Source organism: Paenirhizobium cremeum (assembly GCF_022884085.1).
GTDB lineage: Bacteria > Pseudomonadota > Alphaproteobacteria > Rhizobiales > Rhizobiaceae > Allorhizobium > Allorhizobium cremeum.
In genome coordinates this window covers 163,566-203,961 of the sequence record NZ_JAGGCS010000009.1, presented here as the reverse complement: position 1 = coordinate 203,961, position 40,396 = coordinate 163,566, and the positions used below count along the sequence as shown (strand labels likewise).

Genomic DNA, 40,396 nt, shown 5'->3' with positions numbered 1-40,396 from the left:
CGCAGGCGCCCTCCCGCGCAGCGGGTTCGTTCTGCGGCCCCGTAAATGTCCCTCGCGTAACCCGAGCCAGGTGCCACGTCCGCCCCCGAGGTCGGCGGTCTCAGGCCACGGCGTCCAGTTCGTCCTTCAGCTTTTTCAGATTGTCGCGCAGGCTTTCCAGTTCCGAAAGCGAGCAGCCCGTCGCCTGGCCGATGGCGCGCATCACGCCGACGGCCTTGCCCTTCATCGTCCGGCCGTTCTCCGTCAGCGTGACATAGACCTGGCGCTCGTCGGCCGTATCCCGCTGCCGTGTGACATATCCCGCCTGTTCGAGCCGCTTGAGCAGCGGCGAAAGCGTGCCGGAATCGAGCCCGAGCCGTTCACCGAGCGTCTTCACCTTCAATCCGTCTTCCTCCCAAAGCGCCATCATCGCGAGATATTGCGGGTAGGTGAGGCCGAGCGGCTCCAGGAGCGGCTTGTAGGCCCGCGTAAACGCATGCGCCGCGCCATAGAGGGCAAAGCAGATCTGCCGATCCAGCTTCAGTTCCTTTTCCAGTTCCTTGTCGTCCATCGGTGGATCGAAGCCCCTTGTCTGCGCGCAGGGGAATTGTCGCCAATTCCCGGTTCGGAAGCAATGTGAAAAAAGACAGTTGCGCACAATTAATTTTTGCGATATACAAAATCCATCGCCAACCCCCACGACCCTATCAACCAGACAAACCTGCAAGGAGAATGACAATGGCTATCCTCTACACCGCACAGGCTTCCGCCACCGGCGGCCGCGCCGGCCGCGCCGGCCGCGCCGTCACCGACAACGGCGTCCTCGACGTAACGCTCACCGTTCCGAAGGAACTCGGCGGCGATGGCGCCACCGGCACCAATCCGGAACAGCTTTTCGCTGCCGGCTATTCCGCCTGCTTCCTCGGCGCGCTGAAGTTCGTCGCCGGCAAGGAAAAGGTGAAGATCCCGGAAGACGCGAAGATCACCACCCGCGTCGGCATCGGCCCGCGTGAAGATGGCACCGGCTTCGGCATCGAAGTCGCCATCACCGCGGAGATCCCCGGCCTCGAGCGTGAAGTGGCCGAAAAGCTGGTCGCTGCCGCCCACATCGTCTGCCCCTACAGCCACGCCATGCGCACCTCGACCGAAGTTCCGGTCACTGTCGCCTGATCCCTTCTGGCGCCGTCCCCCGCGGCGCCGGTCTGCCCCGCATGTTGATCCACCGCCAAAGGCCGGCCTTGCGCCGGCCTTTATGCTGTTGCCGAGGGGGTCTGTCGAAAACCGGTGCATCCTCTTTAGTCGTGCCCCATCGGGGCCGGATGCCGATACCGGCGCAGGACAACCGTCCAACGGTTGAAAAACTTGTCCATGGAAAGAAAAGTGCTATATCTTATCCATGGAAAGGAATGATGCCATGCTTCACGCGCTTGAAAGCCCCCAGGCTCCGGCCTCCGAAGCTGCGACCGTTACCAAGGCGGTGATTGCCGCAGCCGACCGGCTGGGTCTCTCCGCCCGCCAGCTTGCCGGTGTGATCGGCGTGTCGGAGGCGAGCGTGTCGCGCATGAAGCGCCTCGACTTCCAGCTCGAGCGCGGTACGAAGCCGTTCGAGCTTGCGCTTTTCCTCATCCGCCTGTTCCGCTCGCTGGATGCGATTGCCGGTGGCGACGAAGGTGTTTCCCGCGCGTGGCTGCGCGCCGGCAATGTCGCGCTCGGCGGCGTGCCGCTCGAAAAGATCGCAACCGTTTCCGGCCTGGTCGATGTCCTTGCCTATCTGGACGCCCGCCGCGCTCTCGTCTGAGGCTGTCGCCATCTCCGGCGCCTTCTGGCGTCTGGTCGAGGCGCAGCATCAGGTGTCGACCATGAAGCTGGTCGATACCGTCGAGGAGCAGACCCTGCTCGAAAGCCTGCTGGAGGAGACCAAGCCCGTGCTTCCGCCGGAATGCGCAGGGCTCGACTATCTGCTGGCGACACCCTTCCGCTACGGCGGCGTCTATCCTCATGGCTCCCGCTTCCGCCGCGCCGGGCGAACGCTTGGCGTCTATTACGCGGCCGGCCGCGTCGAAACCGCATTGGCCGAAATGGCCTTCTATCGCCTGCTGTTCTATGCCGAATCGCCGGAAACGCCTCTGCCGGCCAATGCCGGCGACTACACCGCCTTTTCCGCCGCGATCGCCACGGAAACCGCGATCGACCTTACCTTGCCTCCGCTCGTCCGCGACGAGGCGGCATGGACCGATCGCCGCGACTATGCCGCCTGCCAGGCGCTGGCCGATGCCGCGCGGGAAGGGGGCGTCGAGTCGATCCTCTACCGGTCCGTCCGCGATCCCTCGGGCGGCATGAACATCGCGCTGCTGACGGCGAAGGGTTTTGCCGCGCGCGAACCCGTCGAGCGCCAGACCTGGCGCATCCGCCTGTCATCCGCCGGCATCCAGGCGCTCTGCGACTTCCCCCGCCGTCTCGTCGGTTTTTCCATCGCGGATTTCTCGAGCGACGAGCGGCTGAAGGCCAGGTTCGGGTGAGGGCGGCTACGAATAGGTTGGTCGCGAGCGCCACCGATAGCGATCTTTTGCTCAAAGTAGATCGCTATACAGCAACACCTCATGCGGATGCGCGACTCGACAGCTGTTTTAAGCGGCAAGGCGGGATATGGAAAGAGCGGACGAATGGCGTAAACCATTCGTCGAAAACGTTACTTAGAAAATTTCGCTTTTAGTGCTTCCAGTTTTGGAGCGATATCAACATCACGATGGTCGATGGTTCTAAGTCCGTACATTTTTTGCGATCCATAGTGATTTTCACTCTGAAAAACTACTTCGGAAAGAGGCGTGTGGTACTTTTGGCAATGAGAGTAATCCAAAAGGCCTTTTTCCAAGACTGCCACGTCTGAGGAGAGTTTATGTCGGTAAACGTCGGCATAGATCATACCAGACACGATGTCGGCGATTTGCAGTCCAGCAGTAATTCCCGAGTCTGCAAACATTGGAGCTTCAACGATTCGCTTCAGGAGCTTTCCTTCATTATTTCCAAATATAAAGCTCAGGTAGCTAGTCGCGACAGTGTAATCGACACCGTTCCCTTTGCGCATGTGAGCCATGCGTGAGTCCATGATAATGATGCCCTGCTCATCAGATTCTCGCAGGAACACATCAAATCTTTCAGCTAATATCTGCAATCCCTTTGTGTAAATCGAGGAGCGCGGCATAGGATTATTTACGCTCTTCAAAAAATTTACTCCGAAGGCTCTTCCTTTATATTCTTTTATGAGGTCGAGGACTTTATAAGCGAAAACCTTATTTCGTTCGGATGCTGCATTTCGAGGTGCGAATAGATCGCTACCTTTTACCTCCCAAACAACGTCTATCTTTGTCGAGGCATCGATTTCTTTGGCAAAAAACTCGCGCTTCAAACGAAGATATCCGCGATCATAGTCGCGCCATCGATCTATGGGAAGCGCGACCCCTGCCAACGTAAACATGGGCGTTATACCAGGTTTTAATGGAACCGTGTGAGCATCCGTCGTCCCGGTTTCATCAAGATAAAGTGCCCACGCGACCATTAAGTGCCCCCAAAACACAGACGGCCCTTCCTAAGAAGAGCCGCCTTAATCGCTCACTTTGATCATGCGATCCATCGTCCCTATCGGACAATTAAGTGAGCATTTCATAACTAGGTTCATTTGACCGGGCCGTCAATATGGCCATCGTTTATAAAACGACCATGCGCTGAAATGGTTTCAATTCTGGAAATTTACAAATGCTTTGCCGTTCGATCAGCCATTCAAAAATGAACGAGATGTTTCCGACTTTTAATGGGACGGTAGAAAACGCGTTTTGGTGTGAAGCAAAGTGCCGCCTCCGTCCGCCTATCTCGAAATCTCCATCAGATCGCGCCTGAGGCTGTCCGCATCGCCGGAGGAAAGCTCGGCCTCCACGGCGGCATGGGTGTCCCGCCAGATCGGCAGCGCTGCCGAAAGCACCGCCATGCCGTCTTCCGTCAGGCGCAGGCGCTTGCCGCGCTTGTCCTTCGGGTCCGGCTCCACCGAGACCCAGCCCCGGCGGGCGAGCGGTTTGAGCGCGGCGGTGAGCGTGGTGCGGTCCATGGCGAGCAGATGCGCCACCGGCCCCATGGGCGGCGGCTCGGGCCGGTTGAGCGCCATCATCAGCGAGAATTGCCCGTTGGTCAGCCCGAGCGCCTTGAGCGCGGTGTCGAAGCGCCGCGCCAGCGCGCGCGCCGCCCGCTGCGCATGCAGGCACAGGCACGTGTCTCGCACATGGATCGTTGTCGAAAAGGGAATCAGACGCTCATTTGACATGTGATAAATATGTTGATATCAACCTTTTTGTCAAGTCGGAACGTTCCGGGGGAGAAAAGCGTTGGCGTGCCATGCACGCCATTTGGCGCAGACCGCGCACCGAGGAGGAGGAGAAAATGCAGCATCCTGTCGTATCCCGTGAAGAATGGCTGGAGGCGCGGCGAGCGCTCCTGTTGAAGGAGAAGGAGGCGACCCGTCTCCGCGACCGGCTGAACGCCGAGCGTCTTGCCTTGCCCTGGGTCGAGGTCGAGAAGGACTATGTCTTCGACACGCCCTCCGGCCCGAAGACCCTTGCCGGCCTGTTCGATGGCCGCAGTCAGTTGATCGTCTATCACTTCATGCTGGGCCCCGACTGGGAGGCCGGCTGTCCCGGATGCTCCTTCCTCGCGGACCATCTGGACGGCGCGCTGCCGCATCTCAACCATCACGATGTCACGCTCGTCTGCGTCTCCCGCGCGCCGCTCGACAAGATCGAGGCCTACAAGCGCCGCATGGGCTGGCATTTCCCCTGGGTCTCGGCCTTCAACAACGATTTCAACAGGGATTTCCACGTCTCCTTCACGAGGGAGGAACTCGCCTCCGGCCATGTCCTCTACAATTTCACGCAGACGCCGGCGGAGCAGGCCCATGACGAACTGCCCGGCCTGTCGAGCTTCTACCGGGACGAGGCGGGCCGCGTCTTTCATACCTATTCGAGCTATGCCCGGGGCCCGGAGGAACTGATCGGGACGCTGATGATCCTCGATCGCGCGCCGAAAGGCCGCAATGAGGGAACCACCATGGATTTCGTCCGCCGCCACGACGAATACGAGGAACGGCCGAAGGCGGCGACCTGTTGCCATTGATGCGGCCGACCGGGAGGAAAAATCATGGAATTTTCAAAACCTCGGGAAGAGCATCGCTTCCTTGAAAAGCTGGTCGGCGACTGGATCATCACGTCCTCCTCCAGTCACGAGGACTACGATCCCGCCGATCCCGCCAAGGTATGGACCGAGACCGTGCGATCGGTCGGCGGTCTCTGGTTCGTTGCCGAGGGCAGGGGCGTCACGCCGGGCGGAACGCCTGCCACGACGGTCATGACGCTCGGCTACGATCCGCGCGCCGGCCATTATGTCGGCACCTGGATCGGTTCGATGATGGACACCTTCTGGGTCTACAAGGGCTGGGTCGAGCCGGATGGTAGGACGCTGACGCTGGAGGCCGAAGGGCCCGATTTCGAGGACCCCTCGAAGACGGCGGTTTATCGCGACGTCATAAAGTTCCACGATGATGACCGCCGGCAGTTTTCCGGAAGCGTGCGCCAGCCCGACGGTTCATTCAAGACTTTCATGACAAGCGAAATGTTGCGCCGGGGCTGAGGGACGGTCCCGATGCCGACGGGCGGCGGGGAGGTGCGATCCTCGCGACCGAATACCTTGGCGGGCCGTGAGGCCCGAATATTCCTGAACAGGCAATCTGAAGAGAGAGGACCTTTCCATGCAAGGCGGATTTATCTGGTACGAACTGATGACGCCGGATACGGCGGCGGCAGCCGATTTCTATACGAAGGTGGTCGGCTGGACGGCAGCCGACAGCGGCATGCCGGGCATGGCTTATACGCTGTTCAACGTGCCCGGCTTCGAGATGGGCGTCGCCGGCATGATGGAGCTGACGCCGGAGCTTGCTTCCCGCAACATCCCGCCGAACTGGAGCGGCTATGTCATGGTCGATGACGTCGACGCCAAGGCGAAGGAATTTGCCGACAATGGCGGCACGGTGTGTCGCCAGCCGGAGGATATTCCGGGCATCGGCCGGTTTGCCGTGGTCGCCGATCCGCAAGGGGCGGTCATCGATCTTTTCAAACCCAACATGCCTGATGGCCCGATGCCGCCTTCTCCGGCGCCGAATGCGCAGGGCACCTTCGGCTGGCACGAACTGATGGCCGGCAACGGCGAGGAGGCCTTTGCCTTCTATGCGAAGATGTTCGGCTGGACCAAGGACATGGCGGTCGATATGGGGGACATGGGCATTTACCAGTGCTTTGCCCATGAGGGCAAGGCGATCGGCGGCATGATGACAAAGCCGGCGGAAGTACCGGCTCCCTTCTGGGGCTACTACATCAATGTCGACGGCATCGATGCCGCCCTGGAGCGGGTGAAAGCCGGAGGCGGGACGATCGTCTTCGGCCCGCAGGAAGTGCCTGGCGGCAGCTTCATCCTGCAATGCCAGGACCCGCAGGGCGCCTATTTCTGCCTCGTCTCGAACAAGCGGTGAGCCGATATCGGGCAGGGGCGCGGCGCTTGCCCGGCGCGCCCCTGCGCCTCAGGCCGGAACCCGCTCGCCCTGGGCCAGAGTGGAAGCAGGAGCGACGAGCCTTGCTGCATGGTCCCCGGGCGCGATCAAGCCCGTGCGGTGGGTGACGGCGATCACCGTCATCTCGCCGGCAAGCGCCCGCCGGCGCGGCAAGGCCTCAGCTTTGCGGTCTGGCCGAGGCCGGCAGGCCGAACAGCCTGTCGAAGGCGAGATTGAAGACATAGGTGAAGGCGAGAAAATAGATCAGCAGCCCGACATTGGTCACGAAGGCCTCGGCGAACGGCATGCCGAGCGTCAGCGAAAGAACCGGCGTGAGCACGAGGGCAAGGCCGCCCTCGAACAGGACCGCATGCACCGCACGGCGCAGCGCGCTTCTTCCCTTCACCGGATTGCCGCTCTCCCACCATTCGAAGAGCGTGGTAAAGACGAAATTCCACGCCACCGCCGCGATGGATGCGGCGAGCGCCGCAATGCCCGAAGAGGTCGTATCGTTTCCGAGCATCGCGAAGACCAGCATGCTGGACAGCAGGGCAAGTCCTTCGAACGAGCAGACATAGACGATTCGGCGGACGACGGGTGACATGACGATGTGCCTCCGGGACATGGCTGGCGAGAATGCGGGAGAGCCGGGCGGTGCGCCACCGTATAGCAAATACATCGGCCCCGCAGGAAGGCGATGCGCGAAAACGCTTGTCCGCCGGGCCGGCTGTTTGCTCCGGGCGGTTTCGCATATGCGGCTGCGGCCGCCCTCGGAAAGGAAGTGTCGGCAGGGAGGGAGGCGGTGGTAGGAAGGCTAGACTGTCTCCGTTTGCGGAGAAAGGCGAAGGTTCAGCGTGTGGCGGTCTTTTTCGCGGGGCGGCGGGCCTTTGGCGCAGGTTCGCCGGTCCGCCCTTCGGCGGCGTCACGCTCCAGCCGGAGCGCCTTCAGCTTTTCGGTCTTCTTGTCCCGGGCGATGACTTCCGCCTCGATGATGCCGCGGGCTGCGCTGTCTGTCGACTGCGCCTTGTCGCGGGCGTTGATCTTTTCCGGCTTGAAGAATTTTTCCTTGGTCGCGGTCACGGGGGTCCTCCGATGATGGGGGCCATGCGCCCGGTCGGGCGCAAAGCCGGGGAAGAATGGTCAGCGGCCCGGACGGGCCACTTTCTTCGGCGCGGGCAGGAGCCCTTCGCGCTGCAATTTCTTGCGCGCCAGCTTGCGTTGGCGGCGAATGGCCTCGGCTTTTTCGCGGGTGCGTTTTTCCGAGGGCTTTTCATAGGCGCTGCGCGCCTTCATTTCACGAAACAGTCCTTCGCGCTGCATCTTCTTCTTGAGAACCCGAAGTGCCTGATCGACATTGTTGTCCCGAACGAGAACCTGCAAGTGAACTCCTTTCCTGGCGGTTGAGCACCGCCTCTGGTGACTGGTGCTGACGCTTGCCGGCGGGGCCGGCGGCTGTCAGTGGTTGATGCGGATGGACGAAGGCTTGAGCCAGGGCTCGCCCTTCGCGGTTGCTTCCGGCTTTTCCGGCGGCGTCGAGGCCGTTGCCAGCAGATCGATGTCCGAGAGCACGATACGTCGATCGAAGTTTTCGGTGTCGAAGCGGATACGATACTGCTTTTCGCCGCTGTCGCTCGGCAATATGGCAACGATCCGGCACGACGTCCTGTTCCGGCCCGTGCCGGAAAAACCGTCCTTGAGGATGACGACGTCACCGATTGCGGGGTCTGTTGAAGTCATGGCCACCTCCTTCTGCTGACGTTGCGCTTTTCTCTTCACGAGGGATTGGCCGGGTCGCGGCACGCGGCCGCCGGCTGCGCAACATCCCGGCGCCTCAGCGATGCCCTTGGGCGGTGCGGAGGGCGGAATCCTCGCGAAAAAACAAAAAGGCCGGGAATGAACCCGACCTCTTCTCGTCACTCAAACCCTGAAGCGCATCGCGCTCTTGCTGCCAGTACATCCGTGGTCAGCCAGGGCGAATGACAATCACGCAGCCCGAAGGTTGTCTGCCGAGCTCTTGCCCGACCGGTTGTCGCGCACGATATCGTAGGAGATCTTCTGGCCTTCGCGCAGTTCGCGCATGCCAGCCCGTTCGACGGCGGAGATATGTACGAACACATCCGTGGAGCCTTCGTCAGGCTGAATGAAGCCGAAGCCCTTGGTGCTGTTGAACCACTTTACAGTGCCGGTATTCATAACGATTTCCTTTCAATCGTTTGGTTCGCCGGGGAGATATTCGTCCGGCTTGATCGATGTTGAGAGGAAATCTGACCGTGCGCCACAGCGCTTAGACAAAGGTCACTAGCAATCTTCGATAGCGTTAATATAGGCGTTACCGCCCATAATGCAATGAAAGAATGAAAAATATCCGAAATTTCGATTTTTGCGAGTGCCGGAAAAAACTGCCAAGTCCCCTGTTTTGTTTAGGATAATCTTGCCGCAGATCGATAATTTTCTGGCGATCCAGAGGGTTGCGGTCCGGGCTTCCGGATAGCGTTGTGGCCTGTCTCGTCGTCATTTTGGGTAGCGTGCGCCACAATTTCGGCACGCTCCGGGGCGAAGGCTTCGGTCGGTTTCGCAACCTGTCATTTTGTCCGTCCGATTCTCTCCCTCGTTCTTGAAGTCTCGTCCATGTCGTCACCCCTGCGATTGTCCCGCCGCGCCTTCTGCGCCTGTCTTGCCTGCGCTCTTGCGGCCCCGCGCGCTTTGGCGGCAATGCCGGAAGCCGCGTCGGCTGTTCCGTCTGCCGGCCCGGAGGTGTTGAAGGAGACGGTGGAGCCCCGCCTCACCGTCGTAAAAGGCGGCAACCGGGCAGCGCCGCATGTGGCCCTGACGCTCGATGCCTGTTCCGGCCATGTCGACATGCGCATTCTCTCCGTGCTGCTCGAGGGCGAGATCCCTGCCACGATCTTTGTCACGGCCCGCTGGCTGCGCCGCAACGCCGAGGCGCTCGCTCTCCTGAAAAGCCGGTCGGACCTGTTCGAGCTCGAGAACCACGGGCTGAACCATGTCCCGGCGATCGACCGGCCGGGCACCGTCTATGGCATAGCGACGGCGGGCTCGATGGAGGCCGTGGTCGGCGAGGTGGAAAACGGGGCGAAATGGATGGCGAAGGACGGTCTCGATGCGCCGCGCTGGTTTCGTGGCGCCACCGCCCGTTACACGCCCGCCGCCATCGCCGCGATCGAAGCGATGGGATACCGCATCGCCGGCTATTCTCTGAATGCCGATCAGGGCGCCACTCTGCCCGCCGCGGCGGTCGCGAAGCGGATCGCCGCCGCCCGCGACGGCGACGTGATTATCGCCCATGTCAATCATCCCGAGCGCTACTCCGGCGAGGGCGTCGCCCGGGGCATCGAGGCGCTGAAGGCAAAAGGTGCGGTCTTCGTCCGGCTGGATACGCTCGACGGGAAGGAGATCGCCGGGGTGGCGCAGCAGTGACGAGGAGGAGACGGCGCCTCGTGCCGCCGTCCTTGCAGCCGCTTTCGGCCGTTCCGCATCGTCATGGCCCTTGCCGCGCCGGTCAAGACGCGGTTTACCATTCGCCGCTAATACTGTCCGCATAGCCGCATCTGTGCCGGTCGCACTTTTCTTTCAACCTCATTTCAGGAGGTTCAATGCCCGAGGCATTCGATTCCGATATCTTCAATCTCGCCCCGATCGCCATGTGGATCGAGGATTTCAGCGAGGTGAAGGCGCAGTTCGACATCTGGCGTGCCGAGGGCGTCACGGATATTCGAGGCTTTCTGCGGGCGGATGTTTCGCGCATTGCGGAGTGCTCCAGGCGAATCCGGGTGCTGGATGTCAACCGCAAGACGCTGGAGCTTTTCGAGGCAGACGACGTCGATCATCTTCGGGCAAACACGTCGAAGATCTTTCGCGACGACATGCTGGAAACGCACATCAACGAACTGGCCGAGCTTTTCGACGGAAAGCAGGCCTTCTCCAGCGCGACGGTGAACTACACCCTCTCCGGCAGGCGGCTCGATATCCAGCTTCGCGGCGCCGTGCTGCCGGGTTATGAGGACACCCTCGGCAAGCTGCTTCTGACGACGGAGGACATCACCGCCCGGGAAGACGCACGGCGCGCCGAAGTCGCCCAGAGGCTCCAGGCAGAGGGCATCTTCAAGCACTCGCCCGTCTCTCTGTGGATCGAGGATTTCAGCGGCATCAGGGCGTTGATCGAGGACGTTCGCGACCGCGGCATCGTCGATTTCCGGACCTTCATGGACGTTCATCCGGAGTTCGTGCGCCAGTGCATGAGCGAGATCAGCGTCATCGACGTCAACCAGGCGACGCTTGACCTGTTCTGTGCGCCGGACCGGATGACGCTTCTGCAGCGGCAGAACGAGATCTTCCGCGACGATATGGAAAAGCCTTTCCGCGAACAGCTCATGGAGCTCTGGAACGGCAATCTCTACCACCATCGCGAGGTCATCAATTACGCGCTGGACGGCTCGGAGCGCCACATTCTGCTGCATTTCTCGGTTTTTCCCGGTCACGAGAAGGACTGGTCCCGAGTTCAGGTGGCGCTCGCGGACATCACCGCCCGCAAGAAGGCCGAAGCCTATCTCGAATATCTCGGCAAGCACGACGTTCTCACCAAGCTTTACAACCGCGCCTTCTATACGGACGAGATCAACCGGCTGGAAAGAAAGCCGCTGCGGCCGGTTTCGGTCATCATGATCGACCTCAACGGGCTGAAGGAGGCAAACGACCAGCTCGGTCACGATGCCGGCGATGCCCTGCTCAGGCGCTTCGGGGAAATCCTGAACGGCGCCGTCTCGCCGCCCAACCACGCAGCGCGGATCGGCGGCGACGAATTCGCCGTCCTGATGCCGGGGGCCGACGCCAAGGCGGCGGGCGCCATGGTCGATACGATCAACGAACTTTTGAAGATCAACAACCAGTTCTACTCGAACGCTCCGCTCGGCATGTCCCTGGGTGCGGCGACGAGCGAGCCCGGCGAGACCATGGAAGCCGTCGTCAAGCGCGCCGATACGCTGATGTACGAGCAGAAGAAAGCCTATTACGAAGCAAGGGGTATTGTCGGCATGGCGGCCGCAAGGATGGCGAGCAGGGTTTCCTGATGCATGTCGCCGGGCTTCAGCCGGCGGAGACCCTTGTACTTTCCTGCGCGGCGCGAACTGGCGTCTGCCGAAAAGCTTCCTACATGAAGCCGCGCTGTTGAACGAACCTGCGAAGGAACCTGTCCGATGGAATCTCCGGCGCGAAAGCTGACGACGCTGAAGTCGATCTCGGACGCGGAAATCGAGGCCGAGCGCGCCCTGGCGGTGCTCCGGCTCTTTTGCGCGCTGGTGCTGCTGGCGCCTCATTTGCTCGAGCCGCTGCTCGACATTCCCGGGCAGCCGCCCCGCTGGCAGGTGCCGTCCGTGCTTGCGCTTGTGACGCTCTCCCTGAGCGGGCTTTTCTCGCTCTTCCTCATCGGCCTTGGAGAATTCCGAGCCTGGATGCGCTACCTGTTCTCGTTCATGGACGCGGCCATGGTGGCGGCCGTCTGCTATCTGTCTTTAAGCTTCCACCAGCTTTCCGGCGCGTGGATCTTCGCCGCGCCAGGCATCTGGTCCATTCCGCTGCTGCTGACGGTCGGCGCATTGCGCTACCAGCCGGCGATCCAGATCTGGTCGACTTTCCTGTTTTTCATCGCGCTCGTGGCTGTCGCCATGCTGCTTCCGCTGGAGATGGGCGAACAGGCCGCCATACCCGCCGGCGTCTGGGCGCTGTTTTCGCCGCTGCCGTCATTCGCGCGTTTCAGCCTCCTCGTCCTCACCGGGCTTGCCTCCGTCGTGGTGATGTATCGCGCCCGCTCGCTCTTGCGTCGCGCCCAGCAGGCGGCCTATTCCACCGCGGAATTGTCGCGCTTTCTGCCGCCGGAAGTCGTTCCGCTGGTGACCCAGGGCGATGAGTGGCGGCAGGGTCGCAGACAGGTGGTGTCGATCCTCTTCGTCGATATCCGCAATTCGACGCAGATCGCCGAGGGCCTCGATCCCAAGGCGCTGTCGAAGCTGATCCGTTCCTTCCGCTCGATCGTCCAGCGCGCCTCCCAGGCCAATGGCGGCGTGATCGACAAGTTCATCGGCGATGGTGCCATGCTGTTGTTCGGCGTGCCCGATCCATCGGAAGACGATGCGGCAAGGAGCCTGAACTGCGCCCGCGACATTCTGCGGCTGATCGACGAACGCAACGGCTCGGTCGACGACGCCGTCCGGTTCACCGTCGGCATCGGTGTCCACATCGGCAAGGTCTATTGCGGCATCGTCGGTGACGACGCGCGGCGCGAATTCACCGTGATCGGCGATGCCGTCAATGTCGCTTCCCGCATCGAACAGGCGACGAAGCAATTCTCCACCCCGCTGCTCGCCTCCGGCGAGGCCGTCGCGGCGGCGAAGGAGGACGGCCTCTGGGAAGTCGCCAGTTCCGAACCGCTCCGCGGCCGGCAGAAGGCGATCTGCCTGATGGCGCCGAAGGCCGCGGTCCAAGCCTGAGGCATGCGCATGTGCGGCGGGGCGGGAGGCTCCCTCACGCCGCAGCAGTCAGCGTCAGGCCGATGCCCCACGGGTCTTTCAACGCATGGCCCTCAGCGGTGCGGGTCACGGGGATTTCGAGGCTTTCCAGCGTGGCGAGCGCCTTGTCGAGCGCGTTCCTGTCGTTGAAGGTCAGCGAATAGTCCGAAAGGCCGGACATGCCGCCTTCGCGGACGGTGGCGCCGCGGCTGTTCCAGATATTGGCGGCGATGTGATGATGATAGGTCCCGGCGCCGAAGAAGCTTGCGCCCGGATAGGCGGCCATCTTCTTCAGGCCGAGCACGCCCTCGTAGAAACGGTCGGCCTGCGGAATATTGCCGACCTGCAGATGCATGTGGCCGATCGCCGCCCTGTCCGTCATCCCGCCCCAGGCTGTCTTCGGAGCCTTGTCGTAGAGACCCTGCAGGTCGAGAGGCAGCGTCGCCATCTCCACCGTGCCGTCCGACAGGAACCTCCAGTCCCTGACGGGGCGGTCGGCATAGACCTCGATGCCGTTGCCCTCGGGGTCGGAGAGATAGATCGCCTCGCTCACCAGATGGTCGGAGGCGCCGTCGAGGCGCACGCCATGTGCCACGGCATGGGCGAGCCAGTGGCCGAGTTCGTTGCGGTCGGGCAGCAGGAAGGCGGTGTGGAACAGGCCGGCGGCGTTGCGCGGGGCGCGCTGCACATTGCCGCCGGTCGTCAGCGTCAGCAGCGGCTTGCCGCCCGCGCCGAGCACCGCGCCGCTCGCCGTCTGCTCGATGACCCGCAGGCCGAGCATGGTCTTGTAGAACTGTTTCACCCGGTCGAGATCGCCCACCACCAGATGGCTCCGGCCCACATGCACCGGTCGGGTAAGCGCAAAGCTCGGGGTTTTGTCTGCCGCAAGCGTGTCTGCCATGGAAATCTCCTTCGGATCGCCGCCGCTTCGGCTTTCGGCCAAGCGCTTTCGCACCGGTCTCGCCGCCGGCGGTCGGGCCGCGCCGCCGATCCTTTTCCTCATCTCTGCCCGGCGTTAATATGGAGATGTCGCATCGTTCACGAAAGGCTGAATAAAGTGGATTTATCGTTCGACGATTGTTGACGATGACTGTTTTCTTTGTCCGGCGAAAAATTGATCCTGATCAATGCGGGAAGGGCCGCGGCGACCCATGTTACGGACAAAGAGAGGAAACGCGGCGGGGACGGTCGCAGGTCAAAGGAGAAAGTCATGTACAAGAAAATTATTGTTCCGGTGGATTGCGGACAGCTCGACAAGGGCGAGAAGATCCTGCGCAAGGCCGCTTCGCTGCTCGATGCCGGTGGTGAGATTATTCTGCTGACCGTGGTCGAGGACATGCCGGGTTATCTCGCCATCGACCTGCCGGTCGACGTCATCGAAGGCGCGATCAAGGACGGCAAGGCCAAGCTCGTCGAGATCAAGGAAAAGACCGGCATCGACGCCCGTGTCGAGATCCGTTCGGGCGCGCCGGCCCGCGAAATCCTGGCGGCTGCCGGCGAACACGGCGCGGATCTCATCATCATCGCCTCGCATATTCCGGATCTCGCCAACTATTTCATCGGCGCCACCGCCGACCGCGTCGTCCGTCACGCAAAATGCTCGGTTCTGGTTGACCGCTGAGCGGCCGGCCCTCAGACTGCCATAGAAGAACAAGGAAACACCCGGGATGGACACCGCAAGATACGAACAGATCCTGAAGGACAGGCAGCAGGAGATCCTGGCCCGCCTGCAAAAGATCGACACCGATCTTGGCCGGCCCCGGGACCAGGACAGCGAGGAGCAGGCCACCGAGGCCGAGAACGACGAGGTTCTCGAGGAGTTCGGCGAGGTCGGCGAAAAGGAACTGAAGGCGATCGATGCGGCGCTTGAGCGCCTCGCCAAGGGCACCTTCGGCATTTGCGTCAAATGCGGCCAGCCGATTTCCGAACAGCGCCTCGCAGCCGTGCCCTACACGCCCTTCTGCCAGGAATGCGCCTCCGGCAAATAAGACATCCGGCCCGTCTCCATTTCTTGGAGGCGGGCCGGTTTCAAATGATCCCGTCAAATCGTTTCGCCTTCGTCAGGTCGGTCCTCAAGGCATCTTGAGCAATGCGCCGATGGTGCCGCCGACGAGCAGCACGAGGCCGATCAGGGTGGTGAGTGCCGCGCCCGGCCCGCGTTTCCTGGCGTCGGAGTAATATTCCGTGGCATAGAGGGCACGCGCCGCCGTCCAGCAAAGGCCGAGCAGCCCGGCCACGGCATCCGAGGTATAGGTGCCGAACAGCCAGAGTGCCGGCAGGAACAGCACCAGCTGTTCCGCGGTGTTCTGCTGCACCCGGAAAACCCGCTCGAAATCGAGATTGCCGGACACCTTGGGCGCTTCGACGCCGAACTGCTTGCGCGCGCGCGCCACCTTCACCATGAACCAGACATAGGTAATCAGCGCCGCGAATGTGGCGAGCACGGTGAAACGCATGGCGTCGATCCTCGAAAAACAGCCGGAACGGCGAGGAATTTTTAGGTTAAACCGAAACGCTCCGCAAGGCGCGGGCACGCTCTGGCGATTGCCGCCTGACAAGGCGGGGGAAAGGCGCGGGGCGCGCCGGCGCGATCACGGAGTATTCCACCTCCGCCCGAAGGTTGACTTGTCCGGTGCCTTAAATTCGCTCATGATCTGATCGATGGCATGCAAGATGAAACATCAGGAAGTCCCGCGTCGATGACCGATCAGTTCCGCTTCGGGCGGCCCTACGATTTTCACGAACTGGTGGCCGATGGCATTGTCCACGCCGTCGGCGTGGTTTTCGCGCTGGTCGGTGCTACCGCGCTGATTTTCTATGCGACGGTCTGGTCTTCCCATGCGGAAATGGCCGCGGCCTGGATCTATGGCCTCGGCCTCGTCATCGCGCTCGGCGTTTCCTGCACCTACAACATGTGGCCGCATTCGCGCACCAAGTGGATACTGCGCCGTTTCGACCATTCGGCGATCTTCGTGCTGATTGCAGCCACCTATACGCCGTTCCTGGTCAAGGGTTCGGATGACTGGCGCATCATGGCGCTGCTCGGCGCGGTCTGGCTCACGGGCGTCATCGGCATCTGGCTGAAGTGTCGCTATCCCGGCCGCTACGACCGGCTGGCGATCCTGCTTTATCTCGCCATGGGCTGGAGCGGCGCCATCGCCCTGGGCCCGATTTCCAAGATCCTGCCCGGCATCACCATCACCCTCATCCTCGCCGGCGGCATCCTTTATTCGGCCGGCGTGATCTTCCACGTCTGGGAGCGCCTGCGCTTCCAGAACGCCATCTGGCATGGCTTCGTGCTCACCGCCGCGATGGTGCATTACTCGGCGGTGTTTACGGCGATCACTCTCTGAGGTTTCGCCAGCCTTCTGCTGATCCGGGAGGCATGTGGGAGCCGAAACGGAATGCGGCTGTGGTTATGGTCAGCATCAACAGGATGGTGAAGCAGCCGTTCAGGACCATCTCCAAGAGGAATGAGCTTGTCTTGATGAGCAAGGTTTCGTCGAAGGGCATGATCCATGCTGCGAAAGATACGGCGAGGAAAAGGATGGTCAGCACGATGTGAGGCGATAGCATGACGGCCGAGATCCGCCAGCACTCGCCCCATTTTGCGAGGCGCCCTTGACCTCTGCGGAAATACGCCCCCGCCACGATTCCGCTGCCAATGGTCACGCTTATGAGCATGCCCGGCAGCTCGATACGGATGATGTCGAAATAGAAAAACAGGACGAACACGGCGGCTGCGGCGATGTTGAATGCGAACGATATCGCCAGGTAACGAATGATGAGCGGCACGGTTAAGCTCGACAACGAAATCTCCACCGGAAAATAGATAATCAAACAGAGACAACCTGAAGATGATTCTCCTGCGCATTCAAGGGGGTTGGATGGCGAGGATGTTTTTCTGCGTCGTCAGGGAAGCCGGTGCTCCCTTCACCGCCCCTTGAGCAGCACCACCGCGTATCGGCAGGCTTCGCTGCTCTCGTTCACGAAAGCGCAGTCGGCGGGCGGGCCGAGCGCCAGACAGTCTCCCGCAGCGATGTGGTGGCGCGCCTCTCCCTCGAGGAAGACGAGGCTGCCTTCCTGCACCCAGATCATCTGCCGGAGGAAGGCGAAGGCCGCTGCATCGTAGGGAACCCTGGCGCCGGCCGGCAGGGAAACCTCGACGATTTCGAGCGGCATGTCGACAGCAGGTGAAACCTGCCGCCGCACATAGCCTGTTTCAGGATCGGTCCACACCGGCTGGTCCTGCGCCCGGGAAAGCCGCCTGCCATTGGCTTCGGCCCGCGCAATCAGGGTGGAGACGCTGAGCGACAAGGCACCGGCGAGCTTGCCGAGAAAGGCGGCCGTCGGGCTGCTCTCGCCTCGCTCCACCTTGTTTATCATCGCGCGGGAAACGCCGGCCCGTTCGGCAAGGTCGCTCAGCGACCAGTTGCGCGCGGTGCGTTCAGCGCGGATTCTTTCCCCTAGACAGCGGTCGAAATCGTCTGATAAATTGGACATATCGTCAATATAGTGGACAATATTCCATGCCGCAACCCGTTCTCATCCGTGATGCCGTCGAGGCCGATCTCCCGGCGATCCGCGACATCTACAATCATGCGGTCGAGCACACGACCGCGATCTGGAACGATGTGCTGATCGACGTCGACAATCGCCGTGCCTGGCTGGAACTGCGCCGTGCGAAGGGCTTTCCGGTTCTGGTGGCGGAAAGGGACGGCAAGGTGGCGGGCTACGCCTCCTATGGCGATTGGCGCGCCTTCGACGGCTATCGCCACACCGTCGAGCATTCCGTCTATGTCGACAAGGATTGCCGTGGCGCGGGCATCGGCAAAAAGCTGATGCTGGAACTGATCGCGCGGGCGAAAGCCGCCGGCATGCATGTGATGATCGCCGCGATCGAGGCGGAGAACACGCCGTCCATTGCCCTGCACGAGCGCCTTGGCTTCCGCCTCGTCGGCATTCACCGGGAAGTCGGCATCAAGTTCGGCCGCTGGCTCGATCTGGCCGCGATGGAACTGAGGCTGTAAAGCTTTCGAAGGCGCCAAGATCGCGTCTGCCCTCGTAGCGCCGCATCTCCGGCGCCTTGCCCGTGTTGCGGCGGTAGTGCCAGCGCGCATAGACGAGGAAGGCCGGCAGGCTTGCCGGCCAGAGGAAGCTTGCGGCAAGCCCCAGAATGCGGGCGCTGTCCCAGCGGTTGCCGTTCGCCATGCCCTCGACATAGGTCAACCCCATGAAGAGCGCGGCGGGCAAAAGCCAGAGAATGAGCGCGAGCGAGGACATTGCGCAATTACCGACAAAACGAATCAATCTTTCTGAGATTACTCCGGAAATATGGCGTTTTGGCAAGCTCTGTTTGCGACGCACAATGCGGTTGCGACGCACAATCGCGACCGGCCTATTCGATGCGGGCGCGCAGCATGTCGCCGCGGATGAGGATCGCCGGCTTTGCGCCGGGCGTATTCGGCAGGGCGCTGTCGACGAAAGAGGCCGTGGCCTCCACCAGATAGCTGACCGCCGTTGGCTGCAGGAAGCGCAGCGTCGCGTCGAGCATCTTGCCGGAAATCGCGATCGTTTCGTTGTGCATGATCCGCTTGAAGGTGATCCGCGCCCTCAGTGCCGCGCCTGAGATCGTCAGGTTTTCCGCATGCCCGTCGAGGCTGATATCGCCGGCGTCGCTGCGGATGTCGACGGCGGAGAAATCGCCGTCGAGCCGGGTGCGCGCGGCCTTCTGGTCGATGATGACAGCAGCCCCCGGCCGAATGTTGGCGGCAAGCTCCATGGTGCAGTCCGACCAGTCGAAGACGCGCGGCGAACGGCCGACATCGACGATCAGCGTATCTCCGTCGATGCGCATCGCCCCCCGCGCCGGGCAGGCATCGGAAAACCAGCCGGAGCGCCAGATCGCGCCCCAGCCGTGGCGCTCGCCCCTCAGCTCGGCGATATGCGGGCCTTGCGCGCCGGTGGAAATGCGGATGTCGCTTGCCGATCCCTCGACGCGGATCGTCGAGACCTTCGAAAGGTCGACGGGGCCGGCGAGGCTGTCGCGCGTGGAAACGAAGGCGACGGCGCCGTCGATCAGGGCGAGCGCGATAATCGTGCCGGCGACGGAGAGGAGGGCGGTTCGGATTTTCATGGGAGTGCTCCTTTGGACCTGGGGATGTCCTTATCGAGCATGCCGGTTGTCCTGGCCGCGACCTCGATCGCGTTTCAGGTCGACCTCGAACGCGCTTTCGGGCCATATGGGGATATCAGACCGAATTCGTCACACCCGCCGACCCCGCGCCCATGATCTTCGTACCGCTGTCCTTTGCCGTCTCGCTTTTCCTCCTGGCCTTTCTCGTGCGGCTGCTGCTGCAGGGGCGGGAAAGCCTTGGCCGCAATCATCTCTTCGTCCTGCTGGTCGCGCTTTACGTGGTGCAGACGGTGCTGGTCGGCCTGCGCTGGGGCTATGGCGTGACCGCCATCCTGCCGATCCTGTCGCTTTTTGCGAGCCTCGTGCCGCCGCTCACCTATCTTGCCTTCCGCGATCTTGCCCGCGAGGAGGGGAACGGCCTTTCCCCCCGAGACTGGCCGCATCTGATGCCGACGCTCGTGCTGGCCGTCCTGCTCGTCGTCTGGCGCGATCTGATCGACCTGCTGATTATCGGCGAGTTCCTGGGCTACGGGATGCGGCTCGCCTGGCTCGCCCGTCTCGGCACCGACGGGCTCGTGGCCTCGCGTCTCGACGGTTCGCTCCGCTCGCATCGCTCTCTGGTGCTGGCGGCGCTGACGCTCATGTCGTCGGCCCTGACGGACATCGGCATCAGCCTCGACATGGCGTTCGGCGGCGGCCGCCATTCCGCCGCGGTGGTCTCGGCCGCGACCACCGTCATCCTGCTCCTGCTCGGGATTGCCGCCGTCGTCGCCGGCGGCGAAGAGGGGGCGGGCGGAGAGGAGGAGGCATCGCCTGTAGACGAAGTCAGGGCATATTCCCCGACACCGGAGGTTTCCGGCGCGGACGGGGAAGTCGCGGCCGGTCTCGACCGGCTGATCCGCGAGCGGCGCCTTTATGCCGATGCCGGCCTCAATCTCGGCAAGCTCGCCCGCCGCATGGGCCTGCCGGCCCGCGCCGTTTCCCATGCGGTCAATCGCGTCCACGGCATGAGCGTTTCGCAATACGTCAACAATTTCCGCATTGCCGAGGCCTGCCGGCTTCTCGCGGAAACCGACATGCCGGTCACCCGCATCGTCTTCGAGGCGGGCTTCATGACCAAATCGAATTTCAACCGGGAATTCCTGCGGGTAACGGGAACGAACCCCACGCGCTGGCGCGGGGAAAAGGCCGCCGCCATTTGTGCGGATCAGCCGCCGAAATAGTTGAAATAGGCCCAGACCAGCACGAAGACCGCGATAACGCCGGCGGCGATCAGCGCTTTCTTCAGGCCCGGCGGCACCTTCTTCGGTTCCTTCGGCTTCTGCGGTTTCCTGAATTCGACGACATTGCTCACGCGGATGATTCCCTTGGATGCTGTGGCGCGGAACTTAGAGCAATTCCAGCAAAAGTGGGAACCGGTTTTGCGTTCGCAAATGCGTAAAACAAAGAAATAAAGCATGTCGCGCAAAAGTGCGAAGCGGTTTTATGGGGTAGCGGGGACGCGAGGGGGTGGGGTGTTTCCGGCTCTGCTGCAATGGAGTTTTCTACGATAAGCCATTCGCTTGCGGCTTCACCCCCTGTGCCCGGCAGGGCAGAGGGGGTATTCGCAGAATGTCGCAGCTTGTGTCACCGCTTCCGCAACGGCTCGACCTATGTAAGCCTTTGCGTGATCGATACCCATCACCGCCCTCTCACAACCGTCAAGCCTCAGGTTCGAACACCATCGAATGACCGTTGATGCAGTAGCGCAGGCCGGTCGGCTTCGGGCCGTCGGGGAAGACGTGGCCGAGATGGCCGCCGCAATTGGCGCAGCGGATTTCCGTCCGCACCATGCCGTAGGAGGCATCGCGGTGTTCGGTGACAGCACCGGGCTTCACCGGCTCGAAATAGCTCGGCCAGCCGCAGCCGGCGTCGAACTTGGTGTCGGAATAAAACAGCGGCTCGTCGCAGGCCGCGCAGCGGTAGAGGCCTTTTTCGAACGAGTTCCAGTAGGGTCCGGTGAAGGCCCGCTCGGTGCCGTGCTCGCGCAGGATTCGGTATTGCTCCGGCGTCAGCTGCTCGCGCCACTCGGCTTCGGACTTCTCGATCTTCGGCTTGACGGGATCTGCCATGGTCATCTCCTTGTTCTCCCCCTAGATAGGACGCCGATCCATCCGCGGCAATGCTGGTGATACCCTCGCCCCCGGCATGTCGGCCGGGCATGGCCGCCGACCTGGTTCCGACAGGATTGACAATCTACCTATCGATAGGTAGGTATGTTCCATGAGCAATCTCTCCACCACCTCCGACGACATTCTTCGCTGTGCCCGCAAGCTTATCATTGAAGGGGGCTATAACGGCTTCAGCTATGCCGATATCGCCGATGTCGTCGGCATCCGCAAGGCCAGCATCCATCATCACTTCCCCGCCAAATCCGATCTGGTTCGCGCCCTGGTCGCGCGTTATCGCGAGGAGATGGAGGCGGGGGTCGCCGCGCTCGAACGCGAAGTGACGGACCCCGCCGCGCAATTGCGCGCCTATGCCGGATACTGGCGGGCCTGCATCGTCGATGACACCGAACCTTTTTGCGTCTGCGCCCTGCTGGCGTCCCAGATCCCGGTCCTTCCGGAGGATGTTGTCGTGGAGGTGAGAGCCCACTTCCGCGGCCTGTCACGCTGGCTCGCCTCGGTGCTGCGTCGGGGCGGCGAGCAGGGCGTCATCGCGCTTTCCGCGCCCGCCGAGGCGGAGGCCGAGGTTTTCATGGCCACGGTTCACGGCGCCATGCTGTCGGCCCGCGCCTATGGCGATCCGGCCGTCTTCGGGGCGATCGTCGATCCCTTGCTTCTGCGTCTCGAAGCGCGCGGCTGATGCCGCGCGGCGCAATCGTTTTTGTCGTATTTACCTACCGACTGATAGGTAGGTCGAAATCCCGTTTCGAAACCCTTGAAAGGATCTCTGCATGTTCGGTATCTCCCCGCTCGGCTGGCTGCATACGCTCGGCAGCCTGCCCGCCATCCCCGTCGCCTTCTATATGTTCGCCTGCTATGGGCGCATTGTACCCCGCTCCATTCCGGGCGGCATCTATTTCGTCTCGATGCTGATCGGCGCCGCCACGGTGGTTCTCGTCGCTCACCAGCCGGTCAGCTACGTCATCGGCCTCATCACCGCCTTGCTGGTGCTTGCCGGTTACGGAGTGGGGCGGCTGCCGGTTCCTCCGCGCTTGGCGCGCTATGTCGAGACCGTCTGTCTCAGCCTGTCCGCCTTCTTCCTGATGGTGCCCACGGTGAGCGAAACCCTCCGGCGGGTGCCTGACGGGCATCCCTTCGTTACCGCGCTCGATGCGCCGCTTCTTCTCGGTTTCCAGGCCGGCTTGCTCGTCCTTCTCGTGGTCGGCCTTTCGGCGCAGATAATCCACCTGCGCCGAAAGGGGACGGCGCGCGGCTTGGTCGAGTAGCCGCCGGACAAGGGCGGCGGGTCGTCCTGCACGGCGCCCCGCCATGCGCGCCATGGTCCCCGTCGCGTGCGTTCAAATCATCTTGAAGGTGTTGTCCGTCGGTTTTTTCCTGTCTTTTTCCGAACTTGCTTGAGGCCGCCGGCCATTTATCCTAACAACGGACGCATCGAAGATGTCGGGGGATCGGGCTGCGGGAAGCGGCAGGGGAGTATTGATGACAGGAGACGGGGCTGCCCTGACCTTTCTTGCCATGGCCCTGCCGTTTGTGGCTGCGCTTCTTGCCCCGCTTGTCGTGCGCCGACTGGGAGCCAATGCCGCGTGGCTCATTGCGCTCGCTCCGCTGGCCGTGTTTGTCCATCTCCTCGGCTTTTTGCCGGAGATCGCCAGGGGCGAGGTCGTCACCGGCGGCTATGCCTGGGTGCCGAGCCTGAACCTCAGCTTCTCCTGGTTTCTCGACGGCCTGTCGCTTACCTTCGCGCTGCTGATAACCGGCATCGGCACGCTGATCGTGCTCTATGCCGGCGGCTATATGAAAGGCCATCCGCAGCAGGGACGCTTCTTCTCCTTCATCCTCATGTTCATGGGCGCCATGCTCGGCGTCGTGATGTCGGACAGCTTCCTGATGCTCTTCGTCTTCTGGGAACTGACCTCGATCACCTCCTTCCTGCTGATCGGTTTCGATCATCAGCGGGAAGCGTCGCGCCGGGCGGCGCTGCAGGCGATGGTGGTGACGGGCGGCGGCGGGCTTGCTCTGCTGGCCGGTCTGATTTTCATCTGGAACATCACCGGCGTCACCCAGCTTTCCCTTCTGGTTCACACCGGCGATCTCCTGCGCGCAAGCCCGTTTTATGTCACCGCGCTTTTCCTCGTGCTGGGCGGCGCCTTCACCAAGTCGGCGCAGTTTCCTTTCCATTTCTGGCTGCCCAACGCAATGGAAGCGCCGACCCCGGTTTCCGCCTACCTGCATTCGGCGACCATGGTGAAGGCCGGCGTCTATCTCCTGATGCGGCTCAATCCGGTCATGGGCGCAACGCCCGCCTGGGAAATCCTCCTGCCGTTCTTCGGCGGCATCACGCTGCTCGTCGGCGCGCTGCTCGCCATCCGCCAGACCGACCTCAAGCTGATGCTGGCCTACACCACCGTCGCCTCGCTCGGCCTTCTGGTTCTGCTGACCGGCTTCGGCTCGCCCTATGCTGTCGAGGCCGCCGTCCTTTATCTGGTCGCCCATTCGCTGTTCAAGGGCGCGCTCTTCATGGTCGCCGGCATTGTCGATCACGAGGCGGGCACCCGCGAGGTGACGAAGCTCGGCGGACTGCGCGCCGCGATGCCGATCACCTTCGCCGCAGCCCTTCTTGCCGCCGTCTCCATGGCCGGCCTGCCGCCCTTCTTCGGCTTTCTCGCCAAGGAGGAGATCTATGCGGCGCTGGCGGGGTCCGGCCCGCGCGCCATGCTCTTCGCGCTTGCTGCGATCCTCGGTAATGCCCTGATGTTCGCCATCGCCTTCGCCGTCGCCTTGAAGCCTTTCCTCGGGCCGAAGGTGGAAACGCCGAAACACGCCCATGAGGGGCCGCTTCTTCTGTGGTTCGGGCCGCTGCTCCTGTCGCTTGCCGGCCTTGCGGCGGCGGTCTTTTCGGGTCCGTGGCATCGGGCGGTTTCCTCCCCCATGGCCAGCGCCGTGGCGGGGACGGCAAAGGCCGTGACGATCGATCTCGTGCCGCATCCCGGCCTGCCGCTCGCGCTTTCCGGGGCGACGGTCGCCCTCGGCATTCTCGTCTATCTCGGCCTTTCCCGCGCCCGCCTTGCGATGGAGCGCCTGCTCGATATTCTCGGCCCCGGTCCGGACCGCGGTTTCGATGCCTTCATTCGCGGCCTCGTGCGCCTTTCCTTTCAGGTGACGCGCGTGATCCAGAACGGCCGGCTGGATGTCTACGTGACCTTTACCTTCGCGCTGCTGGCTCTGGTGCTTCTCGCGCCGCCCGTCCTCTTCGATGAATTGCCGAAGCTGCCGGTCTGGCCGGCGGATGCGCGGTTCCATGAACTCGCCTTCTTCGCCATCGCCGTCATCGGCCTTTTTGCCGTGCTGCGGGTGAACGACCGGCTGACGGCGATCGTCTCGCTCGGCATCCAGGGCTTCGCGGTGGCCATCATCTATCTGCTGTTCGGCGCGCCCGACCTGTCCTTCACCCAGTTCATGGTCGAAACGCTTTCTGTGGTCATCCTGGCGCTGGTGATGACGCGGCTGCGGCTTTCGCCGGCCGATCCCCGCACCCTGCTCGAACGTGTCGTCGACGGCACGATTGCGGTTGCCTGCGGCCTCGGCTTCTCGATGCTGCTGTTGAAGTCGACGGAAGTCCCCTTCGATGCGGTGCTCACCGATTTCTTCAATACCTATTCCAAGGTGATCGCCCACGGCGCCAACGTCGTGAACGTCATTATCGTCGATTTCCGCGGCACGGACACTCTGGGCGAAATTGCCGTGGTGATGATTACCGGCCTTGCGATCCTGGCGCTGATCCGCATCCGGGTCGCTCCGAAGGGAGGCAAGTGATGACGATCGTTCCTTGTCTCTCTCCGGCGTGCTTTTACGGAGGCCACGCATGAATACGGTCATCTTCCGCACCTTCGCCCCCTTCGTCACCGCGCTGATGCTGCTGTTTTCGGTTTTCGTCCTGCTGCGCGGCCATAACGAGCCGGGCGGGGGCTTTATCGGCGGCCTGATCGCCGCCTCGGGATTTGCGATCTACGGTATTGCTTTCGGCGTGCAGGCGGTGCGCCGCGCGCTCTTCTTCCACCCGCTGTCGATTGCCGGCGCCGGCCTGTTGCTGTCGACGCTGTCCGGCCTGATCTCGGCGCCCTTCGGCATGCCCTTCATGACGGGGCTGTGGATCTATCCCGAAATCCTCGGCGTCGAGGTGCCGCTCGCCACGGTGATGTCCTTCGATGTCGGCGTCTATCTGGTCGTCGTCGGCGCGATCACCTCCATCGCGCTCGCGCTGGAAGAAAGGGGGCTGGACTGATGGAAGCGCTGCTCTGCGGCCTCGTCGGCATCTTCTTTGCCGCGGCCTTTTACCTGCTGATGTCGAAGCATGTCGTGCGCATCCTGCTCGGCGTCGCCATCCTCGGCAATGCGGTGAACCTCATGCTGTTCACCGCCGGCCGCCTGACCCGCGAAGTGCCGCCGATCATTCCGGCCGGTGCCGATGCGCTGCCCGTCGGTGCCGCCAATCCCCTGCCGCAGGCCCTCATCCTGACGGCGATCGTCATTTCCTTTTCCTTCTTCTGCTTCCTGCTGGTGCTTGCCTATCGCGCCTATGAGGATCTCGGAACCGACGACACCGATGACATGCGCGTCGCCGAACCGAAGGGCGAACCGCTGCCGCCGCTGGGGTATTGATGATGAATTCTGCGAAGATGTTGCCGCGCTCGGCTGATGGTCGCCATCCGGCGGCCATCCTTAAATCCGCGATCACCCCCCTCAAGGCGGAGATGCCCGGCAGGGCAGAGGGGGGTAACTCCCTGCCATCGGAGGAGCGCCTCTGATGGCCGCATCGTCCCCCGTCGATTTCTCCCGCGCCCTGGTGATGGCACCGGCTGCAGCAGGCGACTGGCTGGTCATCCTGCCGGTGGCGCTCTGCCTCGCCTGTGGCGCGGTGCTGATGATGCTGCGCCAGTCGACCCGGCTGCATCCCTATATCGCCATCGCGGGCCTCGCCGCTCTGGTGCTCACCGATGCGGCGCTTCTGGCGCGCGTCGCCTCGCAAGGGCCGGTGACGATGATGATGGGGCGCTGGCTGCCGCCCTTCGGTATTGCCTTCACCGTCGATCTCACCGGCGCGCTGCTGGCCTTCACCGCCGCCATCGTGGCGCTCGCGGGCGGGATCTACGCGATGAAGGATATCGGCACGAGCGGCCGCCGCTACGGTTTCTATCCCTTCCTGATGGTGATGATGGCCGGCGTCTCCGGCGCCTTCCTGACCGGCGACATCTTCAATCTCTACGTCTGGTTCGAAGTGCTGCTGATCTCCTCCTTCGGCCTCCTGATCCTCGGCTCGGAGCGCGAACAGATCGACGGCGCGCTGAAATATGCGGTGCTGAACCTGATCGCCACCACGCTTTTCCTGATCGCCGTCGGCTATCTCTATGCTGTCTTCGGCACGCTCAACATGGCCGACATCGCCAGCAAGGCCGGTGAATTGCCGGAGAGCGCGCCGCTGATGACGTTGTCCGCCCTCTTTCTTCTGGCCTTCGGCATGAAGGCGGCGGCCTTTCCGGTGAATTTCTGGCTGCCGGCCTCCTATCATACGCCCCGCATCGTGGTCTCGGCGCTGTTTGCCGGCCTGCTCACCAAGGTCGGCGTCTATGCGCTCTTGAGGGTCGTGGTCATGCTGCTGCCGCTCGAGCGCGAGGAGCTGAGCCTCGTGATCGCGGTTGCCGCATCGCTCACCATGGTGCTGGGCGCCATGGGCGCGCTGGCGCAATCGGATATCCGCCGCCTTCTCGGCTTCGTCGTCATCTCCGGCATCGGCAACATGCTGGCCGGCATCGCCATCGGCGGCGGGACGGGCCTCTCTGCCGCCATCGCCTATGCGCTCCATTCGATCGTGCTGATGACGGCGCTCTATCTTCTGGCGGGGGAGGCCGCCCGCCGGGGCGGTTCCTACCGTCTGGAAGACCTCGCCGGGCTCTGGAGCGCGGCGCCTGCCTTCGGCGGCCTGTCGCTCGCCCTGTTCTTCGCGGCAAGCGGCCTGCCTCCCTTTTCCGGCTTCTGGCCCAAGGCCATGCTGGTCAAGGCCTCGCTCGACATTGGTGCGTGGTGGCTCGCCGGCGCGGTGCTTCTGTCGGGCTTTCTCACCACCATCGCCTTCGGCCGTCTTTTCCTGCTCGCCTATTGGCGACCGGCGCCCGTATCCGCCCCGACCGGTGCGGACGGCGTTCCGGCCGCGGGCCTTCCGGTTTCGAGAGCGGGCTTTGCCGCGATCCTTCCGGTTGCCGCGCTTGCCGCCCTCGTCGTCGGCTTCGGCGTCTTTCCGGAGCGGCTGATCGCCGTCAGCTTCGATGCTGCCGTCGGGCTCGGCGATCCCTCGGCCTATTATCTCTCCGTCTTTCCTGAAGGAGGGGCGCCGTGAACCTCTATATCGTCAATCTGCTGATGGCCGTCGTCTGGGTCGCCGTCACCGGCAGCGCCTCGCTGCACAACCTTGTCCTCGGCTTCGTGCTTTCGATGCTGGCGCTGCGCCTGATCCGCGAACGGCTCGGCGGCGCGCGCCACGCCGTGCGCCCGCTGCGGATTCTGGCGCTTGCCGGTCTGTTTTTCGTCGAACTGGCGAAATCCGCCTGGAAGGTGGCGCTGATGGTGATGAAGCCGAGGATGGAGGTGCAGCCCGGCATCTTCGCCTATCCGCTGACGCTCACCCGCGATTTCGAAATCGGCTTGCTTGCCAATCTCATTACGCTTACCCCCGGCACGCTCTCCGTCGATGTCTCAGAGGACAGGAAGACGCTCTACGTGCACGCTCTCGACTGCTCGGATGTCGAAGGCGCCCGCCGCGATATCGCTGCCGGTTTCGAGCGCAGGATCAGGGAGGCCTTCGAATGACCGCGACCGACGCCCTCATCGGCATGGCCTGCAATTTCGCGCTCGTCGTGCTCGGGCTTTCGCTTCTGCTCACCGTCTACCGGGTCGTGCGCGGGCCGACCCTGCCGGACCGGGTGCTGGCGCTCGACATGCTGGTCGGCATCGCCATCGGTTTCATCGCCGTCATCGCCATCAGGACGCGATATGCGCTCTATGTCGATATCGCCATCGCGCTTGGCCTTGTCGGCTTCCTTGCAACCGTCGCCTTCGCGCGTTTCATCCTGGCGCGCGCGCTGGTGAAGGGGCAACCGGCCGGGGACGGCGCGGTGCCGCTTGCCGAAGCGGGCGGCGGTCCCGGCGCCGCCGGTCCGGTCAACGATCCGTCCCGGAAAGGTTCCGACTGATGGCCGTCATGGTTTCGATCGTCACCCTTGTGCTCATCGTCGCCGGCGCTCTCTTCGCGCTGGTGGCGGCCATCGGCATCAACAGGCTGCCGGATCTCTATACCCGCATGCATGCGGCCTCGAAGGCCGGCACGGTCGGATCGGGATTGCTGCTTTTGGCGCTCGGCCTGCATTCCGGCGATGTCGCCGTTTTCAGCCGCGCGCTTGCCGGCTTCTTCTTCTTCATCCTGACGGCGCCCTTGTCTGCGCATCTGCTCGCCCGCGCCGCCCATAAGGCCGGCTACACTTTATCCACTGTTTCCGTCATGGATGAATTGAAGAACAAGACGCCTTAAATACTGGCTTCTTAAGTGCCCTAATATTCAGGATGTTTCACTATCGGTGCGGTTGCAGCATTGGCGGAAATTGCAATGTCTAAATTAAAAGGTGAGCAGGCTCCCCATATTTGGTGAAAAATATTAAGTGGACTTTTGTCCGAATGGTGATAATCGATTTAGTCGAGCACAGATCTTGAGAACTTGGCTGTTGCAACGGAAAATTCATCCGGCATTTGTTGTATTCAAAAGTACTACACTTGGGAGGGGTTTCGCGTCGTTGTAAAGACAGGTGCGGGATCGGGCAGGTTTTGTCCACCGCGTCAGCCGGAATCTAGGGGTGGATTCCAGGTCGGAAACGGCAGGGTCGTCACGGAGGCATCACCTGTTTGCTTAAGGAGTGGCGTTTGTCTTGCGGCAGGCGTCTGGCAGGCATTTTTTGAACAGGAGAAGTGAAATGACTGAAACCGCATATGGCCAGGGCCATGATCTGTTGGTGGAACTGACCGCCGACATCGTGGCGGCCTATGTCAGCAACCACGTGGTTCCGGTCGCAGACCTTGCCAATTTGATTTCCGACGTCCACTCGGCGTTGAGCAATACGTCTGCGCCGGCGCCCGTCGTGTCGGTGGTTGAAAAGCAGAAGCCGGCGGTCGCCGTGCGCAAGTCCGTGCAGGACGACCAGATCATCTGCCTGGAATGCGGCGGCGCTTTCAAGTCGCTCAAGCGCCACCTGATGACCCACCACAATCTCGGCCCGGAAGAATATCGCGAAAAGTGGGATCTGCCGGTCGATTACCCGATGGTGGCGCCTGCCTATGCCGAGGCGCGTTCGCGTCTCGCCAAGGAAATGGGCCTCGGCCAGCGCCGCAAGCGCGGCAAGTGAGCCAGAGCCAAAGCAGAAGAACCGGGCGTCAGCCCGGTTTTTTTATGCCTGAATAGAGGAAATTAATCCCATATGAAATCATCATTTTAAGGAAATATCCAACGGATTCAGGGAATTTTGTGGAGCATGCTGCTTTTCATGTCCCCGTTTTCCGCTAGTGTTGTATGAATAAATTCCTACAATTTAGGAGTATTCATATGTCACCCGATAGTGCCGTTCCTTCCTCCCTGCCGGGTCCTGCGAAAGCTTCGCCCGCCCACCGCATTCTCTGCATGATCGTGCGCCAGATTACCGCCGAACTGCTGGCCATGACCGGCGACGGCAGCAAGGAACGCAGCGATCGCCGCCGCGCCGTTTGCCATGTGCGGCAGATCGCCATGTATGTCTGCCACGTCGCCCTTCAGATGCCGCTTGCCGAGATCGGCGACGCCTTCGGCCGTGATCGCACCACCGTCGCCCATGCCTGCCATGTCGTGGAGGACCGCCGCGACGATCCGGCCTTCGACGCTTTCGTCGCCATCATCGAGCGGCTGGCTGAGACGCTGCTTCTTCTTCCCGGGAGCCGCGCATGAAGAAGAAGGGTGTCACGGAAGCGCACACGGCCCGCAAGGCCCACGACGACGCTGGCGATCCCATCCGTCGTCCGCTCCTCAGGCTTCTGCGCCTGTCGCTGAAAGGCCCGCTCGTCATCGCCGGCATGGAGGGGGAGACCGCAAGCCTTGCGCTCGCGGACGGGCGGACGGTTCCGGTTCCGGTTGCGGTGCTGCGCCACGCCGTATCCTCAGGTCTTCTGGTACGGGATGGAAGCCGGCTCTTGTCCTGCGAGGGAACGGCCACCTGGCTGCGCCGCGCCATGGCGGAGGAGGCCGACGACGCCTTCGCGGACCAGCATCGGGACGTCGTTCCGGCGACGATCGAGACCGGGGAGGGGCGATCCGTCACCCGCCGCAATCTGGCCGAATCGCCGCTTTCGGCGCTTTCACGCCTGAAGGAAAAGTCCGGCGGGGCCTATCTCGTCGAGGAGGCGCTCGCCGCCGGCGAGCGGTTTGCCGCGGATTTCGAGCGTGCCGGCCTGCAGCCGCGCATCACCGCCTCCTGGGAGCCCAGGCTTGCCGGCCGCATGCGCGCGCAGCCCGCAGCCGCCGGAGATCTCACGGACTCGGCACTCGGCGCCCGCAACCGCCTGAATGCGGCAATCGAGGCTATCGGGCCGGAGCTTTCAGGCGTTGCGCTCGATGTCTGCTGCTTCATGAAGGGATTGGAGACCGTCGAGCGCGAGCGCCAGTGGCCGGCACGCTCCGCCAAGCTGATGCTGCGCACGGCCTTGATGGCGCTTGCCCGCCACTATGCGCCGCCGCCCCAGCGCAGTCGCCGCGCTCACCGCTGGGGTGCTGAGGATTACCGTCCCGAACTCGGATGAGGCGGGGTCAGGATGCCGCCGAAGCGACCAGATGGCGGGCGGCCTCCTCGCGGATACGCTGGATCATCGAGCGCAGGCCGTTGGCGCGCTGCGCCGATAGATGCTCGATCAGGCCGATCTGGGAAAACAGGTCGATGGCGTCGAGCTTGGCGATCTCGGAGGCGTGCTTGCCCGAATAGGCGGCAAGCACGATTGCCACCAGACCGCGCACGATGTGGGCGTCGCTGTCGCCGGAAAAATCGATCACCGGGTCGGCGCCCTCGTGCACGCGGGTGGAAAGCCACACCTGGCTTGCGCAGCCCTTCACCTTGTTTTCCGCCGTTTTCTCGGCTTCGGGCAGATCGGGCAGCGCCTTGCCGAGTTCGATGACATAGCGATAACGATCCTCCCAATCCTCGAGATAGGCGAAGTCGTCGATCATCTGCTGCAAGGTCGTCATGGGTCGGAAATCCTTCCTGTTCCCTTGGATATAAGGGATAGCTCGCAAAGATGGAACAGTTCTAAAGCATGTCGCGCGAAACTATAGTGCGGTTTTACGCCAGCGACATGTCCAGCGTCATGCCCGGCGTCTTGCAATGAAACGAGGATTTGGAGCGTGCGGAGCGAGTCTGGAAAGTTGCGACCCTTTTCAGGAGCAACCCGCAAGCTGGACAGGTGTTCCGCCCGGCCTGCTCCAGGGATCGGCGGAACCCTATCGTCTTCCGCCGGCGTGAAAGAAAAAGGCCGCACGGTTTTTTCCGCGCGGCTCGGCAATATGGCCGTAAGGTCCTGTGGGACAGGCAGACAGGCAACGGAACCGGTCGGGAAATCCGGAAGGCGGTTTCGATGCAAGCGGGTGGCGGGGCCGGTTCGGTCCCGGAGAAGTGGTTCAGAGCTTCGGCGGCGTATAGGGCTTCGGGCCGTTGCCGTTCTTCGGGCGCGGCTCCGGCGTCACCGTGCCGGTGATGATCTCGGAAATGGTGGTCGGCTCGGCGGCGGTTTTCGCCTCGGCCGTAGCGGCGGGAGCCGGCTTCAGCGTCATGGCCGGCGCGGCGGGTTCAGCCGTGTTCTGGTCGGCGAACTGGCTGTCGAGGATCTGGTAGGCGACATAGGCGCCCTCGCGGGCCCGGTGGCCGAGCGCGGTCAGCGTTTCCGCGCCCTTTTCGCAGACGTCGGGCTTCTCGGTGCAGATGGCGGAGATATATTGGTAGGCATCGGTCACGACGGCGATGGCGTCGCCGACGGCGACCTGCGGGCCGGTCGCTTCATCATTGGCGGGCCGGGTGCTGAAATAGGACAGCGCGACCAGCACCATCGAAAACCAAAACGTTCCCTTGATTAGAAACCACATCGTCTTCACCAATCCCGTGTTGCCGGTCCTGCCCGGCCTGCGCCGGGTTGTTTCCCGGTCGTCTTCAGCGACACTACGGTGGGGGTGCAAAGATCGCTTTGCAAAACTCCCTCGGATTCGCGCAAAATTCGATTAAAAGTTGAACGATTGGCCCGTTGATGGACATTCGTGTCGAATTGTAGCGACCGCCGTTAAGCATAACTATGGCGAAGCCCCGGCAATCCACCGGCTTTGCCGCGACCGCGCTGCCACAAAGGTTAATGCGGTTGAGAAATATGAGACAATTCCGTCGCTTACGCCCCGTTAACCACGATTTTGAAAGCTTCCCGGAATTGTCCCGATATGGGCCAGAGAGGGCCTGCGAAGGGCTTTCGAAGGCCCTGCCTTATCTTTTCCTTAAGCGCGGAAGGCCTATGTTCGGCTCACGAAATGAGTCGTTTCGCGGGTATAAGTCGTGTTGGTATTGCGTAACATTGCGGGTAGGGCGGAGGCGATCCTGGATCGTGCGGCCGGCAACTGCCTGTCGTGGAGCGCCGATGGAGACCCGGTCGAACCCGGCGAGGTCGTGCTGGTGCGCCGCCTTGCCGCAGGCTTCGTTCTGCCGCTCGTCGCGGTCCCGCTTGCTCTTGCCTATCTCCTCGGACCGGCCACCGCGCTGCCGCTCGGCGTCGCGCTGGTGATTGCCGCCTTCCTCGTCTGCTGCGTCCTCTTGGTCGCCGGTCATCGTTATGGCGCCGCCCTGCGCCGCAGCGAGGAGAAGGAACGGCCGGCGGGGCTCTCGGTCGATTTCTGCCCCGGCCTCGTGCTGTGCCTCGATCCGGTCGGCATCGTGCGCTCGGCCGGCGGCCGCGACCGCGACTGGTATCTTTCTTTCCTGCGCGATCCCTTCGATCGTCCCTTTGCCGAGCAGGTCCATGTCTCCGATCGCATCGCCTTCGTGCAGGCGCTTGACGAACTGCGCCAGGGTGTGGATGCCGAGGTGATCGACCTGAGGCTCGAGCGTCCGGTTCTCGGGCTCGATCACAAGCAGTTCATGCATGTACGTCTGGACATGTCGGCCGAGCGCGCCGCCGATGGAAGCCTTCGCGCGATCCATGTCCAGGTGCTCGACATCGCCGGCGAGATGCAGATCCGCGACATCGCCGCCCGCAGGCAGGACGAGGCCGTGGCCGCCCATGAGGCGAAGTCGCGCTTCCTCGCTGCCGTCAGCCACGAACTGCGCACGCCGCTCAACGCCATCCTCGGCTTCTCGGACATTCTCGCCGGCGAGTATTTCGGCAAGCTCGAAAACGACCGTCAGCGCGAATATGTCCAGTTGATCCGCCAGTCGGGCGCTCATCTCCTGTCGGTGGTCAATGCCATGCTCGACATGAGCAAGATCGAGGCCGGCCGTTACGAACTGGTGCTGGAAACCTTCCCGATCGCCGAAGCGGTCGCCGAATGCGAAAAGATGCTGTCGCTGCAGGCCGCCGGCAAGGGCGTCGCTCTGACGAGCCGTGTTCAGCGCGGTCTCGGCGAGGTGGTGGCCGATGGTCGCGCCGTCCGTCAGGTCTTGATCAATCTCGTCGGCAATGCCATCAAGTTCACGGAAGCCGGCGGCGCCGTCATCATCGATGCGATGCGCGAAGGCTCGGACCTGAAGATCGTCGTCAGCGACACCGGCATCGGCATTGCGCCCGAGAAGATGGCGCTGGTCGGCAGGCCTTTCACGCAGATCCACGACGATCTGAACCGCGGCCACGAAGGATCGGGCCTCGGCCTGTCGCTGGTGAAGGGGCTGACCGCCCTGCACGGCGGCACCTTCCGGATGGAAAGCCGTCCGGGCGAGGGCACGGTGGTCACGGTAACCTTGCCGGCGGATGGTTCGGGGGCGGCCGCCATTCTCGCCGGCGGGGACAATATGGTCGAGTTTCCGCCACGGCTTAAGCCGCTGGAAATGCAGGTCCGCGAATTGGGCAGGAAAGAGACTGTGTATGACGAAGCGAAAGCGAAAATCGCCTGAAAGGAAGCCGGCATCGCGGGTGCCGGGCTTGCTTTCTGCGGGGTTTGCCGCGCTCGTGCGCGGTGCCTCCCGCCATCCACGCCTGATCGGCGGGGTGGCGAGCTTTGCCGTTGCTTTCGGTTTCGTCGCCGCCAATGCGCTCTGGTACCAGCCGGGTCGTCATCCCTCGCCGATTTTCCGCACGCGCGACGCTTCCGATTTCAACGCGCTGGCCGGTGTCGCCCGCAATCCCATGCTGGAACAGGACCCCGCCAACACCACGACCTTCAAGATCGAGCGTGCTCCTGCCGAGGGTGAGGCCGTGGCGACCGAAGCTGCCGCCGTCGAGCGGGCCGAAACCCTTCCGCCGAGCGGCGATCTCGATGGCGACGGCGTGAGCGAGCTTGCGGTTGCCGTGCAGGCGGAACTTGCCCGCCGCGGCCTTTATGCAGGTGATCCGGACGGCGTGATCGGGCCGCAGACGGAAGCGGCGATCGCCCTTTTCCAGAAATCGGTCGGCATGGAGCCGAACGGTCTCGTCAGCGACGAGCTTCTGGCGGCGCTGAGGGTGGACAACAGCGCCACCGCCGCCGTGCCGAAACAGCGCCCGCCGACCGATGTCTCGTCGCAGGACGCCGCAAAGGACCCGGTCGCCGCCGCGATCCGCAGCGCCGAGAAGGCGGTTGTCACCGCGCCCGCCCGTTCGGCCGCGAAGCCGGAAAAGACCCCGGCGCAAACCGCGGCAAAGACCATTCAGGCGAAGCCGCCCGCGCCGCAGCCTCCGGCTGCCATTCCGGCTTCCGCGAGCAACGACGATGCCGAGGCGCAACCCGCGACCCTGACTGCCGCGCCCGATCCCGGCCTCGTGATGGAGATACAGCGCGGCCTGTCCAACATCGCCTATACCGACGTCCGCATCGACGGCGTGGCCGGCGAGGCAACCCGCGCCGCGATCCGCCGTTTCCAGCGGCATTACCGCCTGCCGGAAACTGGCGAGCCGAATGCCGCGGTGCTGAAGAAGCTCAAGGATATCGGCGCGCTCTGAGCGAGAGCACCGGACTTGCCAGGTACAAAATCGCGCCTCGGTTGTGGCGACTTTGACCATTCCAACCTTTGCAAATCGTTAACTGCTGCGACCGATACTGTTCTCGGGCTGGGAGGACCGATTGCATGAGCGCCGTGGAAAGACTGTTGCCGGAGGAAGAGTCCGTTTCGACCGGCTCTCCGCATGCCGATGCGGATGCGCTCCGCAGCATCGTCGGCAAGCTCGCCAGGGAGGCCTCGACGCTCGGCGTCGATCTGGTCGATATCGCCGGCGCGATCCAGGACGTGGCGGCGATGTCGAAGCGCCATTCCGATACCTTCGATGCGGTGACGCGCACCGCGCTTGCGATTGCCGAAACCAACAACGATGTCGCCTCCACACTGCGCGCGACCGATGAAACCGCGGCCGAGGCCCGCCACATGCTGGGCGATTCGGCGAGCCGGCTTGCCGGCGCCGTCGACAAGATCGACCGGATGGTCGCGGTCTCGCAGGAGATTTCGAGCGAGATCGGCACCTTCGCCGTGTCGCTTTCCAATGTCGACAAGGTTGCCGAGGAGATCGGTTCGATTGCGCGCCAGACCAATCTCCTGGCGTTGAATGCCGCAATCGAGGCGGCGCGTGCGGGCGAGACAGGCAAGGGCTTTGCCGTCGTCGCCGCCGAGATCCGCGCACTCTCGCTGCAGACCTCCCAGGCGACCGGTTCGATCCAGGCGATCCTCAACGAAATCCGCAGCAGGATCGCAAGGCTCTCCGAGGCGGGCAGGGGTGCCAGCGAAAGCGCGCTTGGCGTGCGTGACACCTCCCAGGCGATGAACCAGTCCTTCTCCACCATGGAGGGCGTCATCACCCGCATTCTCGACGGCTCCTCCGCCATGGCGAAGACCACGGAAATGGTCGACCGCCAGTGCAGCGATTTCGTCACCACCCTCGGCTCTGTGGCAAAGGAGGTCCGGCAGTCGGACGCCGCGCTTCAGAACGCGGCGGTCCGGGTCGATAAGGTTGTCAATCTGTCGGAGACCCTGATCCAGCTCACCGCCAGCGCCGGCATCGAGACCGAGGACAGCCGGTGGATCGACACCGCCCGCGATGTGGCGGCGGCGATCTCCTCCGCCTTCCAGCGCGCCGTCGATGGCGGCCGCATCGGGTTGTCGGCGCTTTTCGACCAGGCCTATCGGCCGATCCCCGGCACCGATCCGGTGCAGATGCTTGCAGCCTTCACCGAATTTACCGATCGGGAGCTTCCGGGCATCATCGAGCCCGTTCTCGCCCTCTCCGACCGCATCGGCTTCTGCGCGGCGGTGGATACCAACGGCTACCTGCCGACCCATAACCGCAAGTTTTCCCAGCCCCAGCGCCCCGGCGACCCCGTGTGGAACGCCGCCAACTGCCGCAACCGCCGCATCTTCAACGACCGTGTCGGCCTTGCCGCCGGCCGCTCGACCGCGCCCTTCCTCGTTCAGACCTATCGCCGCGACATGGGTGGCGGCAATTTCGTGGTGATGAAGGATATCTCCGCTCCGATCACAGTCTCGGGCCGTCATTGGGGCGGCCTGCGCCTCGCCATCCGTGTCTGAGCCGGTTGTGGCTGCCGGGCGGCTTGCATCGTCCGTCAAAGCTTTTAACCATGGGCCATCAAGGAGATTCCCCGATGGCCCATGAACTGAACCGCCCCGATCCGGCCTTTGCCGTCCGCCGCAACGTCAACCTCGAGACGGACGAGATCTGGCAGGCCCGCGTCGATCTTGCCGCCTGTCTGAGAACGGCGGCGCGCCACGGGCTGGAAGAGGGCATCTGCAACCATTTCTCCGCCGTCGTGCCGGGCCATCCCGATCTCTTCCTCGTCAACCGCCTCGGTTATGCCTTCGAGGAGGCGAGCGCCTCCAACCTCTTGATCTGCGATTTCGACGGCAACGTTCTCTCCGGCGATGGCGAGCCTGAGGCGACGGCCTTCTACATTCATGCCCGCCTGCACAGGATGTCGCCCCGCGTCGGCGCCGCCTTCCACACCCATATGCCCAACGCCACCGCGCTCAGCATGCTGGAAGGCGAACCGCTGGTCTGGGCGGGCCAGACGGCGCTGAAATTCTATGGCCGCACCGTGGTCGACGAGGACTACAACGGCCTGGCGCTCGACGAGCGGGAAGGCGACCGCATCGCCGCCGTCCTCGGCGACAACGACATCCTGTTCATGAAGAACCACGGGGTCATGGTCTGCGCCGCAAACATCGCCGAGGCCTGGGACGATCTCTACTATCTGGAGCGCGCCGCGGAAGTGCAATTGAAGGCGATGAGCACCGGCCGCCCGCTCCTTCCGGTCAGGCCCGAGGTGGCCGCCGCCGCGGCCCGCCAGATGCGCGACGGCGACCCCGAAAGCGCCCGCCTGCACCTCGAAAGCATCAAGCGCGTTCTCGACCGCAAGGACCCGGACTACAAGCTCTGAGGTGCGGGACGGCGGGGCTTCGGGCGGTTTTCCGGGGCGGGACGCGCGTTGACGCAAAAACGGAGCGGAGGCGAAGTCGTCGGGTTGCGCAGCGGCAGGGCAGAGGGGTGCCCCACGCCCACAGTTCTGTCGCCCACCCGTGGATTCCGTTGTCGCCGGAAATGTTCTATGAGCGTTGCAAGGATTGCAGCGAGACGACGAAGAGATGCCGGGAGAGGCAATGACGGTAGGCAAGAGCCGTGAAATGACGGGCGTTGCGAAAAGCACGCTTGCAGGCGCATTGCAGGACAGCGGGATGAGCGACCGGCATCGCGATATCCTCGAAGCGGCCGCCGCCCTCTTTGCCGAGCGCGGTTATGCGGCGACCTCGGTGCGCGATATCGGCGAGCGGGTGGGGCTGCTCGGCGGTTCGCTCTATCACTACATCAAGTCGAAGGAAGCGCTGTTCGTCCGCATCCACGATATCGCCCTGCAGGTGGCGGAGGACCGCATCCGCGCGGCCATCGCGCCGCTGTCCGATCCGTGGGAACGGCTTGAGGCGGCCTGCGTCACCATGATGGAAATCCAGCTCGATCCCAATTCGCTGACCATGCCGCTGATGAACGACTTCGCCTCGGCCCCGGCGGAGATCCGCGAACGGCTGGTCGAAAAGCGCGATACCTTCGAACTCGTGTTCCGCGACCTGATAGCAGCCCTGCCGCTAGATCCCGCGCTCGACCGCGGCGTCTATCGCCTGCTGCTGCTGACGCTGCTCAACAACGTCTCCGGCTGGTATCGCCCTGGCCGCATGACCCCCGACGAACTCGGCCGCCAGATCCTCCGCATCTTCCGGCACGAGGCGGCGAGGGGATAGCTCCCGCACGCAGCCTGCGCCTTTCGGCACATGGCCGCCCGCCAGTGTCCGGTTGGCGGCAATTGTCTTGTCAAGGCCGTGGCGTCCTTCNTAGCTCCCGCACGCAGCCTGCGCCTTTCGGCACATGGCCGCCCGCCAGTGTCCGGTTGGCGGCAATTGTCTTGTCAAGGCCGTGGCGTCCTTCCCGTCATGCCGGACCTGTTCCGGCATCCAGCGGCGCGATGTCCATCGCGCGAAAGACTCTTATGCGATCAGGGACTTGATCGCGCTGGCCGGAACACGTCCGGAATGACGATGGTGGGTGCGGCACTGTCCGGTCACGACAGACGGTTGGCGTAGGATTTCGCCCCCCCGGCCCCATCCCGCAACACAGCTGCCGGAAACCGTCAGCCGCGCCGCGCGGCCTCGATGGCGGCGACGTCGATCTTCTTCATCGTCATCATCGCGTCGAATGCCCGCTTCGCTTCGGGGCCGCCTCCGGTGAACGCTTCGGTCAGGGTGCGCGGGGTGATCTGCCAGGAGATGCCCCATTTGTCCTTGCACCAGCCGCATTCGCTTTCCTGCCCGCCATTACCCACGATGGCGTTCCAGTAGCGGTCGGTTTCCGCCTGGTCCTCCGTGGCGATCTGGAAGGAAAAGGCTTCGCTGTGCTTGAAGGCCGGCCCGCCATTGAGGCCGATGCAGGGAATGCCGGCGACGGTGAATTCCACCGTCAGGACGTCGCCCTGCCGGCCGGACGGAAAATCGCTCGGAGCCCGGTGAACGGCGCCGACGACGCTGTTGGGAAAGATCGACGCATAAAAGCGCGCCGCGGCCTCGGCATCCCGCTCGTACCAGAGGCAGATCGTGTTCTTGGCAATGGTCATGGCGTGTCTCTCCTCCCTTGATCCGCCCGGCGCAACGCGCGGCGGTTTCCTGCTGAATTGTGCCGGACCACGAAGCGCCGGATTGCCGTCGTGTCGTGTGTCGCGCCCGGTTTCACCGGGAGCGCCCAGGGTCCGTTCAACCTCGCATTCGTCAGCGCGGCGTCGGCGTCGGAATGGTGCCGTGGTTCGGATCGTTCACATCCTGCCGCTGTCGCTCGGGCCCGGATCTCGCGGTTTCGCGCCGCCGGTCCGCCTGCCGGATCGCCCGGATGCTGGTCGCCTCGTCGATGAGATCGGTCAGTTCGTCTTCGGACAGACCGGACAGATCGAAGGTTCTTGCCATGATACTCTCCTTTACTGGCTTCGTTGTTCGGGGAGGTAACGCTGGACGTCGAAAAACGTGCCGTCGCATGGCGAATTTCCTGCGAGGAGGCAAAACGATAAGCCCGGGCTCTGACAATGCCCGCCGGAGCGGGAACCGGCTTCGCTTTGGAAATTGCAGGAGAACGAAGGGAGGAAGCCCCGAAGCGCTGCCTTCTCGCCCGCTTGCCGGCATGTCTTGCCGGCTGCGCGATTTACACAAGGCGGCGCCTGCCCTATTCGGGCAGGGCCGGCACCCATCCTGCGGGT

At 63.1% G+C, this 40,396-nt stretch carries 52 protein-coding genes; 31 read left to right on the top strand and 21 right to left on the bottom strand.

What is annotated here, in order from left to right; all coding sequences use genetic code 11:
- Nucleotides 1–100 precede the first annotated feature (100 nt).
- Nucleotides 101–550, bottom strand: a complete 450-nt coding sequence (locus J5N58_RS17465) for a MarR family winged helix-turn-helix transcriptional regulator (RefSeq protein WP_112830769.1) — start codon at nt 548–550, stop codon at nt 101–103.
- Between the two features lie 167 nt (nt 551–717).
- On the opposite strand from J5N58_RS17465, the gene J5N58_RS17460 reads away from it, so the two are divergent.
- The 3 genes from J5N58_RS17460 (at nt 718) to J5N58_RS17450 (ending at nt 2,498) form a co-directional block, all read left to right on the top strand.
- The gene (locus tag J5N58_RS17460) at nt 718–1,149 is read left to right on the top strand and encodes an organic hydroperoxide resistance protein (RefSeq protein ID WP_244711953.1); all 432 of its coding nucleotides are present in this window, start codon (nt 718–720) and stop codon (nt 1,147–1,149) included.
- Between the two features lie 244 nt (nt 1,150–1,393).
- Entirely contained in the window at nt 1,394–1,777 is a 384-nt protein-coding gene (locus J5N58_RS17455) for an MbcA/ParS/Xre antitoxin family protein (protein WP_113338981.1), read from the top strand.
- The gene (locus J5N58_RS17450) at nt 1,737–2,498 is read left to right on the top strand and encodes an RES family NAD+ phosphorylase (RefSeq protein WP_244711951.1); all 762 of its coding nucleotides are present in this window, start codon (nt 1,737–1,739) and stop codon (nt 2,496–2,498) included. Before J5N58_RS17455 ends, J5N58_RS17450 begins: the two co-directional genes overlap by 41 nt.
- 170 nt (nt 2,499–2,668) lie before the next feature.
- On the opposite strand, the gene J5N58_RS17445 is transcribed toward J5N58_RS17450, so the two are convergent.
- Nucleotides 2,669–3,535: a DUF3800 domain-containing protein gene (locus tag J5N58_RS17445; RefSeq protein WP_113338925.1), complete on the bottom strand. Its 867-nt coding sequence runs from the start codon at nt 3,533–3,535 to the stop codon at nt 2,669–2,671.
- 306 nt (nt 3,536–3,841) lie between these two features.
- Entirely contained in the window at nt 3,842–4,291 is a 450-nt protein-coding gene (locus J5N58_RS17440; RefSeq protein ID WP_244711949.1) for a MarR family winged helix-turn-helix transcriptional regulator, read from the bottom strand.
- 116 nt (nt 4,292–4,407) lie between these two features.
- Between J5N58_RS17440 and J5N58_RS17435 the strand changes: the two genes are divergently transcribed.
- From J5N58_RS17435 to J5N58_RS17425, 3 genes are all read left to right on the top strand, one after another.
- A complete protein-coding gene (locus tag J5N58_RS17435) occupies nt 4,408–5,136 on the top strand; it encodes a DUF899 domain-containing protein (protein ID WP_113426256.1) in 729 nt (242 codons plus the stop codon).
- Between the two features lie 24 nt (nt 5,137–5,160).
- On the top strand, nt 5,161–5,649 hold the full coding sequence (locus J5N58_RS17430) for a DUF1579 domain-containing protein (RefSeq protein ID WP_113426248.1): 489 nt from the start codon (nt 5,161–5,163) through the stop codon (nt 5,647–5,649).
- A 118-nt stretch (nt 5,650–5,767) separates the two neighbouring features.
- Nucleotides 5,768–6,544: a VOC family protein gene (locus J5N58_RS17425; protein WP_113438614.1), complete on the top strand. Its 777-nt coding sequence runs from the start codon at nt 5,768–5,770 to the stop codon at nt 6,542–6,544.
- 48 nt (nt 6,545–6,592) lie between these two features.
- Here J5N58_RS17425 and J5N58_RS17420 read toward each other — a convergent pair whose 3' ends face one another.
- The 6 genes from J5N58_RS17420 to J5N58_RS17395 form a co-directional block, all read right to left on the bottom strand.
- Entirely contained in the window at nt 6,593–6,736 is a 144-nt protein-coding gene (locus J5N58_RS17420; protein ID WP_162748266.1) for a hypothetical protein, read from the bottom strand.
- A 4-nt stretch (nt 6,737–6,740) separates the two neighbouring features.
- Nucleotides 6,741–7,166 carry a PACE efflux transporter gene (locus J5N58_RS17415; RefSeq protein WP_244711946.1) on the bottom strand — a complete coding sequence of 142 codons (426 nt, stop codon included), beginning with the start codon at nt 7,164–7,166 and terminating at the stop codon, nt 6,741–6,743.
- A 245-nt stretch (nt 7,167–7,411) separates the two neighbouring features.
- On the bottom strand, nt 7,412–7,642 hold the full coding sequence (locus tag J5N58_RS17410) for a hypothetical protein (RefSeq protein ID WP_113338919.1): 231 nt from the start codon (nt 7,640–7,642) through the stop codon (nt 7,412–7,414).
- A 60-nt stretch (nt 7,643–7,702) separates the two neighbouring features.
- Entirely contained in the window at nt 7,703–7,942 is a 240-nt protein-coding gene (gene rpsU / locus J5N58_RS17405; protein WP_112830778.1) for a 30S ribosomal protein S21, read from the bottom strand.
- A gap of 75 nt (nt 7,943–8,017) precedes the next feature.
- Nucleotides 8,018–8,299, bottom strand: a complete 282-nt coding sequence (locus J5N58_RS17400) for a cold-shock protein (RefSeq protein WP_113338918.1) — start codon at nt 8,297–8,299, stop codon at nt 8,018–8,020.
- Between the two features lie 246 nt (nt 8,300–8,545).
- The gene (locus J5N58_RS17395) at nt 8,546–8,755 is read right to left on the bottom strand and encodes a cold-shock protein (RefSeq protein ID WP_112830780.1); all 210 of its coding nucleotides are present in this window, start codon (nt 8,753–8,755) and stop codon (nt 8,546–8,548) included.
- A gap of 435 nt (nt 8,756–9,190) precedes the next feature.
- Between J5N58_RS17395 and J5N58_RS17390 the strand changes: the two genes are divergently transcribed.
- The 3 genes from J5N58_RS17390 to J5N58_RS17380 all read left to right on the top strand — a co-directional run bounded on the left by J5N58_RS17390 (nt 9,191) and on the right by J5N58_RS17380 (nt 13,065).
- Complete coding sequence (locus tag J5N58_RS17390; RefSeq protein WP_244711944.1) at nt 9,191–10,000, top strand: polysaccharide deacetylase family protein; 810 nt, start codon at nt 9,191–9,193, stop codon at nt 9,998–10,000.
- 176 nt (nt 10,001–10,176) lie between these two features.
- A complete protein-coding gene (locus J5N58_RS17385; protein WP_244711942.1) occupies nt 10,177–11,649 on the top strand; it encodes a sensor domain-containing diguanylate cyclase in 1,473 nt (490 codons plus the stop codon).
- A gap of 126 nt (nt 11,650–11,775) precedes the next feature.
- On the top strand, nt 11,776–13,065 hold the full coding sequence (locus tag J5N58_RS17380) for an adenylate/guanylate cyclase domain-containing protein (RefSeq protein ID WP_244711939.1): 1,290 nt from the start codon (nt 11,776–11,778) through the stop codon (nt 13,063–13,065).
- 34 nt (nt 13,066–13,099) lie between these two features.
- Here the strand turns inward: J5N58_RS17380 and J5N58_RS17375 are convergent, their stop codons facing one another.
- Nucleotides 13,100–13,984 (bottom strand): VOC family protein, encoded by an 885-nt coding sequence (locus J5N58_RS17375; RefSeq protein WP_244711937.1) that lies wholly within the window; start codon nt 13,982–13,984, stop codon nt 13,100–13,102.
- Between the two features lie 309 nt (nt 13,985–14,293).
- Between J5N58_RS17375 and J5N58_RS17370 the strand changes: the two genes are divergently transcribed.
- Together J5N58_RS17370 and J5N58_RS17365 are read left to right on the top strand one after the other, a co-directional pair.
- Complete coding sequence (locus J5N58_RS17370; RefSeq protein WP_112830784.1) at nt 14,294–14,704, top strand: universal stress protein; 411 nt, start codon at nt 14,294–14,296, stop codon at nt 14,702–14,704.
- A gap of 46 nt (nt 14,705–14,750) precedes the next feature.
- Nucleotides 14,751–15,071, top strand: coding sequence for a TraR/DksA family transcriptional regulator (locus tag J5N58_RS17365; RefSeq protein ID WP_113338913.1), 321 nt, complete (start codon nt 14,751–14,753; stop codon nt 15,069–15,071).
- A gap of 84 nt (nt 15,072–15,155) precedes the next feature.
- On the opposite strand, the gene J5N58_RS17360 is transcribed toward J5N58_RS17365, so the two are convergent.
- On the bottom strand, nt 15,156–15,539 hold the full coding sequence (locus tag J5N58_RS17360; protein WP_112830786.1) for an MAPEG family protein: 384 nt from the start codon (nt 15,537–15,539) through the stop codon (nt 15,156–15,158).
- Nucleotides 15,540–15,782: 243 nt separating this feature from the next.
- Between J5N58_RS17360 and trhA the strand changes: the two genes are divergently transcribed.
- Nucleotides 15,783–16,436, top strand: coding sequence for a PAQR family membrane homeostasis protein TrhA (gene trhA / locus J5N58_RS17355; RefSeq protein ID WP_112830787.1), 654 nt, complete (start codon nt 15,783–15,785; stop codon nt 16,434–16,436).
- Here trhA and J5N58_RS17350 read toward each other — a convergent pair.
- Together J5N58_RS17350 and J5N58_RS17345 are read right to left on the bottom strand one after the other, a co-directional pair.
- Nucleotides 16,426–16,923 (bottom strand): hypothetical protein, encoded by a 498-nt coding sequence (locus tag J5N58_RS17350; RefSeq protein WP_244711935.1) that lies wholly within the window; start codon nt 16,921–16,923, stop codon nt 16,426–16,428. The genes trhA and J5N58_RS17350 overlap by 11 nt on opposite strands.
- A gap of 93 nt (nt 16,924–17,016) precedes the next feature.
- Entirely contained in the window at nt 17,017–17,586 is a 570-nt protein-coding gene (locus tag J5N58_RS17345) for a helix-turn-helix domain-containing protein (protein ID WP_112830789.1), read from the bottom strand.
- 26 nt (nt 17,587–17,612) lie between these two features.
- Between J5N58_RS17345 and J5N58_RS17340 the strand changes: the two genes are divergently transcribed.
- Nucleotides 17,613–18,113, top strand: coding sequence for a GNAT family N-acetyltransferase (locus J5N58_RS17340; RefSeq protein ID WP_112830790.1), 501 nt, complete (start codon nt 17,613–17,615; stop codon nt 18,111–18,113).
- On the opposite strand, the gene J5N58_RS17335 is transcribed toward J5N58_RS17340, so the two are convergent.
- Nucleotides 18,064–18,366, bottom strand: coding sequence for a hypothetical protein (locus J5N58_RS17335; RefSeq protein ID WP_113442929.1), 303 nt, complete (start codon nt 18,364–18,366; stop codon nt 18,064–18,066). The genes J5N58_RS17340 and J5N58_RS17335 overlap by 50 nt on opposite strands.
- Before the next feature lie 115 nt (nt 18,367–18,481).
- Nucleotides 18,482–19,219: a hypothetical protein gene (locus J5N58_RS17330; protein ID WP_244711933.1), complete on the bottom strand. Its 738-nt coding sequence runs from the start codon at nt 19,217–19,219 to the stop codon at nt 18,482–18,484.
- Nucleotides 19,220–19,371: 152 nt separating this feature from the next.
- On the opposite strand from J5N58_RS17330, the gene J5N58_RS17325 reads away from it, so the two are divergent.
- The gene (locus J5N58_RS17325; RefSeq protein ID WP_113442927.1) at nt 19,372–20,442 is read left to right on the top strand and encodes a helix-turn-helix domain-containing protein; all 1,071 of its coding nucleotides are present in this window, start codon (nt 19,372–19,374) and stop codon (nt 20,440–20,442) included.
- Here the strand turns inward: J5N58_RS17325 and J5N58_RS17320 are convergent.
- Together J5N58_RS17320 and msrB are read right to left on the bottom strand one after the other, a co-directional pair.
- Nucleotides 20,427–20,573 (bottom strand): hypothetical protein, encoded by a 147-nt coding sequence (locus tag J5N58_RS17320; protein ID WP_244711931.1) that lies wholly within the window; start codon nt 20,571–20,573, stop codon nt 20,427–20,429. The genes J5N58_RS17325 and J5N58_RS17320 overlap by 16 nt on opposite strands.
- A gap of 346 nt (nt 20,574–20,919) precedes the next feature.
- Complete coding sequence (gene msrB / locus J5N58_RS17315) at nt 20,920–21,330, bottom strand: peptide-methionine (R)-S-oxide reductase MsrB (RefSeq protein ID WP_113338980.1); 411 nt, start codon at nt 21,328–21,330, stop codon at nt 20,920–20,922.
- Nucleotides 21,331–21,481: 151 nt separating this feature from the next.
- Between msrB and J5N58_RS17310 the strand changes: the two genes are divergently transcribed.
- The 12 genes from J5N58_RS17310 to J5N58_RS17255 all read left to right on the top strand — a co-directional run bounded on the left by J5N58_RS17310 (nt 21,482) and on the right by J5N58_RS17255 (nt 31,251).
- Nucleotides 21,482–22,066 (top strand): TetR/AcrR family transcriptional regulator, encoded by a 585-nt coding sequence (locus tag J5N58_RS17310; RefSeq protein WP_113442634.1) that lies wholly within the window; start codon nt 21,482–21,484, stop codon nt 22,064–22,066.
- Between the two features lie 91 nt (nt 22,067–22,157).
- Nucleotides 22,158–22,652, top strand: a complete 495-nt coding sequence (locus J5N58_RS17305; RefSeq protein WP_244711929.1) for a hypothetical protein — start codon at nt 22,158–22,160, stop codon at nt 22,650–22,652.
- Nucleotides 22,653–22,866: 214 nt separating this feature from the next.
- The gene (locus J5N58_RS17300) at nt 22,867–25,200 is read left to right on the top strand and encodes a putative monovalent cation/H+ antiporter subunit A (RefSeq protein WP_244711926.1); all 2,334 of its coding nucleotides are present in this window, start codon (nt 22,867–22,869) and stop codon (nt 25,198–25,200) included.
- A 49-nt stretch (nt 25,201–25,249) separates the two neighbouring features.
- On the top strand, nt 25,250–25,669 hold the full coding sequence (locus J5N58_RS17295) for a Na+/H+ antiporter subunit B (RefSeq protein ID WP_112830795.1): 420 nt from the start codon (nt 25,250–25,252) through the stop codon (nt 25,667–25,669).
- Nucleotides 25,669–26,046, top strand: coding sequence for a Na+/H+ antiporter subunit C (locus J5N58_RS17290; protein ID WP_244711924.1), 378 nt, complete (start codon nt 25,669–25,671; stop codon nt 26,044–26,046). Before J5N58_RS17295 ends, J5N58_RS17290 begins: the two co-directional genes overlap by 1 nt.
- A gap of 145 nt (nt 26,047–26,191) precedes the next feature.
- A complete protein-coding gene (locus J5N58_RS17285) occupies nt 26,192–27,778 on the top strand; it encodes a Na+/H+ antiporter subunit D (RefSeq protein WP_112830797.1) in 1,587 nt (528 codons plus the stop codon).
- Entirely contained in the window at nt 27,775–28,248 is a 474-nt protein-coding gene (locus J5N58_RS17280; protein WP_112830798.1) for a Na+/H+ antiporter subunit E, read from the top strand. The genes J5N58_RS17285 and J5N58_RS17280 overlap by 4 nt, the downstream gene beginning before the upstream one ends.
- On the top strand, nt 28,245–28,631 hold the full coding sequence (locus J5N58_RS17275) for a cation:proton antiporter (protein ID WP_112830799.1): 387 nt from the start codon (nt 28,245–28,247) through the stop codon (nt 28,629–28,631). The genes J5N58_RS17280 and J5N58_RS17275 overlap by 4 nt, the downstream gene beginning before the upstream one ends.
- Complete coding sequence (gene mnhG / locus J5N58_RS17270) at nt 28,628–28,966, top strand: monovalent cation/H(+) antiporter subunit G (RefSeq protein ID WP_112830818.1); 339 nt, start codon at nt 28,628–28,630, stop codon at nt 28,964–28,966. The genes J5N58_RS17275 and mnhG overlap by 4 nt, the downstream gene beginning before the upstream one ends.
- Before the next feature lie 436 nt (nt 28,967–29,402).
- On the top strand, nt 29,403–29,831 hold the full coding sequence (locus J5N58_RS17265; RefSeq protein ID WP_112830800.1) for a Ros/MucR family transcriptional regulator: 429 nt from the start codon (nt 29,403–29,405) through the stop codon (nt 29,829–29,831).
- Nucleotides 29,832–30,028: 197 nt separating this feature from the next.
- Nucleotides 30,029–30,403: a helix-turn-helix domain-containing protein gene (locus tag J5N58_RS17260; RefSeq protein WP_244711921.1), complete on the top strand. Its 375-nt coding sequence runs from the start codon at nt 30,029–30,031 to the stop codon at nt 30,401–30,403.
- Nucleotides 30,400–31,251, top strand: coding sequence for a DUF6456 domain-containing protein (locus J5N58_RS17255; protein WP_244711919.1), 852 nt, complete (start codon nt 30,400–30,402; stop codon nt 31,249–31,251). The genes J5N58_RS17260 and J5N58_RS17255 overlap by 4 nt, the downstream gene beginning before the upstream one ends.
- A 7-nt stretch (nt 31,252–31,258) precedes the next feature.
- On the opposite strand, the gene J5N58_RS17250 is transcribed toward J5N58_RS17255, so the two are convergent.
- Together J5N58_RS17250 and J5N58_RS17245 are read right to left on the bottom strand one after the other, a co-directional pair.
- Complete coding sequence (locus J5N58_RS17250; protein WP_244711917.1) at nt 31,259–31,690, bottom strand: SufE family protein; 432 nt, start codon at nt 31,688–31,690, stop codon at nt 31,259–31,261.
- Nucleotides 31,691–32,119: 429 nt separating this feature from the next.
- Complete coding sequence (locus J5N58_RS17245) at nt 32,120–32,581, bottom strand: DUF5330 domain-containing protein (RefSeq protein WP_112830803.1); 462 nt, start codon at nt 32,579–32,581, stop codon at nt 32,120–32,122.
- Between the two features lie 454 nt (nt 32,582–33,035).
- Here J5N58_RS17245 and J5N58_RS17240 point away from each other — a divergent pair, with 454 nt between their 5' ends.
- From J5N58_RS17240 to J5N58_RS17220, 5 genes are all read left to right on the top strand, one after another.
- Nucleotides 33,036–34,583, top strand: coding sequence for a sensor histidine kinase (locus tag J5N58_RS17240; protein ID WP_244711916.1), 1,548 nt, complete (start codon nt 33,036–33,038; stop codon nt 34,581–34,583).
- Nucleotides 34,555–35,607, top strand: a complete 1,053-nt coding sequence (locus J5N58_RS17235) for a peptidoglycan-binding domain-containing protein (protein ID WP_244711913.1) — start codon at nt 34,555–34,557, stop codon at nt 35,605–35,607. The genes J5N58_RS17240 and J5N58_RS17235 overlap by 29 nt, the downstream gene beginning before the upstream one ends.
- A gap of 125 nt (nt 35,608–35,732) precedes the next feature.
- Nucleotides 35,733–37,181, top strand: a complete 1,449-nt coding sequence (locus J5N58_RS17230) for a methyl-accepting chemotaxis protein (RefSeq protein WP_112830806.1) — start codon at nt 35,733–35,735, stop codon at nt 37,179–37,181.
- 74 nt (nt 37,182–37,255) lie between these two features.
- Nucleotides 37,256–38,047 (top strand): aldolase, encoded by a 792-nt coding sequence (locus J5N58_RS17225; RefSeq protein WP_244711911.1) that lies wholly within the window; start codon nt 37,256–37,258, stop codon nt 38,045–38,047.
- A gap of 220 nt (nt 38,048–38,267) precedes the next feature.
- Nucleotides 38,268–38,900: a TetR/AcrR family transcriptional regulator gene (locus J5N58_RS17220; RefSeq protein WP_244711909.1), complete on the top strand. Its 633-nt coding sequence runs from the start codon at nt 38,268–38,270 to the stop codon at nt 38,898–38,900.
- 386 nt (nt 38,901–39,286) lie between these two features.
- Here J5N58_RS17220 and J5N58_RS17215 read toward each other — a convergent pair whose 3' ends face one another.
- Both J5N58_RS17215 and J5N58_RS17210 read right to left on the bottom strand, forming a co-directional pair.
- Nucleotides 39,287–39,760 carry a VOC family protein gene (locus J5N58_RS17215; protein WP_112830821.1) on the bottom strand — a complete coding sequence of 158 codons (474 nt, stop codon included), beginning with the start codon at nt 39,758–39,760 and terminating at the stop codon, nt 39,287–39,289.
- A gap of 157 nt (nt 39,761–39,917) precedes the next feature.
- The gene (locus J5N58_RS17210; protein ID WP_113442627.1) at nt 39,918–40,109 is read right to left on the bottom strand and encodes a hypothetical protein; all 192 of its coding nucleotides are present in this window, start codon (nt 40,107–40,109) and stop codon (nt 39,918–39,920) included.
- Nucleotides 40,110–40,396: the final 287 nt, after the last annotated feature.

Coding starts and splice junctions, on each gene's coding strand:
- J5N58_RS17255 (WP_244711919.1), top strand. CDS start 30,400: ATGAAGAAGAAGGGTGTCACGGAAGCGCACACGGCCCGCAAGGCCCAC.
- J5N58_RS17295 (WP_112830795.1), top strand. CDS start 25,250: ATGAATACGGTCATCTTCCGCACCTTCGCCCCCTTCGTCACCGCGCTG.
- J5N58_RS17275 (WP_112830799.1), top strand. CDS start 28,245: ATGACCGCGACCGACGCCCTCATCGGCATGGCCTGCAATTTCGCGCTC.
- J5N58_RS17220 (WP_244711909.1), top strand. CDS start 38,268: ATGACGGTAGGCAAGAGCCGTGAAATGACGGGCGTTGCGAAAAGCACG.
- trhA (WP_112830787.1), top strand. CDS start 15,783: ATGACCGATCAGTTCCGCTTCGGGCGGCCCTACGATTTTCACGAACTG.
- J5N58_RS17385 (WP_244711942.1), top strand. CDS start 10,177: ATGCCCGAGGCATTCGATTCCGATATCTTCAATCTCGCCCCGATCGCC.
- J5N58_RS17460 (WP_244711953.1), top strand. CDS start 718: ATGGCTATCCTCTACACCGCACAGGCTTCCGCCACCGGCGGCCGCGCC.
- J5N58_RS17435 (WP_113426256.1), top strand. CDS start 4,408: ATGCAGCATCCTGTCGTATCCCGTGAAGAATGGCTGGAGGCGCGGCGA.
- J5N58_RS17425 (WP_113438614.1), top strand. CDS start 5,768: ATGCAAGGCGGATTTATCTGGTACGAACTGATGACGCCGGATACGGCG.
- J5N58_RS17370 (WP_112830784.1), top strand. CDS start 14,294: ATGTACAAGAAAATTATTGTTCCGGTGGATTGCGGACAGCTCGACAAG.
- J5N58_RS17225 (WP_244711911.1), top strand. CDS start 37,256: ATGGCCCATGAACTGAACCGCCCCGATCCGGCCTTTGCCGTCCGCCGC.
- J5N58_RS17430 (WP_113426248.1), top strand. CDS start 5,161: ATGGAATTTTCAAAACCTCGGGAAGAGCATCGCTTCCTTGAAAAGCTG.
- J5N58_RS17340 (WP_112830790.1), top strand. CDS start 17,613: ATGCCGCAACCCGTTCTCATCCGTGATGCCGTCGAGGCCGATCTCCCG.
- J5N58_RS17300 (WP_244711926.1), top strand. CDS start 22,867: ATGACAGGAGACGGGGCTGCCCTGACCTTTCTTGCCATGGCCCTGCCG.
- J5N58_RS17360 (WP_112830786.1), bottom strand. CDS start 15,539: ATGCGTTTCACCGTGCTCGCCACATTCGCGGCGCTGATTACCTATGTC.
- J5N58_RS17305 (WP_244711929.1), top strand. CDS start 22,158: ATGTTCGGTATCTCCCCGCTCGGCTGGCTGCATACGCTCGGCAGCCTG.
- J5N58_RS17375 (WP_244711937.1), bottom strand. CDS start 13,984: ATGGCAGACACGCTTGCGGCAGACAAAACCCCGAGCTTTGCGCTTACC.
- J5N58_RS17335 (WP_113442929.1), bottom strand. CDS start 18,366: ATGTCCTCGCTCGCGCTCATTCTCTGGCTTTTGCCCGCCGCGCTCTTC.
- J5N58_RS17440 (WP_244711949.1), bottom strand. CDS start 4,291: ATGTCAAATGAGCGTCTGATTCCCTTTTCGACAACGATCCATGTGCGA.
- J5N58_RS17250 (WP_244711917.1), bottom strand. CDS start 31,690: ATGACGACCTTGCAGCAGATGATCGACGACTTCGCCTATCTCGAGGAT.
- J5N58_RS17395 (WP_112830780.1), bottom strand. CDS start 8,755: ATGAATACCGGCACTGTAAAGTGGTTCAACAGCACCAAGGGCTTCGGC.
- J5N58_RS17290 (WP_244711924.1), top strand. CDS start 25,669: ATGGAAGCGCTGCTCTGCGGCCTCGTCGGCATCTTCTTTGCCGCGGCC.
- J5N58_RS17245 (WP_112830803.1), bottom strand. CDS start 32,581: ATGTGGTTTCTAATCAAGGGAACGTTTTGGTTTTCGATGGTGCTGGTC.
- J5N58_RS17345 (WP_112830789.1), bottom strand. CDS start 17,586: ATGTCCAATTTATCAGACGATTTCGACCGCTGTCTAGGGGAAAGAATC.
- J5N58_RS17380 (WP_244711939.1), top strand. CDS start 11,776: ATGGAATCTCCGGCGCGAAAGCTGACGACGCTGAAGTCGATCTCGGAC.
- J5N58_RS17365 (WP_113338913.1), top strand. CDS start 14,751: ATGGACACCGCAAGATACGAACAGATCCTGAAGGACAGGCAGCAGGAG.
- J5N58_RS17400 (WP_113338918.1), bottom strand. CDS start 8,299: ATGACTTCAACAGACCCCGCAATCGGTGACGTCGTCATCCTCAAGGAC.
- J5N58_RS17235 (WP_244711913.1), top strand. CDS start 34,555: ATGACGAAGCGAAAGCGAAAATCGCCTGAAAGGAAGCCGGCATCGCGG.
- J5N58_RS17445 (WP_113338925.1), bottom strand. CDS start 3,535: ATGGTCGCGTGGGCACTTTATCTTGATGAAACCGGGACGACGGATGCT.
- J5N58_RS17210 (WP_113442627.1), bottom strand. CDS start 40,109: ATGGCAAGAACCTTCGATCTGTCCGGTCTGTCCGAAGACGAACTGACC.
- J5N58_RS17330 (WP_244711933.1), bottom strand. CDS start 19,219: ATGAAAATCCGAACCGCCCTCCTCTCCGTCGCCGGCACGATTATCGCG.
- J5N58_RS17285 (WP_112830797.1), top strand. CDS start 26,192: ATGGCCGCATCGTCCCCCGTCGATTTCTCCCGCGCCCTGGTGATGGCA.
- J5N58_RS17390 (WP_244711944.1), top strand. CDS start 9,191: ATGTCGTCACCCCTGCGATTGTCCCGCCGCGCCTTCTGCGCCTGTCTT.
- J5N58_RS17230 (WP_112830806.1), top strand. CDS start 35,733: ATGAGCGCCGTGGAAAGACTGTTGCCGGAGGAAGAGTCCGTTTCGACC.
- msrB (WP_113338980.1), bottom strand. CDS start 21,330: ATGGCAGATCCCGTCAAGCCGAAGATCGAGAAGTCCGAAGCCGAGTGG.
- J5N58_RS17325 (WP_113442927.1), top strand. CDS start 19,372: ATGATCTTCGTACCGCTGTCCTTTGCCGTCTCGCTTTTCCTCCTGGCC.
- J5N58_RS17465 (WP_112830769.1), bottom strand. CDS start 550: ATGGACGACAAGGAACTGGAAAAGGAACTGAAGCTGGATCGGCAGATC.
- J5N58_RS17310 (WP_113442634.1), top strand. CDS start 21,482: ATGAGCAATCTCTCCACCACCTCCGACGACATTCTTCGCTGTGCCCGC.
- J5N58_RS17260 (WP_244711921.1), top strand. CDS start 30,029: ATGTCACCCGATAGTGCCGTTCCTTCCTCCCTGCCGGGTCCTGCGAAA.
- J5N58_RS17455 (WP_113338981.1), top strand. CDS start 1,394: ATGCTTCACGCGCTTGAAAGCCCCCAGGCTCCGGCCTCCGAAGCTGCG.
- J5N58_RS17415 (WP_244711946.1), bottom strand. CDS start 7,166: ATGTCACCCGTCGTCCGCCGAATCGTCTATGTCTGCTCGTTCGAAGGA.
- J5N58_RS17450 (WP_244711951.1), top strand. CDS start 1,737: ATGTCCTTGCCTATCTGGACGCCCGCCGCGCTCTCGTCTGAGGCTGTC.
- J5N58_RS17265 (WP_112830800.1), top strand. CDS start 29,403: ATGACTGAAACCGCATATGGCCAGGGCCATGATCTGTTGGTGGAACTG.